Consider the following 40,886-nt stretch of genomic DNA (forward strand, 5'->3'; position numbering starts at 1 on the left):
CGACACACTAGGAGCCCCTAGGGCCTCTGGGCGCAGCTAAAACACCCCAATATCCAGCTATCCATCACCCGCTGCGTTTTTACACGGTCTGGGCCGGTAGCGGCCTGTGCCAGAAGGCAGCAACCGGCCCTTAGCTGTTCTGTGCCCAGTGCTGCGGCAGGTTGATGAAGTCGATCAGCTCGCGCAGTCGTCCGTGATCGCGGCCATTGAACTGGAAGGCCAGGCGGATCAGGTCGCAGAACTCCGGCTCATCGCTTTCCAGCTCGCAGTAGGGACGCTGCTGGAAGTCACCGGCGACACACAGGTCGCGGAATTCCTTGTGCAGGGTCTTCAACGCCGGCTCGCTGAGCGGATGGTTCAGGCGCATGACGAACTGCTCCTTGAGCCAGCGACTGGAGTGGAAGTTGCGGTAGAAACGGGCGATCTCCTGTACGGCATCCTCGGCTGTATGGACCAGCCGCACCAGGCGCAGGTCGCTGGGCAGGATGTAGTGATTGGCTTCCAGCTGCGCGCGCATGAACTCCAGGGCGCCATGCCAGTAGCGACCGTCCGGTTGGTCGAGCAGGACCACCGGGACCAGCGGGCTCTTGCCGGTCTGGATCAGGGTCAGTACCTCCAGCGCTTCGTCGAGGGTGCCGAAGCCGCCAGGACAGAGCACCAGCGCATCGGCTTCCTTGACGAAGAACAGCTTGCGCAGGAAGAAGAAGTGAAACGACAGCAGATTGCCGGTGCCTTCGACCACGGCGTTGGCATGCTGCTCGAAGGGCAGGGTGATATTGAAGCCCAGGCTGTTCTCGCTGCCGGCACCTTCATGGGCGGCAGCCATGATGCCTTCCCCGGCGCCGGTAATGACCATCAGGTTGTAGCGCGCCAGCGCCTCACCCAGCTGGCGTGCCAGGTCATACAGTGGATGGTCGGTGGGTGTGCGGGCCGAGCCAAAGACGGTGACCTTGCGCCGACGCTTGAACTGTTCGAGCAGGCTGAAGGCCATTTCCATTTCGCGCAGGGTCTGCAGCATGATCTTGGCGTCCCAGCGGTTGCGGTCGGCCTGGGCCATGCGCGCCACGCTCATGAACATTTCCTGGTATAGCGCGGCATTCGGACTGTTTGGCGGGGTGGTGTTGCGGGCCAGCTCAGCCACTTGCTGGGTCAGGTCGATGCTGCTGGTCTGGAAGTGACGGGAAAGATAGTCATCCGGTTCGTAAGGCATACCGATACTCCTGAGGTATGTGTACGGCACTGACCACCGGGGCGCAGTGTCGCGCGGATCCTGTCAGTAGTATGGCTGCTTGTGACCCGTGTGCCGGGCAAAAGTGCCGAGCCAGCTGTAACCGGATGACTCAGGGGCTCAGATGACGATCTGCTCGCCCGGCTCGGGGATGTTGGCGTCCCAGTTCAGGCGGCTTTTCAGTTCGCCCTGTAGCACCTTCATCTTTTCTAGTTCGCCGTGGACCAGATAAAGCTCCGGGTGGTGGTCGAAGTGGCTGACCCAGTCGATCAGCTGCGATTGCCCAGCATGAGCCGAGAAACCGCCCAGGGTGTGCACCTTGGCCTTGACCGCAATGCGCTGGTGCAGCACGCGCACCGTCGGTGCTCCATCGACGATGTTGCGGCCGAGGGTGCCGGCGGCCTGGAAACCGGGGAACACGAGGTGGCACTCACTGCGCCAGAGGTTGTGCTTGAAGTGGTGGACGATGCGTCCGCCGGTGCACATGCCGCTGCCAGCGATGATGATGGCGCCGCTCTTGATCCGGTTGATCGCCATGGAGTCTTCCGGCGAGGCGGTGATGCGCAGCGGCGGCAACCACTTGCGCAGGTCACCATTACCGTTTTGCTGGATCAGGGCGCGGTCCTGCTCGTCGAACTGGTCGTGGAAGCGCGCATAGATCTGGTTGGCGCGGTTAGCCATGGGGCTGTCGAGGAACACCGCTTGCTGTGGCAGGCGCCCCTCATGGTAGAAGCGGCCAAGGTAGTAGAGCAGGTCCTGGGTGCGGCCAACGGCGAAAGACGGAATCAGCACATTGCCACCATCACGATGGGCCTGCTGGAGAATCTCGGCCAGCTCGTCGATGGTCTCTTCGCTGCAGCGATGATCGCGGTCACCGTAGGTCGACTCCATCAGCACCACGTCGGCGCGGTCGAGGAAGGTCGGGTCCTGCATCAGGGGCGAACAGGTATTGCCCAGATCACCGGAGAACACCAGGCGCCGCGTCAGGTGGTGGTCGTGTATTTCCAGCTCGACGATGGCCGAGCCGAGGATGTGCCCGGCATTGTGGAAGGTCACGCTGATCCCCGGAGCCACTTCATGGGCCTGGCCGTAGGGCAGCGGCTGACGGCGCTTGAGGGCGCGCTCGGTGTCCACCGTGTTGTACAGCGGCTTGACCTCGGGTTTGCCCAGGCGCGCGCGCCATTTGTTCTCCCACTCGGCGTCGTGCTCCTGAATGTGTGCCGAGTCCAGCAGCATCAGCTCGATCAGTTCGCAGGTTGCATGGGTGGCAAAGATCGGTCCGCGAAAGCCCGAGGCGACCAGGCGTGGCAGTAAGCCGGAGTGATCGAGGTGAGCGTGGGAGAGCACCACGGCGTTGATCGACGCCGGATCGAACGGGAAAGGCTGTTCGTTGGCCTGTTCTTCTTCGCGCCGCCCCTGGCGCATGCCGCACTCAAGGAGGACACGACTGCCCTCGCGGGATTCGAGCAGGTAGCACGAACCGGTGACTTGCTGGATGGCGCCGAGGAACGTAAGCAGGGCCATGTTCGATCTCCATTGGCTGAAGGGGCCGGATCGGCTGATGGAGCAAGCTTGGCAGTAGAACGGCCGGTTCGCCTTGATACATGTCAGGATGAAAATATGCGCGTCTGCCTAGACTGCACGATATAGCTGACATGGAGTGGTGCTCAATGACGCAGATTTTCCCCGATAGCGCGACGCTGGATAGCCACGCCGGCACTGAACCCGAGTTTGCCCGCTGGCGTGCCGGCTATGGCGTGATCGTTCATGATCTGGCTACCCAGGCGGCGGTTTACCGCATGGCGCACCAACTGGTGCAGGCTGGGCTGCAGGCGGATCTGGCCAGCGCCTATCGGTTGTTCACTGCCCTCGATCGACTGAGCAGTGCCGCCCTGTGGCTGGTGGTGCACATGACCTATGCCCGGCGCGTGCGCTGCAGCGGCGAGGCACTGGGCGCCGACGACTTCAAGGCGCAGCCCGAAGGCCATACGGGCGGGGCGCTGAATATGGTGCCGGCCTATGCCGGCTACCTGGGGCTCAATGCCCTGACCGGACAGACCCGCGCCTGGCTGATGGGGCAGGGCCACTGCGTGGCGGCGATCGAGAGCCTGAACCTGTTCACCGACAACCTCCACCCCGAGCAGCAGCAGCGCTATGCCGACGGTGAGGCGGGCATGAGCCGTCTGGTCGCCGACTTTTACAGCTACGTGCAGGCGGCCGATGGCAGTGTGGCGGTGCCGCTGGGCAGCCACGTCAATCCGCACACCGCTGGCGGCATCGCCGAGGGCGGCTATCTCGGCTTTGCCGAGCTGATGTACACCCACATGCCGCTGCCCGGCGAGACGCTGGTGGCCTTCCTCTCTGACGGTGCTGCCGAGGAGCAGCGCGGCAGCGACTGGATGCCGCGCTGGTGGCGTGCCGAGGACTGTGGCACGGCGCTGCCGGTGATGATCGCCAATGGCCGGCGCATCGAGCAGCGTACCGAGCTGGGCACTGCCGTCGGCCTGGATGGCTTCTGCGAGCACCTGCGCCGCTGCGGTTTCGACCCGATCCGTTTCGATGGTCGCGACCCGGCCGCCTTTGTCTGCACGCTGTGGGAGATGGAGCAGCGCCTGGCACACCGCAAGCATGAGCTGGCCAACGGCGTGATCGGTTATCCGTTGCCGCTGCCCTACGCCATTGCCCAGACCGAGAAGGGCTTCGGCTTCTATGGCGCGGCCAGCAACGCCGCGCACAACCTGCCGCTGCCGGGTAATCCGCAGTGTGATGCGCAGGCGCGAGCGCTGTTCAACCAGCACGCCGGCAAACTCTGGGTGGCGCCGCAGGAGCTGGCCGACAGCGCTGCGCTGTTCGTCCACAGCCGTGCCGGGCGTGCCGCCGAGCGGGACAACCCGCTGGCCACACGGCGTCCGCCGCTGCCCCAGCTGCCGGCGCTGAACTACCGCAGCAGTGCGGCGTCGCCAATGTCGGCGCTGGATGATTTCTACCCGCAGCTGGTGGCGCTCAACCCGCACCTGCGTGCGCGGGTCGGCAACCCCGACGAGCTGGCCAGCAACAAGCTGGGTGGCGTACTCAAGGCCCTGCGGCATCGCGTCAGTCAGCCGGAAGGGCCGCTGGAGGCGCTGGATGGCCAGATCATCACGGCGCTCAACGAAGAGGCGGTGGTCTCGGCCTGCCTGGCCAATCAGGGCGGACTAAACCTGGTGGCCAGCTACGAGGCGTTCTGTCCGAAGATGCTCGGCGCGGTACGCCAGAGCCTGATTTTTGCCCGCCTGCAGAAAGAGGCCGGGCGTCCGGCCGGCTGGCTGGGCTGGCCGCTGGTGGCGACCTCGCACACCTGGGAGAACGGCAAGAACCAGCAGTCGCACCAGGACACCACCTTCTGCGAAGCCCTGCTGGGTGAGATGAACGACATGGTGCGGGTGCTCTTCCCGCTGGATTACAACAGCCTGCTGGCTCTGCTGCCCGGCATCTACCAGAGCCGCGGGCAGTTGGCCTGCGTGGTGGCGGCCAAGCGCGAGCGCCCCTGTCATCTGAGTCCGGCGCAGGCCGAGCAACTGGCCCGAGACGGTGCCATCGTCCTGGCTGAGCAGGCCGGTCGTGATGCGCTGTTGCTGATCGCCACCGGCAGTTATCAGTTGGCCGAGGTGCAGCGCGCCGCCGAGCGTCTGGCGGCGGCGGGTATTGGTTATCGTCTGGTTTACCTGCAGGAGCCGGGGCGCTTCCGTGCGCCACGCGATGCCTGGGAGGCTGGTGCGGTGGCTGGCGAGGCGCTGCGCGAGGCAATCTTCCCGGCCGCCTACGGCAAGCGCCTGTGGCTGACCCACATGCGTCCGGAGGTGGCCCGTGGTCACCTCTGGCCGTTGTTCCCGCAGGCGGCACAGAGCGTCGTGCTGGGTTATCGCAACCGCGGCGGCACCCTCAACGAAGCCGGCATGCTGTTCGCCAATGGCTGCAGCTGGGCGCATGTCCTTTCGTCTTGTGCAGATTTGCTTGCCGGTAATGATGTGACACTCTTGTCCCAAGACGAGGCCGCTGCGGTGGCCGGTCAGGGAGACCCAAGCATCCTGCGCTGAAGCAGGCGGGTCCGACCAGAACAATAAAAACAAGATTCTGGAGAACGCGTATGCCCAAGCTGACGCTGGAACTGGATGTCGATCTTTACCGCCTGCTGGTGCAGGCTGCACGCAGCAACGACAGTTCGCTGGAAGATGAGTGCGTGCGTCGTCTGGAGGGTGGCGTGCGTCGCTCACGCTACGTCGAGGCGCTGCTTGCCGAGCTGCATGCCGATGCCGATGTGCCCAGGCAGCGCGACAAGGGCTGACCCTGCACTGTCCGCTCCTGCTGCGCAGTGCTTTGTCGCTAGCGACTTAATTCAACCACTCCATCGCAATACGCGACGGGTTCATAAGCAACAAAAAGCCCGGCCAAGTGCCGGGCTTTTTGTTGGCCGGGCGTCTTACTCCAGGCCGCAGTCGGTCTGGGTGAAGCGCTCGGTCGCCACCGGCAGGTTGCTCTTGTACTCACTGAAGCTGTAGGTCAGTACGGCGCCGCGGGCGAGCAGCTGGCGGTAGCCGGTATTGCGGCAGACGCTGGCGGTCAGTTGCTGGCGCATGCTGTCGGGATTGCCGCGCATCTTGGCGGCATGCTCCGGGCGTACGCTGAGGTGGTTGATCAGCTGGTTGCCTTCGACCGTGTAGCCCTGGTCGAGGATGTCCTCGTTGATGGCGCGGGGCGTGCCGACGCTGCTTTCGCGGGCAACCTGTTCGAGCATCTTGGTCAGTTCGTAATCCTTGAGGCTGGCCGCCTGCGCGGTGGCGGCCAGTGCGCAGGCGGCCAGGGTGCAGGTGAGGTTAACGGCAGTCAGGCGCAACATGAGGTAAGGCTCCACTCGGGCGAAAATCCTTGGACCGGCCATCCGTGCCGGCAGTTCAGTGGTCATTCTACCCGTCGCCGCGCCCCTGGTCTGCTGGACGACCTGCGCCCGCAGGTCGCAGAGGGCCTGATAGACTGCGCGCCTTTTTCTCCAGTGTTCTGCCCATGAGCGATAGCGCCAACTCCTCTTTACCCTCTCACCCGGTAGCACGCCTGCGTGCCGAGCGTCTGGCGCGTGCCAGCAAGCCCTTTCTGGCCCGTGGTGGGCGTGCCGAGCGCTGCGAGCAGTGCCGCGTCGCCCCGGAATACTGTCTGTGCCACCTGCGCCCACAGGTGCCGTCGCGCTCGGCGGTCTGCCTGGTGATGCACGATCAGGAGTCGCTCAAACCGAGCAATACCGGCTGGCTGATTGCCGATGTGGTGGCCGATACATTCGCCTATGGCTGGTTGCGCACAGAGGTGGATGAGCGCCTGCTGGCCCTGCTCGATGATCCGCAGTACCAGGCTTATCTGGTCTTTCCGGGCGAGTTCGTCGAGCCGGCGCGGGTTACCCACGAGGTGCGGCAGGAGGAGGGCAAGCGGCCGCTGTTCATCCTGCTCGATGCCACCTGGCCGGAGGCGCGCAAGATGTTCCGCAAGAGCCCTTATCTGGAGCGTTTCCCGGTGCTCAGCCTGTTGCCCGAGCAGCTGTCACGTTACCGCCTGCGTCGCTCCAAGCGGGATGATCATCTGTGCACTGCAGAGGTGGCGGCGCTGTGCCTGGGGCTGGCCGGCGACGAGCAGGCCGCCGCGGCGCTGGATGCCTATCTGGATGTGTTCGCCGAGCGCTACCTGGCGGCCAAGCGGCATATCGCCGTGGATGAGCAGAGCCCGGCGCACCAGGCCCTGCAACCCTTTCTGCGGCTGACCGATCCGGCTCAGTGAGCGGCGGCCGCCTTGCGCGGCCACAGCTGGGCCAGCAGCATGCCGGCGAACATCAGGGCGCAACCGATATAGCCCTTGAGTGCCAGTTCCTCGCTGAGGAACACAGCGCCTGCTATGGCGGCGAAGACAGCCTCCAGCGACAGGATGATCGCCGCGTGGGAGGCGATGGCGTGCTGCTGAGCCACTACCTGCAGGGTGTAGCCGATGCCCACGGCGATCAGGCCGCCATACAGCAGCGCCGGCCCGGCCTGGAGGATGGCGTCTAAGCGGATTTCCTCCAGCACGGCGGCGAGGATCAGGCTGACCACTGCGCAGGTGATGAACTGGATCACGGCCAGGCGAATGGCGTCATGCCGGCTGGCAAAGAAGCCCACCAGCAGCACATGCACGCCCCACACGCAGGCTCCGGCCAGCTGCAGCCAGTCGCCGGAGGCTACCTGGAAGTTGTCGCCGACGCTGAGCAGGAACATGCCCACCACCGCCAGCGAGGCGCCCAGCCAGGTGCCCAGGCCGGTCTTGTGGCCAAGCGCCAGGCCCAGCAGCGGCACGATGATCACGTACAGGCCGGTGATGAAGCCGGAGTTGGTCACACTGGTGAACAGCAGACCGACCTGTTGCAGGTTGATGCCCAGGGTCAGCGCCAAGCCCATGGCGATACCGCCGGCGAGCAGGCTGCGGTTGAAGGGTTCGTGCTTGGCCCCGGCCGGCTTCCAGAAGAACAGTGGCAGCAGCACCAGGGCGCCCATGGCGAAACGCAGGCCGGTGAACAGGAAGGGGCCAATGGCTTCCATACCGGCGCGCTGGGCGACGAATGCAGCGCCCCAGATCATGGCAGTCAGGAGCATCAGCAGGTCGGCGCGCAGGGCTTGGCGTGGCATGGTACGGCTCTAATCCGGCGAAAAGGGAGGCCGCAGACTGTGCCGCAATCGTCCGAACTTGACCAGTGGGTTAACTGAAAGCAGAGGAACTTGTCGTTTATTCGCACAAGGCTTTCGCCTGGCTGTCACTCCTGTGCAAAATGGCGCACCTGAAAACCACTGGCAGCTCAGTGCGTGGCGCGGCATGACCGGTCACGACGACAAAAACAAAAGGATTCGCCATGGCCAGCTACGAGATTCTCATCGCCGATGACCATCCGCTGTTTCGCAGCGCCCTGCAGCAGGCCCTGAGCCTGGGCCTGGGGCCGGACGTGCGGCTGGCCGAAGCCGACAGCATTGCCGCCCTGGAAAGTCGCCTGGCGGAGAAGCAGGACTGGGACCTGGTGCTGCTCGATCTGAACATGCCCGGTGCCTACGGCTTCTCCGGCCTGGTGCTGCTGCGCGGGCAGTATCCGCAGATCCCGGTGGTGATGATTTCGGCCCAGGAAGAACCGGCCGTGATCGGGCGCGCCCGTGAGTTCGGCGCCACCGGCTTCATTCCCAAGTCCAGTTCGCTGGAAAGCATTCAGCAGGCCGTGCGGGCGGTACTCGATGGCGACGCCTGGTGGCCGCCGCAGACCGCAGCCGCAGCCAAGGTATCGGCCGAGGCCAAGGCCGCCAGTGCTGGTCTGGCCAGCCTGACACCGCAGCAGTTCCGGGTTCTGACCATGGTCTGCGATGGCCTGCTGAACAAGCAGATCGCCTATGAGCTGAGTGTGTCCGAGGCGACCATCAAGGCCCACGTCACCGCCATCTTCCGCAAGCTCAACGTGCGTACCCGCACCCAGGCGGCGCTGCTGCTGCAGCAGCTGGAGAGCATTCCGCAAGCGCCGTCCGAGCAGGGGGCCGAGACGCCTTGATGCTTTTTTGACAGGCCAGCCATTAGGCTGGCCTTCTTATTTCAACGAGTTTTCCGCATGTCGCCATTCAAAGGCCAGACCGGCCTCAAACGCATCCTCAATGCCACCGGCTATTCCCTCGCCGGCCTCACGGCTGCTTTCCAGGGCGAGGCGGCGTTCCGTCAGCTGGTGCTGGTCAACGTCATCCTGATTCCCATCAGCCTGTTCCTCGACGTCAGTCGTGGCGAGCGCGCGTTGCTGATTGCCGTCTGCCTGTTGGCGCTGATCGTCGAGCTGCTCAACTCGGCCGTTGAAGCGGCCATCGACCGCATCTCGCTGGACCTGCATCCATTGTCGAAGAATGCCAAGGACATGGGCAGTGCCGCCCAGTTCGTTGCCCTAAGCCTGATCGGCGTGGTCTGGGCCTGCATCCTGCTCGGCTGAATCAGGCAATCGACGGCAGATTGATCTGATCGCTGCGCGTGACCCCGGCGGTAAAGCTGCGGCACAGTTCGAGAAATTCGCGCATCGCCGCGGTCTGGTACTTCTGCTTGTGCCAGATGAACCAGAACTGCCGGCCCAGGTCCAGTTGTGGCGTTTCCAGCGGTACCAGACTGCCGCGGCGGAAGGCATCGCGCAGGGCCAGCCGTGAAATACAGCCGATGCCCAGCCCTGACTCCACGGCGCGCTTGATCGCCTCGGTGTGCTCCAGCTCCAGGCGGATGTTCAGCGGCGCCGGGTGATGGCGCATGGCCTGGTCGAAGGCCAGGCGCGTGCCGGAGCCGCGTTCGCGCAGAATCCATGCCTCGCGACTCAGCTCCTCCAGACTCACCTCGCGCCGGCCGGCCAGCGGGTGCTGCGGGGCGGCAAATACCACCAGTTCGTCGGCCACCCAGGGCTGCACCTCCAGGTCCGCATGCTGGCAGTCCCCTTCGATCAGGCCCAGGTCCAGCTCGTAGTTGGCCACCTGCTGCACCACGTGGGCGGTGTTGTGCACCTGCAGGCCGACCCTGCACTCGGGGTGGCGCTGCATGAAATGGCCAATCAGCAGGGTGGCCAGGTAATTGCCCACCGTCAGTGTGGCGCCGACCTGCAGCGAGCCGAAGCCATGGCCACCGGACAGCAGCTGTTCGATCTCGCGGGTCTGGTCGAGCAGGCCGACGGCGCGGGGCAGCAACTGCCGGCCGAGGGCATTGAGGGCCAGGCGCTTGCCCTGGCGATCAAACAGCTGGCAGTCGAACTGGCGCTCCAGCTCGGCCAGCGCGGTGCTGGTGGCCGACTGCGACAGGGCGAGGCTTTCCGCTGCGCGCGACACGCTGTCGTGGCGGGCAACTTCGACGAACACCTGCAGTTGGCGCAGGGTGAGCTTCATGGCGGACTCCGGTGCGACCTTGGGTCACTGGTAAGAACGGTCAGAGTGATTAAGCTTAGGCCGGCAAAACGCTGCTTATCTGATATTGAGATAACAAATATCAGAATAATCAATTTCTCAGATGATAAGCCCCTGCGTAATCTATGGCTATCGCGCCCGCCCGGGCGTACCTGCATCTCTGGAGTGATTGATGAGCAACCTGAACGTCGAGCGTGTACTGAGCGTGCACCACTGGAACGACACTCTGTTCAGTTTCAAATGCACCCGCGACCCGGGCCTGCGCTTCGAGAACGGCCAGTTCGTCATGATCGGCCTGCAGCAGCCCAACGGCCGTCCGCTGATGCGCGCCTACTCCATCGCCAGCCCGAACTACGAGGAAAACCTCGAGTTCTTCAGCATCAAGGTGCCCGATGGTCCGCTGACCTCGCAGCTGCAGCACCTCAAGGAAGGCGACGAGATCATGATCAGCAAGAAGCCCACCGGCACCCTAGTGTTGGGCGACCTGCTGCCGGGCAAGCACCTGTACCTGCTCTCCACCGGCACTGGTCTGGCGCCCTTCATGAGCGTGATCCAGGACCCGGAAGTGTACGAGCGCTTCGAAAAGGTGATTCTGGTGCACGGCGTGCGTTACGTGAACGAAGTGGCCTACCACCAGTTCATCACCGAGCACCTGCCGAAGAACGAGTTCTTTGGTGATGCCGTGCGTGACAAGCTGATCTACTACCCGACCGTAACTCGCGAGCCGTTCGAGAATCAGGGCCGCCTGACCGACCTGATGCGCAGCGGCAAGCTGTTTGCCGACATCGGCCTGCCGCCGATCAACCCGCAGGATGACCGCGCCATGATCTGCGGCAGCCCGGCCATGCTGGATGAAACCAGCGAAGTGCTGGACAGCTTCGGCCTGAAGATCTCCCCGCGCATCGGCGAGCCCGGTGACTACCTGATCGAGCGCGCCTTCGTCGAGAAGTAATCATGCGCATCAGGTGACAGCAAAAAGCCCGGTCTGACCGGGCTTTTTTGTGCCTGTAACGTCCTGAACAAGCTTCAGGCCGGCGCCACTTCAAGCACGCAGATCTGCCCGGCAACGGGGTAATGCCAGCGTACCTGCACGTCCCAGAAATGCACGCCGTAGCGGCGCTCGGGAGTCGGTTGCTGGTAGGCCGGGCGCGGGTCCTGGGCCAGGCACTGCTCGATCAGCTCGACCAGCGGCTCACCCAGGCGCCGGGCATGATCCTCGGCCTGCAGGCGGGCCTCGGTGCTCCAGTGCACGGCGATGGCGGCAGGTGGCGCCTCGGCAATGGCATTACGGGCGGAGGGCAGGCTGTCGGCGTAGGGCACGTAGGGTTTGATATCCAGCACCGGGGTGCCGTCGAGCAGGTCGATGCCGGAGAGCAGCAGGCGTCCCGGCTCGATGCCATCGAGTTTGACCACCGACTGGCCGATGCCGTTGGGCCTGTGGGTGGCGCGGCTGGCGAACACCCCGATCGAGGCATTGCCGCCCAGCCGGGGCGGGCGCACCTTGAGCCGTGGCTTGTCCTCCAGCGCCTGATGGAAGAGAAACAGCAGCCAGACATGACTGACCTGTTCCAGCCCGGCCACGGCCGCCGGGTCGTTGAACGGTGGCAGCAGCTCCAGTACCCCGCGCGCCGCCGGTGCCAGCTGAGGCTGGCGCGGGATGGCGAACTTCTCCTTGAAGCAGGAGTGGACGATACCGATGGGACTGACGCTGTACTGCATGGCGTGGGCTCACTGGGAAACCCCGCCATGCTAACCGATTGTGGAGATTGCCTGCGCTCAGGCCGGGCGCACGGCGAAGTGTTCGGTGAAGCGCAGGAGGTAGCCATCCGGGTCATGGATAAAGATTTCCCGATGGCCGTGGAGCTGGTTGTCGACCCGGTACCAGGCTTCCTCCACGCCGCGTGCCAGAGCAACTCCCGCGTTTTCCAGGCGGCTCAGCATGGTCTGCAGATCGTCCACCTCTATCTGCAGGTGCAGTCCCTTGCCGCAGGGGCCAGGCTCGCCCCGGCGATTCAGCGCATCGGCTTCATCCTCCAACAGCATGACTTGAGCACCGTGCAGGTCGAAGTAGCCGAAGCGATCTTCGGAGCGCTCGAAGCACAGGGCAAAGCCCAGTATGCCGGTGTAGAAGTCTTTGGCCCTGGCGTAGCTGGCGACTGTCAGCTCCGGCACTAGCCGGTTCCATTCCTTGGGTTGCATGGGTCTTGTCCTTGATAGTTGATCCGCTTGGGCAGTCTAAGGAGCATCCTTCAACTGAGCCAGCGCCTGCTGCAGATCGGCCATCAGGTCGCGCGAGTCTTCCAGGCCGATATGCAGGCGCAGCAGGTGGCGGCCCTGCCAGCGTGATGCCGTGACGCTGCGCTGAGGGGCCGGGTTGACCGGGATGATCAGGCTTTCGAAACCGCCCCAGCTGTAGCCCCGGCCAAAGAGGCGGCAGGCATCGACGACCCGGTGCATAGCCGCTTCGCTGCAGCCTTCAGGGAGCAGTACGCCAAGCAGGCCGCAGGCGCGTGAGGCCTCGTAATCACGTTGCCACAGTTCATGGCCGGGGCTACCGGGCAGTGGTGGGTAGAGCACCTGCGCGACCTGGGGCTGGGCGCTCAGCCACTGGGCAATCTGCAGGGCGCTTTGGGCATGCTGGCCGAGGCGTACGCCCAGGGTGCGCAGGCCGCGCAGGCCCAGGTAGGCATCGTCGCTGCTCACCGCCAGACCGAGGCCGCGCCAGCAGCGCTCGATGGCCGGGCGCGTGCGCTCGTTGCAGAGGATGGCGCCGAGCATCACGTCGGAGTGGCCGACGATGTACTTGGTGGCGGCGTGGATGGACACGTCGATGCCCAGCTCGAACGGCCGCCAGCCCAGCGGCGTGGCCCAGGTGTTGTCGGCCACCAGATAAAGATCATGGCGTCTGGCCACGGCGCTGAGGGCCGGAATGTCCTGAACCTCGAAGGTCAGCGAGCCGGGCGATTCGGCGAAGATCAGACGGGTATTGGGCTGCACCAGCGTTTCGATGCCGGCGCCGAGCAGCGGGTCGTAGAAGGTGGTGCTGATGCCCAGTTGCGCCAGCAGTCCGTGGCAGAAACTGCGGGTCGGCTCGTAGGCCGAGTCGGTCATCAGCAGGTGATCGCCCGGGCGCAGCAGGGCCAGCAGCGTGGTGGTGATGGCCGACAGACCGGAGGGCGTGAGGCGGCAGCCGGCCGCGCCCTCCAGGCTGCAGAGGGCCTGTTCCAGCGCCAGACCCGGCGGGTTGCTGTGGCGGCCGTAGGAGTGGCGGCTGCCGTGGCTTGCCTGCATCTCAGCGACATCGGCAAACAGCAGGGTCGAGGCGCGAACCAGTGGCGGGTTGACCGGCGCGCCGGCGCTGGCGTCAGGGCGCCCTTTATGGGTAAGCAGGGTGTCGGGGTGCTGCTGATCAGTCATGGGTATGGTCACTGGCGGAGGCGGCCTGCTGGCGCTGTTGCAGGCTGCGCAGGCGGCGGATCAGGTAATCGAGGTGCAGGTGCAGGTCGTACAGCTCGCTGGAATAGGACAGCGGCACTTCGACCTTGGCCAACTGGTCTTCCAGTTGCTCCAGCTGGGCCAGCTCGGCATGCAGGGCGCTGGGCGGCGTGCCGCTGTCGAGCTTGTGCTCGACCTCGCGCAGGTACTTGTACCAGCGGTAGATGCGCGCCCGGATACGCCAGCGGTATAGCGGGCCGACGGCCTTGAACAGCGGGATGAGCAGCACCAGCAGAGGGATCAGCAGGATGATGTAGCGGTCGGCCAGCGAGGCGATGCGAAACGGCAGGTAGCGCTGCAGCAGCGGCAGGCCCTTGTCGTGGTAATAGCGGGCCTCGCTCAGCAGCGGCAGGGTGACCGGCTTGGCGCTGGGGAACTGACCGGGCTTGTCCAGCAGGGTGCCCTGGGCCATGACCTGGCGGGCGGCATCGAGAATCAGTGCCGACAGTGCCGGGTGGAAGTCGTCGTTGACCAGCAGGGTCGCGCTGGGGGCGAGCAGGGTGAGATCGCGCTCCGGGCTGTCGGTGGCCAGATTGAGCAAACCCTCGCCGACTTCGACCTGACGCAGGTAAGGCAGGCGCGCCTGATAGGCCGCCGCTCGGCCGAAGTGCACCAGGCTGATGTCTTCGGCCGCGGCCAGGCGCTGGATCAACACATTCTCGGCCGGGCCGATGAAGAAGGCAGCGTCCAGTTCGCCCTTGAGCAGTGCTTCCACTGCTGGGGTGCCGCCGACGGCCTGCCACTGGCTGGGGTAATCATCTGGTTCGATCTGGTTGGCCTGCAGGATGGCGCGGGTCAGCGCCTGGGTGGCGCTGCCGTCGGCGCCCAGCGCCAGGCGCAGCGTCTGCAGATCGGCCATGCGTTCGAGCTTGACCGCGCGGCGATGGAACAGCCACAGCGGTTCCTGATACACCGCGCCCAGGCTGTGCAGGCGGGTTTGTTGCTCGGCCGGCAGGCTCTGTTCGATGCCGCTCTGGACCAGCGCGAGATTCACGCCGCTGGTGTCATCCAGCAGGCGATTGAGGTTATCGAACGAGCCATCGCTGGTGACCAGCTGCAAGTCGAAGCCCTGTTTGGCCAGCTCGCGCTGCAGCTTATCGCCAAAGGCGGCATAGCCACCGCCGGCAAAACCGGTGGCCAGGGTGGCGTGCATGGGCGGCGGCGGGGCCACCAGCAGGAACACGGCACCGACCAGGCCGGCCAGTACCGGCAGCAGCCACAGGTTGGCGCGCAACATGATGGTGAGGTCCTGCAGCAATCGGCGCATAGGCACTCCAGAGCACGGTATTGGCCAAGGATAGCCGCAGGCATCCCTTCTCAGTTAGTGAGCCTTCAGCCAGGCGCTGCGCGAGGCGCGCTCGTGGAAGGTCCAGGCGATGAAGCGGCTCTGCTTCTGCCCCTGGCTCATCTCGCCGATGTGTTGCTCGACCGCGCCGACGCTGCGCAGCGCCGCCTGCACCAGCGGCAGGTTGCCGGCCTTGGAGAGCAGACAGCTGAACCACAGCACCTGACCGGCCACCGCGCGGCTCTCGCGCACCATGCGCTGCACGAAGGCCAGCTCGCCGCCTAGGCACCACAGCTCGTTGCTCTGTCCGCCGAAGTTCAGCGCCGGCAGTTTGCGGCTGGGGTCAAGTTTGCCGAGGTTCTTCCATTTGCGCCGGCTACCGCTGGCGGCCTCGGCGGCCGAACTGTGGAAGGGTGGGTTGCACAGGGTCAGGGTGAAGCGCTCGTCCGGCTGCAGCAGGCCGGTGAAGATCTGCTCGGGGTTGGTCTGCTGGCGCAGCTCAATGCACGACTGCAGGCCGTTGGCGCGGACGATCTCGCGGGCCGAAGCCAGCGCCTGAGGGTCGATGTCGGCACCGAGGAACTGCCAGCCATAGTCGGCCTGGCCCAACAGCGGGTAGATGCAGTTGGCACCGGTACCGATATCCAGCGCGCGCACCGCCGCACCGCGGGGGATGACACCCGCGTTGTCGGCGGCCAGCAGGTCGGCCAGGCCGTGCAGGTAGTCGGCGCGCCCCGGCACCGGCGGGCACAGGTAGCCCGCGGGGATGTCCCAGTGGCGGATGCCATAGAGCTGCGCCAGCAGGGCGCGGTTGAACACCCGCACGGCGTCCGGGTTGGCAAAGTCGATGCTCTGTTTGCCATAGGGGTTGAGGATGACGAATTCGGCCAGTGCCGGGCAGGCCTTGATCAGCGCCGGAAAGTCGTAGCGGCCCTGATGGCGGTTGCGCGGGTGCAACTGGCCCTTGTTCGCCAAGGCTGGAGACTTGGCGGTTTTGCCGGGAGCGGGTTTATTGGGTCGGGGCATAGTGGGCTGCACGGCGGTGGAGGTGGGCGCATTATTCATATTGCAGCCTGTCTGGCCAGGCGCGTGACAGTTTGTCACGTCAAGTCGTGTGGTGCCTGAACTAAGATGCGCGGGCAGGCCGGTTGACGAGTGCTCTGCACACATTCAGGGAGTAGTGATGGACAAGGACGACTCTGCCAGAGCCACGGCTGCCAAGATTGCTCAGGGGCATTTGACGGCTGGTGAGGTATTGCAGGCTTGCATGGAGCGCGTGCAGCGATATAACTCGGCAGTCAATGCCGTGGTGACCATGTCGCCGAACGTTGGCGAGGAGGCTGTGCGAGCAGATGCACAGGTCCAGAGTGATCAGCCGCTGGCTGCGCTACATGGTGTGCCGGTAACGATCAAGGATTGCTTTGCCACTGCAGGATTGCGGACTACCAGCAGCCATCCTCCTCTGCGTGATTACGTGCCCGAGCAGGACGCTACATCGGTCTCGAGGCTTAAGGCGGCCGGTGCTCTCGTGGTGGGTAAAACCAACCTGCCGCAGCTGGCGGGCGATGCTCAATGTTGCAGCCCTCTGTTTGGGGTCACCAATAATCCCTGGAACCTGACCCTGACCAGTGGCGGCAGTTCCGGCGGTAGCGCAGCGGCCGTTGCCATGGGGTTTTCCTTTCTTGATTTGGGCAGCGACATTGGCGGCTCAATCCGGATTCCCGCTGCTTACTGTGGCGTGCTCGGCCTGAAAGCCACGGAAAACCGCATCCCTCGTACCGGCCATATACCCCATCTGCCGGGAACATTGCGCACGGTGCGGCACATGCTTTCTTTCGGTGTGCTGGCCCGGCATGTGGAGGATTTGCATCTCGGACTTGAGCTTCTTGAGGGGGCCGATGGGATTGATCTTGAGGTGCCTCCCGTGAGCGCACTCAAGTCTGTTGCTCGGGGGATTCGGCCATTGCGCGTGGCTTGGTGGGATGACTTTGCGGGGCTGCCTTTATGCGCCAGGACGCGGCGTGGATTGACGCAGACGGTGGAACGTCTGCAGCAGGCGGGAATTCACGTGGAGCGTTGCCGCCCAGAGGGTTTTGATTTCATTCAGGCCTGGCAGGCCTATGGGCAAATTGCTGGGGCGGAGATCGGTCTGGGTATGCCACAAACGGAGCGCCGGTTACTGCGCGCCTTGGGGGCATTGGTGCCGCAGCAACAGCAGCTTACCCACAGCCTGGTACGCGGAATGGGCCTGGATTGGCGTCGCTATAACCAGGCATTGCAGGTGCGAGACCAACTGATCAGCAGCCTGGAGGGCTTTCTCCAGTCCTGGGATGCCTGGGTATGCCCGGTGGCGGCCTCAGTAGCGTATGCACACAGCCCGCGTAAGGCATGGCAGAAACCCGCCGACATTGAGGTGGATGGACAGGCCGTGCCTTATTACGAAGGCAGCATCGGCATGACCAGTCCCTTCTCCCTGACGGGCAGTCCGGTGGTGGCTATGCCGGCGGGTGTTGTCGATGGGCTACCGGTTGGTCTGCAGTGGGTAGGGCGGCGTTGGCAGGATGAGGCGTTGCTTGAGGTCTGCGCAGAGGTTGAGCCGATACTGGGCGGCTGTCCTAGGCCGCCACTGTGCTCGGCCTGAACCTCAGGGATAACCCAGGGCTTGCTTCAGGCGCGGCAGATTGGCGCCGACCCAGGCCTTGTCGATGGGCCCCCAGCTGCGGATTTCGTAGTGCCCGGCGTTGTTGCGTTCACCTTCGGCCTGGGCGAACTGGCAATCGATATCCAGCTCTTCCAGCGCCGTCAGGGTGTCCTGGGCGGTGCGTCGGGGCATGCCGGTGGCGGCCATCAGCGCCGGCACGCTGGCCGCCTGGCCACTGTCGATCAGCCAGGCCACGTAAAGGCGGCGGTAGAAACTGGAGCGGGTTTTGCTGATCTCCATGGGCGGTTCCTTACAGCAGGGCCAGGGCGATATAGGTGGCGGCGCCGGCCAGGTAGCCGAGCAGAGCCAGCAGGCTGATCTTTTTGAGGTACCAGAGGAAGTCGATCTTCTCCATACCCATGGCCGCCACCCCGGCGGCCGAGCCGATGATCAGGCAGCTGCCGCCGGTGCCGGCGCAGAAGGCCAGCAGTTCCCAGAACACGCCGTCGGCTACGAACTGGCTCAACCAGCTCGCCTGCTCGCCAGCGGCGGCCGCCGCTTCAGGAGTGACCAGCGGATACATCTTCATGGCGCCGGCCACCAGCGGTACGTTGTCCACCACCGAGGACAGCAGACCGATGGCCAGGTTGATGGCGTAGACGTTGCCCAGGCTGTCCTTGAGCGCCGCGGCTACCTGGGTCAGGTGGCCGGCGGTGGCCAGGCTGGAGACGGCCAGCAGGATGCCAAGGAAGAACAGCACGCTGGTGGTGTCGATCTTGCGCAGCACGCCGACCACCGAGAGCGGGTGCTTGTCTTCTTCGTTCTTGCTGCGGTGCAGCCACTCGGTCACCACCCAGAGCACGCCCAGGCCGAAGAGGATGCCCATGTACGGCGGCAGGTGGGTGATGCCCTTGAATACCGGGACGAACAGCAGCGCACCGAGGCCCAGGGCGAACACCAGGTTGCGCTCGAAGGGCGTGGTCGGATCGCGGCGCTCGGCCTCGCTCAGCAGTTCCTCGGGGCGCTCGAACTCACCGCGCATGGTCAGGCTCAGCGCCAGCAGCGGCACCAGCAGGCAGACCAGGCTGGGCAGGAACAGCGCGCCGATGATGCCGGTGGCGCTGATCTGGTGGCCGATCCACAGCATGGTGGTGGTCACGTCGCCGATGGGGGACCAGGCACCGCCGGCGTTGGCGGCGATCACCACCATGCCGGCATAGAACCAGCGCTCGCGCTGGTTGCCGATCAGCTTGCGCAGCAGCGAGATCATCACGATGGTGGTGGTCAGGTTATCCAGTACCGCAGACAGGAAGAAGGTGATGAAGCCGATCAGCCACAGCAGGGTCACCCGCTTGTGGGTGCGGATGCGGTCGGTGATCACCTTGAAGCCTTCGTGGGCGTCGACCAGCTCGACTATGGTCATGGCCCCGAGCAGGAAGAACAGAATCTCGGCGATCTCGCCCAGGTGATGGCGCAGCTCGCCGGCGGGGCCGTGCTCGCTCTCGGCCAGGGCCGGCAGCAGGGTATCGGCGCCCAGGGCCAGTACCGTCCAGCACAGCACGGCAGTGAGCAGGGCCGAGGCTGCCTTGTCGATCTTCAGTGGGTGTTCGAGGGCGATGCACAGGTAGCCGGCGATGAACAGCAGGGCCATGAGGGCATACATGGGGAGCATCCTTTCGCGTGGTTGTTATTCGCGTTGTTGTTATCGGAGAGGCGAGGCTTTTTTATCACGCAGTGGTGCGATTGCCTTGGTACCTGGCAAGAAAAAGCCCGCCGATCTGACGATGGGCGGGCTCTTTTGCATCACAGTGCGGCGATCTTGCCGCGCTGCTCGACCAGCTTGGCCAGTGCCGCTTCGGCTTCGGCCAGCTTGGCGCGCTCCTTGTCGAGCACCTCGGCCGGCGCCTTGGCGACAAAGCCTTCGTTGGCCAGCTTGCCGCCGACCCGCTGCACTTCGCCCTGCAGGCGCTGGATTTCCTTGTCCAGGCGCGCCAGTTCGGCGTCCTTGTCGATCAGTCCGGCCATCGGCACCAGTACCTGCATCTCGCCGACCAGGGCTGTGGCGGACATCGGCGCTTCCTCGCCGACTACCAGCACGCGCACCGATTCCAGCTTGGCCAGCTTGTTCAGCAGCGGCTCGAAGTCGGCCAGGCGGCGCAGGTCTTCTGCATTGGCGTTCTGCACGATGATGTCGATGCGCTTGGCCATGGAGATTTTCATCTCGCCACGGATCTGCCGCACGCCGAGCATCAGCTGCTTGACCCACTCGATGTCGCCTTCGGCAGCGGCGTCGATACGCTCCTCGGCTGCTACCGGCCAGGGTTGCAGCATAAGGGTGGCGCCGTCCTTGCCGGCCTGGGCCTTGATGCGCTGCCAGATTTCTTCGGTGATGAAGGGCATGAACGGGTGGGCCAGGCGCAGGATCACTTCCAGCACGCGCACCAGTGTGCGGCGGGTGCCGCGCTGGCGCTCGATCGGGGCGTTTTCGTCCCACAGCACCGGCTTGACCAGTTCCAGGTACCAGGCGCAGTACTCGTCCCAGATGAACTCGTAGAGAGCCTGGGCAGCCATATCGAAGCGGAAGGCGTCGAGGTGGCGGGTGACGTCCTGCTCGCAGCGCTGCAGGGCGGAGATGATCCAGCGGTCGACCGGCGACAGGTCCACAGCTTCGCCGTTGATGCCGGTGTCCTGGCCATCGGTGTTCTCGATGACGAAGTTGGCGGCGTTCCACAGCTTGTTGCAGAAGTTGCGGTAGCCCTCGACGCGGCCCATGTCGAACTTGATGTCGCGGCCGGTGGAGGCCAGCGCCAGGTTGGTGAAGCGCAGGGCGTCGGTGCCGTAGGCGGCGATGCCCTCGGGGAACTCGGCGCGGGTCTGCTTGGCGATCTTCTCGGCCAGCTTGGGCTGCATCATGCCGCTGGTGCGCTTGGCCACCAGGGCTTCCAGATCGATGCCGTCGACGATGTCCAGGGGGTCGAGCACGTTGCCCTTGGACTTGGACATCTTCTGGCCCTGGCCGTCGCGCACCAGGCCGTGCACGTACACGGTCTTGAACGGGATCTGCCCGGTCAGGTGGGTGGACAGCATGATCATCCGGGCAACCCAGAAGAAGATGATGTCGAAGCCGGTGACCAGCACGTCGGTCGGGTGGAAGGTCTTGAGGAAGTCGGTCTGCTGCGGCCAGCCGAGGGTGGAGAAGGTCCACAGGCCGGAGCTGAACCAGGTGTCCAGCACGTCTTCGTCCTGGCGCAGGTTGGCATCGCCGAGGTTGTGCTGGGCGCGTACTTCCGCCTCGTCACGGCCGACGTAGACGTTGCCGGCCTCGTCGTACCAGGCCGGGATGCGGTGGCCCCACCACAGCTGACGGCTGATGCACCAGTCCTGGATGTCGCGCATCCAGCTGAAGTACATGTTCTCGTACTGCTTGGGCACGAACTGGATCTCGCCGCTCTCGACCACGGCGATGGCCTTCTCGGCCAGCGGCTTGGTGGAGACGTACCACTGGTCGGTCAGCCACGGCTCGATGACGGTGCCGGAGCGGTCGCCCTTCGGCACTTTAAGGGCGTGGTCTTCGATCTTCTCCAGCAGGCCGGCGGCCTCGAAGGCGGCAACGATCTGCTTGCGCGCGACGAAACGGTCGAGGCCGGCGTATTCGGCCGGCAGGCTGCCGTCGATCTCGGCGTTGACGCTGCCGTCGATGTTGAACACCTGGGCCTTGGCAAGCACCTTGGCGTCCTTGTCGAAGATGTTGATCAGCGGCAGGTTGTGGCGCTTGCCGACTTCATAGTCGTTGAAGTCGTGGGCCGGGGTGATCTTCACGCAGCCGGTGCCGAACTCGGGGTCGCAGTAATCGTCGGCGATGATCGGGATGCGGCGGCCCACCAGCGGCAGCTCGATGTAGCTGCCGATCAGCGCCTTGTAGCGCTCGTCTTCCGGGTGCACGGCCACGGCGGAGTCGCCGAGCATGGTTTCCGGGCGGGTGGTGGCGACGATCAGGTAGTCCCGGCCCTCGGCGGTCTTCTTGCCGTCGGTCAGCGGATAACGCAGGTTCCACAGGTGGCCCTTCTCGTCGTGGTTTTCCACTTCGAGGTCGGAGATGGCAGTGTGGAATTTGGTGTCCCAGTTGACCAGACGCTTGCCGCGGTAGATCAGGCCGTCCTGGTGCAGGCGCACGAAGGCCTCTTTAACGGCCTCGGACAGGCCTTCGTCCATGGTGAAGCGCTCGCGCGACCAGTCCACCGAGGAGCCCAGGCGACGGATCTGCCGGGTGATGGTGCCACCGGACTGCTCCTTCCACTCCCAGACCTTCTCCAGGAACTTCTCGCGGCCCAGATCGTGGCGGCCAATGCCCTCAGCGGCCAGCTGGCGCTCGACCACCATCTGGGTGGCGATGCCCGCGTGGTCGGTGCCCGGCTGCCACAGGGTGTTGCGGCCCTGCATGCGGCGGAAGCGGACCAGGCAGTCCATGATCGAGTTGTTGAAGCCATGGCCCATGTGCAGGCTGCCGGTGACGTTCGGCGGCGGGATCATGATGGTGTAGGGCGCACCGCTACCTTGCGGGGCGAAGTAGTTGTTCGCCTCCCAGTTCTGGTACAGGGCGGTTTCGATGGCGTGGGGCTGGTAGGTCTTGTCCATGAGTCGGCGGGACCGTATTGGCAACTGATCGGGAAAGCCGGCAAGTATAACGGCGAAGGCCGGTCAGGCGTAAGGTCGCGGCGTGGCGGGCGGACTGGTGGAGAAGGTTCAGGGCTTGCGCGGCAGCAACTGGTCGAGGCGACTTTCCAGGCGGCGCTTGAGTTCGGCTTCAATCTGCGGCACGAAATCGTCGATCACGTCCTGCAGGATCAGTTGGGCTGCAGCGCGCAATTCACCGTCGACACGCTTGAGCTGATCGGCGCCGTGGCTGGCAAGCTTCTGCCGCAGGCTGGCGCTGAGCTGGGTGGCTGCAGGCGGAGGTGTTGTCGGGCTGGGGACGGCTGGGCGTGCGCTGCTGGACCGTGCCGGAGTGGCAGCCGGCGGCGCCACGGGGATGTTCAGCAGTGGAATGTCGCGGGCGTCAGTGGCCGGGCTTGCCGCTGGAGCCTTGGGTGCCGGGCTCACCACCTCGCTGAGCAGGGGGATATCCAGCGGCTCCAGGGTTTCGGTGAGCAGCGGGGGCTCGACCAGATCGGCTTCCAGCAGCTCGCGGATCGACTCCAGGTCGGTCAGCAGGGCGGTGGATGTCTGAGGGGGCTTGGGGGTATCCATGATGCGGTCTACAGCTCTACACGGCGCGGATCATACCCGCGTTGCCGGTAACTGCGGAAATTCTCGCGGCTGGCCGCCAACAGTTCCGGCTGCTGATTGACGATCTCGATGACGCGCTGGAACTGTTCGAGATGCGGCGACAGGCTGCTGTCGAGGTTGAGCAGCACACCATTGCTTTGTGCCGGCGCCTCATTCAGGCCGATCACCACCGGCGCCTGCGGGTTTTCGCTGAACAGGCTGTGGGGGATGAAGGTTTCCGGGCGGAAACGCCACAGCAGCTCATCCAGCGTCTGGCACTGCGCGGCATCGTTGGCGCGCAGGAAGACCGGCAGGCCGGCGCGCCAGGCTTTCATCGCCAGCTGGCAGGCGACGCGCTCACGCTCGGCCGGAGCGGCCGAGGCGAGCACGTAGAACTCGATTTTCACTTGAGTTGGTCCAGCAAATACTGGGTCAGCAGCGGAACAGGACGGCCAGTGGCGCCCTTGTCCTTGCCGCCGCTGATCCAGGCGGTGCCGGCGATGTCCAGGTGGGCCCAGTGCACGTCCTTGGTGAAGCGCGAGAGGAAGCAGGCGGCGGTGATGGTACCGGCCTTGGGTCCGCCGATGTTGGCGATGTCGGCGAAGGGGCTGTCCAGCTGCTCCTGGTACTCGTCGAACAGCGGCAGCTGCCAGGCGCGGTCGTCGGCGGCTTCACCAGCCTTGAGCAGCTGCTTGATCAGCGCGTCGTTGTTGCCCAGCAGGCCCGAGGTATGGGCGCCGAGGGCGACCACGCAGGCACCGGTAAGGGTGGCGATGTCGATCAGCGTACGTGGGTTGAAGCGCTGGGCGTAGGTCAGGGTGTCGCACAGCACCAGACGGCCTTCGGCGTCGGTGTTGAGGATTTCCACGGTCTGCCCGCTCATGGTGGTGACGATGTCACCGGGGCGGGTGGCGCTGCCGCTGGGCATGTTCTCGGCACAGGCCAGCAGGCACACCAGGTTGATGGGCAGCTGCAGCTCGAGCACGGCCTTGAGTGTGCCGAACACACTGGCCGCGCCGCCCATGTCGTACTTCATCTCGTCCATGCCGGCGGCCGGCTTGATGCTGATGCCGCCGGTGTCGAAGGTGATGCCCTTGCCGACCAGGGCAAAGGGTTGCTCATCCTTCTTGCCGCCCTGGTAGTGCATGACAATCATGCGCGGCGGCTGGGCGCTGCCCTGACCGACGGCGAGGAAGGCGCCGGCACCCAGCTCCTTGAGTTTCTTCTCGTCGAGGATCTCGACCTTGAGATTCTTGTGCGCCTTGCCCAGGGTCTTGGCCTGTTCAGCCAGGTAGCTGGGGTGGCAGAGGTTTGGCGGCAGGTTGCCGAGGTCGCGGGTAAAGGCCATGCCGCTGGCAATGGCCTGGGCATGCAGGCTGCCGCGCTCGATATCGGCAAGGTGGGCCTTGTCGGCCAGCAGGGTGATCTTTTTCAGCGCCCGGGGCTCGGCCTTCTCGCTCTTGAACTGGTCGAACTGGTACAGACCATCGGCCAGCGACTCGATCAGCAGGCGCGCCTTGCCATAGGCGTTGCGGCCCTTGACCTTGATTTCGTCGAGTGCGAGCACGGCGTCGTTGCCGGCCAGGCCTTTGAGGATGCCGAGTACGCTGCCGGCCAGTTTGCGGTACTGGCGGTCGCCCAGCTCGCCCTTGCCGCAGCCGACCAGCAGGACGCGCTCGGCCTTGAGGCCGGGCAGGCTGTGCAGCAGCAGGGTCTGACCGGGTTTGCCGGCGATGTCGCCGCGCTTGAGCACAGCGCTGATCGCGCCAGCACAGGCGCTATCCACGGCTTTGGCGGTGTTGCCGAGCTTGCGGCCTTCGCCAACGGCCAGCACCAGGGTGGCGGTTTTCAGCGTTTCGGCGTGTGCAGACTTGACCTGGAATTGCATAACAGGCTCTCCCCAAGACAAAGAGTCGGGATTAACGGATAATGCCGGCATTTTTTCAGGCGCGAATTGTCTGACTGGCCGGCCGCATGGCGGCTAGTTTGAGCGCAGCCCATTGGGCCTGACAACCCTGGAGTGTCCGGTTTGATCGTCTTCCGTTACCTGTCCCGTGAAGTGTTGCTGACCCTCAGCGCGGTGAGTGCCGTGCTGCTGGTGATCATCATGAGTGGGCGTTTCATCAAGTACCTGGCGCAGGCTGCTCAGGGGTTGCTCGATCCGGGCGTACTGCTGCTGATTATCAGCTTCCGGATACCCGGCTTTCTTCAGCTGATTCTGCCGCTGGGGCTGTTCCTCGGTATTCTGCTGGCTTACGGGCGCCTCTATCTGGAATCGGAGATGACCGTGCTGTCGGCAACCGGCATGAGTCCGCAGCGGCTGTTTGCCTACAGCCTTGCGCCGGCCCTGCTGGTGGCGGCGCTGACTGCCTGGCTGAGCCTGTCTCTGGCGCCGGCGGGCGTGACCAAGGTGGCTGAGATCCTCAAGCAGCAGGACAGCATGACCGAGTTCGATACGCTGGTGGCGGGTCGCTTCCAGTCGATCAAGGGCGGCAACCGGGTGACCTACACCGAGAAACTCTCGGAGGATCGTACCGAACTGTCGGGTGTGTTCATCTCCGAGAAGCGTCTGGGCAAGGCCGGCGAAGACCGCGGCATTGCTGTTTTGGTGGCCGAGAGCGGGCGACAGCAGATTCAGCCAGATGGCAGCCGCTACCTGATCCTCAACAATGGTTTCCGTTACGACGGCAGCCCAGGTCAGGCCGACTACCGCGCCATTCGCTATGACACCTATGGCGTGCTGCTGCCCAAGCCGAGTGTCGATGGCGAAATCAGCGAGCGCGAGGCGATTCCTACCCGCGAGCTTCTGGCGAGTGACAACCCCAGGCACCAGGCCGAATTGCAGTGGCGTCTGTCCATTCCGCTGCTGGTCTTTGTCGTGACCTTGCTGGCGGTGCCGCTGTCGCGGGTCAATCCCCGCCAGGGCCGCTTCCTCAAGCTGCTGCCGGCCATTCTTCTGTATATGAGCTACCTGGCCCTGCTCATCGCCGCACGCGGCAAGCTGGACAAGGGTGAATTCGTCTACGGCCTGTGGCTGGTGCATGGCCTGTTCGTGCTGGTGGGTGTGCTGCTGCTCTATTGGGAAAATCTGCGCTTGTTCTGGGCGGCACGGCGTGCGCGTGTGGAGGTGGCCCATGGTTAAGCTGGATCGCTACATCGGTACCAGCGTGTTCTTCAGCATCCTGGCGGTGCTGGGGATTATCGTCAGCCTGGCGCTGCTGTTTGCCTTTATCGACGAGCTGGGCGACGTCGAGGGCGGCTACGGTGTGCTCGACGCCCTGTGGTACGTGCTGCTGACTGCCCCGCGCCGGCTCTATGAAATGCTGCCGATGGCGGCGCTGATCGGTTGTCTGGTCGGGCTGGGCACGCTGGCCAGCCACAGCGAGCTGACGGTGATGCGTGCTGCCGGGGTGTCCGTTGGCCGGATCGTCTGGGCCGTGATGAAGCCGATGCTGGTGCTGATGCTGGCGGGCATTCTGATTGGCGAATATATCGCTCCCTGGAGCGAGAACCTGGCCCAGGGCAGTCGTTCGCTGGCCCAGGGCGGCGGTGATGCGCAGAGCGCCAAACGCGGTCTGTGGCATCGCCAGGGCGACGAATTTGTGCACATCAACGCGGTACAACCCAATGGCGTTTTGATTGGTGTGACCCGCTATCGCTTCGATGCCGAACGCAATCTGCAGTCCTCCAGCTTTGCCCGTCGCGCATTGTTCCAGGGCGATTACTGGCTGCTGGAAGATGTGGCGACGACCCGCTTCCATCTGGCGGAAAAACGTACCGAGGTGATCAAGGCGCCGACCGAGCAGTGGCAGGTAGAGCTCTCGCCACAGGTGCTGGGCACCGTGGTGATGGAGCCGGAAGCCCTTTCGATCACCGGCCTATGGAATTACGCGCGCTACCTGGGCGAGCAGGGGCTGGCCAATGCCCGTTACTGGCTGGCGTTCTGGACCAAGGTGCTGCAGCCGGTGGTGACCGCTGCGCTGGTGCTGATGGCGATTTCCTTCATCTTCGGTCCGCTGCGCTCGGTGACGCTGGGGCAGCGCGTATTCAGCGGCGTGCTGGTGGGCTTTGTGTTCCGCATTGCCCAGGACCTGCTGGGTCCTTCCAGTCTGGTATTTGGCTTCTCGCCGCTGCTGGCGGTGCTGGTGCCGGCCGGTATCTGTGCTCTCGCTGGTTTGTGGATGCTGCGCCGCGCCGGCTGATCCTGTTGCTTTGAAGAGGCCGCCCGGCGCATGCCGTGCGGCTTTTTTCATGGGCAAAAAAAGACCCGGCAAGAGCCGGGTCAATAACCGTGATTAGCCTGATGAGGAGATAACCTGAAGAGTCCACTGCCTGGTCTCCCAGCTTATCGGCTGGTCTCGCGATCAGCTGGCTTAAATAATATCAATTATCATTTGCATGTCAAGCTGGTGATCGACACATTTGTTCTGTGCAGAAAAAACCCGCCGGATGGCGGGCTTTATTCGTGGCGTGTGGTATTCAGTCGGAGGCTTTCAATCGCAACTGAGTGACCTCTTTGTTCAGCAGGTCGATGCGCCTGGCCATGCTCTCGATCAGGCTGTGGGAGATCCGCGGGTTGCTTTGCATCAGGCTGAGGAACTGGTCCTTGGGAATCACCATCACGGTGCAGGCTTCGCTGGCGATGACCGTGGCACTGCGCTTCTCGCGGGTGAAGACGGCCATGGCACCGAAAATCTCGTCCTTCTGCACATCGCCGACCTTGTGGCCGTCGACAAAGGCTTCGGCGTGACCTTCGATGATGATGAACACGTGGTCGGCGTCGTCACCCTGGTGGATCAGTTCTTCGCCGGCGGTAAAATGCTGGAAGCCGGTGGCCGGACGGATTTCCGGCTGCTTGAGGCGGGCTAGGGCGTCAGACAGCAGGGCGGTCTGGCCGATCAGGTACTGGATGAACTGTTCCTGGCGCGCTTCGCTGCTGTAGATGTGCTGGAACACGGCGCTGCGCGAGTAGGGAATCAGGGTCAGTGGTTCATCGCTGCTGTAGTTGCAGGAGGGCAGGTCGATGCCCTGGCGCAGGCCCAGCAGGTCGCCTTCCTGCAGATAGAACAGCGGACGGCCTTCTACGTGGGCATGCAACAGGCCGTCGGCGATGATGAACAGCTGATTGGCCGGCAGTTGCGCGTTGAGATCATCCACGCTGTCGAGGAGCAGCGGCTCGCCGGCAGGCTGCAGGCCTTCCAGCAACTGGCCGGGAATGCTCTGCAAGCGCGAAATCAGCTGGTCGGCGTAGGCCGGTTGTTCCCCGAGTAGATACATGGTGCGTTCCTTGAGCGGGCTTAATGCGGATCGTCCAAACGAATACACAATAGGATGCAGGACGTTCGCGGTAAATCCCACCCCGTTGGTCTTGTGAGCTAGCTCTTGTTGTGTGGGTTACTCTGCAGCTGGTTGTTCAGTACGGCCTTGTGCTGCGGAGGCAGCTCATTCCAGTGGATATCCAGCAAAGCACCTTCGATGGCATACAGCAGGACTTTGGAGGCGCGAAAGCCGCGCGCCTTGACGGCACGGTAGGCATCCACCGAGCCCATGCGGCGCAGATCCGATTCACTGTGAATGCCCACGGCATGCAGCCATTGCGAAGAGGTCTTGCCCAGGTTCTTCAGTTGCAGCAGTTCGTCGTTCATCCGGCCTCCGTGCGTGCTGATGCGCCAAGCTTTGATGCAGTGTAGCGGGGCTGGGGGCTTTTGCCGGTGTCGTCAGGGCTGGCGGCGGTAGCGCATGCGGGTGCCGAACTGCATGGACATCAGTACTTCACTGGCTTCCAGTTCAACCGGGAAGTAGGCGCCTGAAATCTGCGCATGAGCGATGCTCGCCCCTTCAAGGTTGGCTTCACGGAAGTCAATGCCACGCAGGTCGGCGCCGCGAAAGTAGGCATTCTTCAGGTCCAGGCGGCTGGCATCCAGGCCGCGCAGATCCAGGCCGCGAAAGTCTCCGCCTGCGAGGTCGATCATGCCGCTGGCAGGTTTTTGCTGATTGAAGGTGCTGGTCTGTTCGCCGCGCAGAAGCTTGTACAGCGGCGAGCCGAGTTGTTGCGGCTGGGTCATGAAGCTACTCCCGATGAGGTCTCATCGGGAGTATAGGCAACAGCTGGGAGGGCTGCCTCAGCGGGCCGGCAGATGCTGGCGCAGGCGTTGGATCAGGCTGTCAACGCTGGCAGGCTGGTCGGTGGCAATGCTCAGGGCGCAGGCTTTTTCTTCGCTTTGCAGAGTTTCCCGGTTGGCCTTCTGCTCTGTGATGACCTCCAGGGTCGCATCCGAAGGATCGCCGCCGGCCTGCTGGCGTTGCGCCAGCCACTGGCTGATGATCGCGTCGGGGGCCTGGCAGTCGAGAATCAGGAAGGGCGCGCCAGCCTGTTCTGCGACGGCGGCCGCGGCCTGACGCTGGCTGTGCTTGAGGTAGGTCGCATCGATGACGACGGCAAAGCCCGCATGCAGTGCAGCACTGGCCAGTTGGTGCAGGTGCTGGTAGGTGGCAATGCTGGCTTCGCTGCTGTAGATGCCGTCGTTGAGTGCTTGCGCATTTGCTGGCTGACCGAGCAGGCGCTTGCGTTCGATATCCGAGCGCAGACGGATGGCGCCCAGTTCGTCTACCAGGCGTTGGGCAACATGGCTCTTGCCTACCGCGGATACCCCGCAGGTGATGGCGAGGAAAGGCGAGGGGATGGCGCAGTAGCTTTCCGCCAGGTTGGCGTAGTTGCGGTACTGGCTTAGCGTTGCCTGGCGCCCGTCCTCATCACTCTGGTGGGCCAGACTGAACAGGGCGATCTTGGCGCGAACCACGGCGCGGTAAGCCTTGTAGAAATTGAGCAGCTCCAGGCCGGCATAGTCGCCAGTATGCTCTAGGTACTGGCTGATCAGGCGGCTGGATAGTGAGCGCAGGCCGCGGTCTTCGAGGTCCATGGCGAGGAAGGCAATGTCTGCATAAACGTCGGTGAAGCGAAACGGCTCGTTGAACTCGATGCAATCGAACAGCACAACCTGGCCGTCGAGCAGGGTGGCGTTGCCCAGGTGGATGTCTCCGTGGCATTCGCGGATGAACCCTTCAGGTTTACGTGCGGCCAGCAGCGATTGCAGGCGTTCGAAGGTGCTCTCTGCCCAAGCTTCCAGCGCCAGCAGCTGTGGCAGGTCGCTGCTGTCGGGCAGCATGGCGCGAATCTGCTCGAAGTTCTGCCGCACCGGCGCCATGACGGCGTCGGGGCTGCCGAGTTCGTGCTCAACCGGTACGCGCGGAGCGCGGGCATGGAAATTAGCGATCTGAGCGGCGAGCTGGTCGATGTGTAGGGTGGTCAGCTCACCACGTGCCTGTACGGCGCTGAGCAGTTGGCTCTGTGGGAACTGGCGCATTTTTAGGGCGTATTCGATTGGTGCGTCACTGCCATTGAAAGAGGGCTGTTCGGCGTTGCCATAAATAGGCAGCACTTCCAGATACAGGCCTTCGGTCAGGCGCTGGTTGAGCAGCAGCTCCTGGCGGCAGAAATGCTCGCGCGCAGACAGGCTGCTGAAGTCGAGAAAGCCGAAGTTGACCGGTTTCTTGATCTTGTAGGCATAAGGGCCGGTGAGGATGACCCAGGAAATATGGGTTTCGATGACCTGAAACGACTCCACGGGGTGCGGGTAGAGACTGGAGTTCTGCAGGGCGTTGATCAGGGCTTGGCTCACGATGGATCCTTGTGCGGCGGGCATGCGGGACGCGCATTATGGCTGCTGTGCGGCACTCTGCAAACCGCCGGAGGGCGCCTGTTGGTTGTGGATAAAGTACGTATAATCGCCGCCCATGACTCGATCTCGCTCCCCTCGTTCTTCTCGCTCCCGCAATCAGGTGCGACCGCCTGCGCGTCCTTGGCTGGGCTTGTTGCTCAAACTGAGCCTGGTCGGCCTGGTCGTGCTGGCAGGTTTTGCTGTGTACCTGGATGCCGTGGTGCAGGAGAAATTCTCCGGAAAACGCTGGACGGTGCCAGCCAAGGTTTATGCGCGGCCGCTGGAGCTGTTCGTCGGACAGAAACTTACGCGCGAGGACTTCCTGTCCGAGCTGACAGCCCTGGGCTATCGCCGCGAAAGTGTTGGCAATGGCCCCGGTGCGGTTTCGGTTAACGGCAATACGGTGGAGTTGCATAGCCGTGGCTTCCAGTTTTATGAAGGGCTGGAGCCGGCGCAGCGGATCCGGGTGCGTTTCTCCGGCAGCTATGTCGCCGGCTTGAGCCAGGCCAATGGTGCGGCACTGGCGGTGGCCCGTCTTGAACCGATGCTGATCGGCGGTCTGTATCCCGCACATCATGAAGACCGTGTGCTGATCAAGCTTGATCAGGTGCCGCCCTACTTGGTGGAAACCCTGGTGGCGGTCGAGGATCGTGAGTTCTGGAATCATCACGGTGTTTCGCTCAAGTCGATTGCCCGTGCGGTTTGGGTCAATGCTTCGGCAGGTCAGCTGCGTCAGGGCGGAAGCACCCTGACCCAGCAGCTGGTAAAGAATTTCTACCTGACCGGTGAGCGCAGCCTGCAGCGCAAGTTGACCGAGGCCATGATGGCCGTGCTGCTGGAGCTGCACTACGACAAACAGGCCATTCTGGAGGCGTACCTGAATGAGGTGTTCCTCGGGCAGGATGGTCAGCGTGCGGTGCATGGCTTCGGTCTGGCCAGTCAGTACTTTTTCAGTCAGCCGCTGTCCGAGCTGAAGCTGCATCAGGTGGCGCTGCTGGTGGGCATGGTCAAGGGACCGACCTACTACAATCCGCGCCGCAATCCCGAGCGCGCGCTGGCGCGCCGCAATCTCGTGATCGATCTGCTGGTTGAACAGGGCGTTGTGACTGTGGAGCAGGCGGTACAGGCCAAGGCGCAGCCGCTGGCCATTACCCAGCGCGGCAGTCTGGCTGACAGCTCTTTCCCGGCGTTCCTTGATCTGGTCAAGCGCCAGCTACGTCAGGATTACCGTGAGGAAGACCTGACCGAAGAGGGGCTGCGCATTTTCACCAGCTTCGATCCGATTCTGCAGGTCAAGGCCGAGGCAGCGCTGAGTGAGACCTTCAAGCGTCTTGGCGGGCGCAAGGGCGTGGAGCAGGTCGAGGCGGCCATGCTGGTCAGCAACCCGGAAACTGGCGAAGTGCAGGCGATGATTGGTAGCCGGCAGCCACGCTTTGCCGGTTTCAACCGGGTGCTGGATGCGGTGCGGCCAATTGGTTCGCTGATCAAACCAGCGGTTTACCTGACGGCTCTCGAGCGCCCCAGTCAGTACACCTTGACCAGTTGGCTGGCCGATCAGCCCTTCTCGGTAAAAGGTCAGGATGGCCAGGTTTGGCGTCCGCAGAATTATGACCGCCAGGCCCATGGCAATATTTTCCTGTATCAGGGGCTGGCCAATTCCTACAACCTCTCCACCGCTAAGCTCGGGCTTGAGCTGGGGGTGCCCAGCGTACTCAAGACGCTGGAGCGCCTGGGCGTGTCTCGTGAGTGGCCGGCTTACCCTTCGATGCTGCTCGGTGCGGGCTCGCTGAGCCCCATGGAAGTGGCGGGCATGTATCAGACCCTGGCCAATGGCGGCTTCAATACGCCGCTACGGGCCATTCGCAGCGTGCTGGCGGCCGAGGGTGAGCCACTCGGGCGTTATCCGTTCCAGATTCAGCAGCGCTTTGATCCAGGTGCGATCTACCTCACTCAGGCTGCCATGCAGCGCGTTATGCGCGAAGGCACGGGGCGTTCGGTGTATTCCCGGCTGCCTGCCAATCTCAACCTGGCCGGCAAGACCGGCACCAGTAACGACTCGCGCGATAGCTGGTTTGCCGGCTTCAGTCAGGATTTGCTGGCGGTGGTCTGGCTGGGGCGCGATGACAATGGTAAGACGCCACTGACCGGTGCAACCGGAGCGCTGCAGGTGTGGACCGGGTTCATGGCCAAGGCCGACCCGCTGCCGCTGGATATGCCCATGCCGGATAACGTGGTACAGGCCTGGATTGATCCGCGCACGGGGCTGGGTTCCGATCCTGGCTGCCCGGGGGCGGTGCAGATGCCTTATATTCGCGGTAGCGAGCCCGCACCAGGCAATCCGTGCGGTATCGCGGCACCGGCTGGTGCGGTGATGGATTGGGTCAAGGGTTGGCTGGAATGACTAGAGGAGTAGGTGTGTGAACAAGCTGTACGTGCCTTTGCTGGCTGCTTCGTTGACCTTGGCAGGTTGCGCCACGCCGCAGCGTGGCTCGGTGCCTGTGGTGGATGCCGGTGCTCCCTTGTCTGCCGGCGGTAGTGCCGTGCGTGAGCCGCAGCCCTCCTCTGTGCAATCGTTGCCTCAGGACTCCGGGGTTGTGGTGATGGTGCCGCAGGGCGGCACGCCTGCGCCGATTCAGGCCGGTGCTGCGCCTTTGGGTGCGCCGGCCATTACGCCTGGGCCCATTACTGCCGATCCTACGCTGGCTGGTAGTTGGGGCGCGGCTGCTGGAGCTTCGGCACCCAGTGGCATTCCGTCGACGGCTGGCGGCCTGGCGGCCGATGAGCAGTTGGACGGCCCCGTGCTGGCACTGCTGACCACGGCCCAGCAGCAGCAGTCGGGTGGCGATCTCAATGGTGCTTCGGTCAGTCTGGAGCGCGCTCAGCGCATTGCGCCGCGCGAGCCGCAGGTACTCTATCGCCTGGCCGAGGTGCGACTGGCGCAGGGTGATCCCGCCCAAGCCGAACAGCTGGCTCGGCGTGGCCTGACCTATGCCAATGGGCGGCCGGCGCTACAGGCCAGTCTGTGGGAGCTGATTGCCCAGGCGCGCGACAAGCAGGGTGATCCGGCTGGCGCCGCGCAGGCTCGGCAGCGGGCTCAGGTCAGCTCCTGATGGATGCGCGCATTCCGCTGATTGCCGATCAGTTGCTGCTCATCGAGCGGCAATTGCGTCAGTTGGGTCTGTGGACTCAGCAGGCGCCCAGCGCCGAGGCGCTGGCCAGTCAGCAGCCTTTCTGCGTCGACAGTCTGGCGTTCGAGGAGTGGCTGCAGTGGATCTTTCTGCCGCGGCTGAAAAGCCTGCTGGAGGCGAATGCGCCCTTGCCCGCTGCATCCGGTATTGCGCCGATGGCAGAGCAGGTCTTCGTTGGTCGGGCCCTTGAGGTCAAGGGCCTGATCGCGGCGCTGGAGGAGTTTGATCGGCTGATCGGGTTGGGCTGCTAAGCGGTATTACTGGCAGTTTTCCGCGATGGCTTTTTTGGCTTCGGCAATGCGTTTCTGACGTTCGTCCTCGCCAAGGCGGCGAGCTTCGCCGTTCACTTCTTCGCGCAGGCGCGGGTTGTTTTCCAGCTGGGCCAGGTTGGTGCGCATTTTCTCGCAGTACTGCTTGCGCTCGGCTTCCTTGGCGGCAACTTCCTTTTTCACTTTCTCGTCGATGGCCTGTTGTTCTTCATCCACGCCGACCTGTGGCAGTTTTGCCGGGGCGGCTGTGGGTGCTGGCGCAATCGTGGTGTTGACGCTGGTTGCCTGCTGGCCTTCTGGCGGCTGGGCGCCAAAGTGGGTCACACCTTGGGCATCCACCCATTTGTAGACCTGGGCGGCCATGACGGGCGTGCTCATGAGCACGATGAGGGCGCTGGCAATCAGTGAGCGACGCATGTGGAGTCCTTGTGGGTGAGATGCTTACGCCTGCAACTATAACCAAAACAGCACAAACTTCATCCTGCGTTGTGTCACAGCGCTGTATCGAATAAAAAACGCTTCCGGCTTGACTTGGGTGTTACGTTTCTCAACAATCCACGATTCGCCAAGTCGTTCCAGGTTACCGCCTGTCGCGCACGGCACCCAAGGTGCACACCCGCGCCGCCCTGCTTACACCCTGTAACGCGTTACCTCGCGCTGGGTGGGATGGTCCCGCAACAATGGGGATGCTCCCAATACTGGTCAGTCAGCCACAGCTGTCACGGTGATCACATTCACCCATGTGCTGTCAGGCCGGTTAACCAACTCAGCCGTCCTCGCGTGGGCGGCTCCCAAGCGTTAAAGAGGTGATTACGTGGAGCTTTTATCTGGCGCTGAAATGGTCGTCCGCTCGTTGCGTGACGAGGGCGTTAAGTACATCTACGGGTACCCGGGCGGTGCCCTCCTGCATATTTACGATGCCCTGTTCAAAGAGCCGGAAGTGACTCATGTCCTGGTTCGTCACGAACAGGCCGCCACGCATATGGCTGATGGCTATGCCCGTGCTACTGGTAAGGCCGGCGTGGTGCTGGTTACTTCCGGTCCGGGGGCGACCAATGCCATTACCGGTATTGCGACCGCCTACATGGACTCCATCCCCATGGTGGTGTTGTCCGGCCAGGTGCCGAGTCGCATGGTGGGTACTGATGCCTTCCAGGAGACCGACATGGTCGGTATCTCTCGCCCGATCGTGAAGCACAGCTTCATCATCAAGCATCCTTCAGAAATTCCTGAAGTGATGAAGAAGGCGTTCTACATCGCTCAGTCTGGTCGTCCTGGTCCTGTCGTAGTCGACATTCCCAAGGACATGACCAATCCGGCCGAGAAGTTTGAGTACAGCTACCCGAAGAAGGCCAAGCTGCGTTCCTACAATCCGGCGACCCGTGGTCACTCCGGGCAGATCCGCAAGGCCGTGGAAATGCTGCTGGCCGCCAAGCGCCCGATTCTCTACTCCGGCGGCGGCGTCGTCATGGGCAATGCGTCGGCTCAGCTTACTGAGCTGGCCAAGCTGCTCAATCTGCCAGTGACCAATACCCTGATGGGCTTGGGTGCCTTCCCGGGCAGCGATCGCCAGTTCGTCGGCATGCTTGGCATGCACGGCAGCTACACCGCCAACCTGGCCATGCACCACTCCGACGTGATTCTGGCTGTCGGTGCGCGCTTCGATGATCGTGTGATCAACGGCGAAACCGCGGCCAAGTTCTGCCCGAACGCCAAGGTCATTCACATCGACATCGACCCGGCCTCGATCTCCAAGACCGTCAAAGCCGACATCCCGATTGTTGGTCCGGTCGACAGCGTGCTGACCGAGATGGTCGCCATCCTCAAAGAGATGGGGGAGACGCCGAACAAGGACACCGTCGCCAGCTGGTGGAAGCAGATCGACGAGTGGCGTGGTGAGGGTCGGCTGTTCCCGTACAACGAGGGCGATGGCAGCATCATCAAGCCGCAGACCGTGATCGAGACTTTGCTGGAAGTCACCAAGGGTGAAGCTTTCGTCAGCTCCGACGTCGGTCAGCACCAGATGTTCGCGGCGCAGTACTACCGCTTCAACAAACCCAATCGCTGGATCAACTCCGGTGGTCTGGGCACCATGGGCTTCGGTCTGCCGGCGGCCATGGGTGTGAAGCTGAACTTCCCGGATGATGACGTGGCCTGCGTCACCGGCGAGGGAAGTATCCAGATGAACATTCAGGAACTGTCGACCTGCCTTCAGTACGACTTGCCGGTGAAGATCATCAACCTGAACAATGGTGCGTTGGGCATGGTTCGCCAGTGGCAGGACATGCAGTACAACAGCCGTTACTCGCACTCTTACATGGAGTCGCTGCCGGACTTCGTCAAGCTGGCCGAGTCCTATGGTCATGTGGGCATGCGCATCACCGACCTCAAGGATCTCAAGCCGAAGATGGAGGAGGCGTTTGCCCTGAAAAACCGCCTGGTGTTCCTCGATATTGCCGTGGATACCAGCGAGCACGTGTACCCGATGCAGATTCGCGAGGGTGCCATGCGTGACATGTGGCTGAGCAAGACGGAGCGTACCTGATGCGACACATTATCTCCCTGCTGCTGGAAAACGAGCCGGGCGCACTGTCGCGCGTCGTCGGGTTGTTCTCTCAGCGTAACTACAACATCGAAAGCCTCACCGTGGCGCCGACCGAAGACCCGACCCTGTCGCGTCTGACGCTGACCACTGTCGGGCACGATGACGTGATCGAACAGATCACCAAGAACCTCAACAAGCTGATCGAAGTGGTCAAGCTGGTGAACCTGTCGGAAAGTGCCCACATCGAGCGTGAGCTGATGCTGGTAAAGGTCAAGGCAACTGGCGCTCAGCGTGCCGAGATCAAGCGCACCACCGATATCTTCCGCGGTCAGATCGTGGATGTGACCAGCAGCGTCTACACCATTCAGCTGGCAGGTACCAGCGACAAGCTGGACAGTTTCATCCAGGCCATCGGCACCACGTCGATTCTGGAAACCGTACGCAGTGGTGTCACCGGCATTGCCCGTGGCGACAAAGTACTGAGCATCTAACTTTTTTCACAGGCCCTTTACGGGCCAGGTAATCAGGAGAATTTCCATGGGCTTGAATGTTTACTACGACAAGGACTGTGACCTGTCGATCATCCAGGGCAAGAAAGTTGCCATCATCGGTTATGGCTCCCAGGGCCACGCTCATGCGTGCAACCTGAAAGACTCTGGTGTGGACGTTGTGGTTGGTCTGCGTACCAGCTCCGCTACCGTGGCCAAAGCCGAAGCGCATGGCCTGACCGTCAAGCCGGTGAAGGATGCTGTAGCCTGGGCTGATCTGGTCATGATCCTGACCCCGGACGAGTTCCAGGGCAAACTGTACAAGGACGAGATCGAGCCGAATCTGAAAAAAGGCGCGACCCTGGCCTTTGCTCACGGTTTCGCTATCCACTACAACCAGGTTGTACCGCGCGCCGACCTCGACGTGATCATGATCGCGCCGAAGGCTCCGGGCCACACCGTGCGTTCCGAATTCGTTCGTGGCGGTGGTATTCCTGACCTGATCGCTATCTATCAGGACGCTTCCGGCAATGCCAAGAACGTTGCTCTGTCCTACGCCAGCGGCGTGGGCGGTGGTCGTACCGGCATCATCGAAACCACCTTCAAGGACGAGACTGAAACCGACCTGTTCGGTGAGCAGGCTGTTCTGTGCGGTGGCTGCGTTGAACTGGTAAAAGCCGGTTTCGAAACCCTGGTTGAAGCCGGTTATGCACCGGAAATGGCATACTTCGAGTGCCTGCACGAGCTGAAGCTGATCGTTGATCTCATGTTCGAAGGCGGTATCGCCAACATGAACTACTCGATCTCCAACAATGCCGAGTACGGCGAGTACGTGACTGGTCCGGAAGTGATCAACGCCGAATCCCGTCAGGCCATGCGCAACGCCCTGAAGCGTATTCAGGACGGCGAGTATGCCAAGATGTTCATCAGCGAAGGCGCGACCAACTACCCGTCAATGACTGCCTATCGCCGCAACAATGCCGCGCACGGCATCGAAGTGGTTGGCGAGAAGCTGCGCGGCATGATGCCGTGGATCGCTGCCAACAAGATCGTCGACAAGAGCAAGAACTGATCTGCTCGGGTTGATGTGAAAAGACGCGGCTTAGGCCGCGTTTTTTCATTATGTGCAGAGGCTTCTGGTATAAAGCAGGGCGCTGAACCTCGGTCGGGTTTGGTGGTCAATCAGTAATCGTTTTTCAGGCAAGGTACTGCGCATGAGTGATAACGCCAAAGAAACCGGTCAGTCTGCCGAGGCGGAAAGCCTGTTGCCCATCGATGAGCATGTCGAAGAAGTGCATGACGAGCAGGGGCGCAAGGTTCGTCATCGTGGCATCTACCTGTTGCCCAACCTCTTTACCACGGCGGCTCTGTTCTCGGGCTTCTACGCCATCATCAACGGCATGAGCGGGCATTTCGAGAATGCCGCGATTGCCATCTTCGTGGCTATGGTGCTCGATGGTCTCGATGGGCGAGTGGCTCGTCTTACCAATACGCAAAGTGCATTTGGCGCCGAGTATGACTCGCTGTCGGATATGGTGGCCTTTGGTGTGGCTCCGGCGCTGGTGGCGTTCGAGTGGGCGTTGGGCAGCCTGGGTAAGGTCGGCTGGATGGTGGCCTTCATCTATGTCGCGGGTGCTGCACTGCGCCTCGCTCGCTTCAATACCATGGTCGGTAAAGCGGATAAGCGCTATTTCATTGGCTTGGCCAGTCCTGCGGCTGCGGCTTTGGTGGCAGGTACGGTTTGGGCCTTTAGCGATTTCGGTATCAAGGGCTCCAACATGGCTTTCCTGGTTGCCCTTCTGGTGGCTGGCGCGGGAATGCTGATGGTCAGCAATATCAAGTACAACAGCTTCAAGGATCTTGATCTGAAAGGCCGGGTGCCGTTCTTCGCCATTCTCATTGTGGTGCTGGTCTTTGCTGTGGTCTTCTCCGATCCGCCCCGCATCCTGCTGCTGATCTTCCTCGCCTACGCTGCATCAGGCCCTGTGATGCATTTGCGTCGCCGTAAGCAGGCTCCTGCTGTGTAATCTTTCGGCACTTGCGCGGTCTATGGTTGCAATGACCATGGACTGCGGGTGCCGGTATGTTGATCAAGATTGTTAAAGCCTCTGACTGCAAAGAGTCGGAGGTCTGCAGTGAATCCCTCTATCTATCACGGCGCCGCTTTCTGAGTGCCAGCCTGGCGGTTACTGGTAGTTCCCTGCTTCCTTCAGTGGCGTCTGCTCAGTCTTCGAGTGCCGATGTGCTGCCGTCGTGGCTACAGCATCGGCAACGTGCATCTTATTCTGGTGCTGCTCTTGCCCCGAATGACTCGGTCGCTCCTTACGCTGCGGCCACCGTATATAACAACTTTTACGAGTTCGGTCCGGACAAGGACGATCCCGCTCGCCATGCTGCAAGTCTGACGGTCGAGCCTTGGACTGTTCTTGTGGATGGTGAGGTTGAGCGCCCCGGGCGCTACGACTTGGCATCCTTATTCCACGAGGCCGCGCTTGAAGAGCGTATCTATCGCCTGCGCTGTGTTGAGGCGTGGTCGATGGTGATTCCTTGGTTGGGCTTCCCGCTGGCGAGTCTGGTCCAGCATCTCCGGCCGAATAGCCATGCGAAATTCATTCGTTTTGAAACGCTGGTGCGCGCAGAGGAAATGCCGGGTGTCCGTTCGCCCTTTGCATTGATCGACTGGCCCTATGTAGAGGGGCTGCGGATGGATGAGGCGATGCATCCGCTGAGCTTCATGGCGGTGGGTATGTATGGTGGTGCTATCGCAAAGCAAAACGGTGCTCCGTTGCGGCTGGTTGTGCCCTGGAAGTATGGGTTCAAGAGCATCAAGTCGATTGTCAGGATCAGTTTCACGCGTGAGCAGCCGCGCACGACATGGCAGGCTCTGGCTCCGGATGAGTATGGGTTCTTTGCCAATGTGAATCCTGATGTGGACCACCCGCGCTGGAGTCAAGCGACAGAGCGGCGCTTGCCTGGCGGGTTATTTGAGCGGGGAGTGCGAGACACGCTCATGTTCAATGGCTATGGCGAGGAAGTGGCAGGCTTGTATGCAGGTATGGATTTGCGGGTGAATTACTGATGCTTGGCTGGCGTATTAGTGTTTTTGCGCTCTCTGCTTTGCCGTTAGCCTGGGTAGTGAGTCAGGCTGTGCTGAATAAGCTTGGCGTTGATCCAGTGAAGGAGTTGCTTGATTTCCTCGGGCACAGTGCGTTGACGCTCTTACTGGTCACGCTTTGCATGACTCCATTGCGGCTTATCCATGGTTGGCGTGGCTGGCAGCTTGTGCGGCGTCAGCTGGGGTTGTGGTCATTCACCTATGCATGTCTGCATATGCTGGTGTTTGCCGGGCTGATGATCGAGTGGAATGCCGTGCGTTTATGCGTTGAGCTAGAGCGCAGGCCTTATGTGTTGATCGGGAGTCTGGCTTTGGCCGGATTGCTGCTGCTGGCTATCACATCCAACCGCTACAGCATGCGGCGCCTGGGTGTTCGCTGGAAATCGCTGCACCGGCTGGTTTATCCGGTTTTGATATTGGTGCTGCTGCATTACCTGTGGGTGGTGCGTTCAGACATTGCTTTCTGGCTCTTCTATGCGTTTGCGGGCAGCGCATTGCTGCTTTTCCGCCTGCCGATGCTGCAAAAACGTGTTTTATTCGCTTTTCGGGGTTGACGTTGAAATCTGCTGCCCTATAATGCGCCCCACTTTCAGCGCTTCTGCAAAGAAAGCCTTCCAAAACAATAAGTTATGTTCTGGTAGGTGCTGAGGGTAGGGGCTTGGTTATACGGCTCCGCGCTTTTGAAGCGGGTTTTCAAAAGTGGT

The 40,886-nt window shown here is 62.9% G+C and carries 39 protein-coding genes; 18 read left to right on the forward strand and 21 right to left on the reverse strand.

The window, feature by feature from the left end:
• Nucleotides 1–130: 130 nt before the first annotated feature.
• Together HNP49_RS17985 and HNP49_RS17990 are read right to left on the reverse strand one after the other, a co-directional pair.
• Nucleotides 131–1,210, reverse strand: coding sequence for an LOG family protein (locus HNP49_RS17985; RefSeq protein WP_184685591.1), 1,080 nt, complete (start codon nucleotides 1,208–1,210; stop codon nucleotides 131–133).
• 138 nt (nucleotides 1,211–1,348) lie between these two features.
• Nucleotides 1,349–2,752 carry an MBL fold metallo-hydrolase RNA specificity domain-containing protein gene (locus tag HNP49_RS17990; protein WP_184685593.1) on the reverse strand — a complete coding sequence of 468 codons (1,404 nt, stop codon included), beginning with the start codon at nucleotides 2,750–2,752 and terminating at the stop codon, nucleotides 1,349–1,351.
• A gap of 146 nt (nucleotides 2,753–2,898) precedes the next feature.
• Between HNP49_RS17990 and HNP49_RS17995 the strand changes: the two genes are divergently transcribed.
• Complete coding sequence (locus tag HNP49_RS17995) at nucleotides 2,899–5,304, forward strand: xylulose 5-phosphate 3-epimerase (RefSeq protein WP_184685595.1); 2,406 nt, start codon at nucleotides 2,899–2,901, stop codon at nucleotides 5,302–5,304.
• A 50-nt stretch (nucleotides 5,305–5,354) separates the two neighbouring features.
• On the forward strand, nucleotides 5,355–5,552 hold the full coding sequence (locus tag HNP49_RS18000; protein WP_184685597.1) for a hypothetical protein: 198 nt from the start codon (nucleotides 5,355–5,357) through the stop codon (nucleotides 5,550–5,552).
• 135 nt (nucleotides 5,553–5,687) lie between these two features.
• Here the strand turns inward: HNP49_RS18000 and HNP49_RS18005 are convergent, their stop codons facing one another.
• Nucleotides 5,688–6,104, reverse strand: a complete 417-nt coding sequence (locus HNP49_RS18005) for a quorum-sensing-regulated virulence factor family protein (protein WP_184685599.1) — start codon at nucleotides 6,102–6,104, stop codon at nucleotides 5,688–5,690.
• 164 nt (nucleotides 6,105–6,268) lie between these two features.
• Here HNP49_RS18005 and HNP49_RS18010 point away from each other — a divergent pair, with 164 nt between their 5' ends.
• Nucleotides 6,269–7,027, forward strand: coding sequence for a tRNA-uridine aminocarboxypropyltransferase (locus tag HNP49_RS18010; protein WP_184685601.1), 759 nt, complete (start codon nucleotides 6,269–6,271; stop codon nucleotides 7,025–7,027).
• Here HNP49_RS18010 and HNP49_RS18015 read toward each other — a convergent pair.
• Nucleotides 7,021–7,905: a DMT family transporter gene (locus HNP49_RS18015; protein ID WP_184685602.1), complete on the reverse strand. Its 885-nt coding sequence runs from the start codon at nucleotides 7,903–7,905 to the stop codon at nucleotides 7,021–7,023. The two genes, HNP49_RS18010 and HNP49_RS18015, sit on opposite strands and share 7 nt — an antisense overlap.
• 221 nt (nucleotides 7,906–8,126) lie before the next feature.
• Between HNP49_RS18015 and erdR the strand changes: the two genes are divergently transcribed.
• Both erdR and HNP49_RS18025 read left to right on the forward strand, forming a co-directional pair.
• Entirely contained in the window at nucleotides 8,127–8,804 is a 678-nt protein-coding gene (gene erdR / locus HNP49_RS18020) for a response regulator transcription factor ErdR (protein WP_184685605.1), read from the forward strand.
• A gap of 57 nt (nucleotides 8,805–8,861) precedes the next feature.
• A complete protein-coding gene (locus HNP49_RS18025; protein WP_184685609.1) occupies nucleotides 8,862–9,227 on the forward strand; it encodes a diacylglycerol kinase in 366 nt (121 codons plus the stop codon).
• A 1-nt stretch (nucleotide 9,228) separates the two neighbouring features.
• Here HNP49_RS18025 and HNP49_RS18030 read toward each other — a convergent pair whose 3' ends face one another.
• Nucleotides 9,229–10,155, reverse strand: a complete 927-nt coding sequence (locus HNP49_RS18030; protein ID WP_184685611.1) for a LysR family transcriptional regulator — start codon at nucleotides 10,153–10,155, stop codon at nucleotides 9,229–9,231.
• Nucleotides 10,156–10,345: 190 nt separating this feature from the next.
• Here HNP49_RS18030 and fpr point away from each other — a divergent pair, with 190 nt between their 5' ends.
• On the forward strand, nucleotides 10,346–11,125 hold the full coding sequence (fpr, locus tag HNP49_RS18035; protein ID WP_095940611.1) for a ferredoxin-NADP reductase: 780 nt from the start codon (nucleotides 10,346–10,348) through the stop codon (nucleotides 11,123–11,125).
• 74 nt (nucleotides 11,126–11,199) lie between these two features.
• Here fpr and tsaA read toward each other — a convergent pair whose 3' ends face one another.
• Genes tsaA through rlmF form a run of 5 tightly spaced genes read right to left on the reverse strand, consistent with a single transcriptional unit; the run spans nucleotide 11,200 to nucleotide 15,979 of the window.
• Complete coding sequence (gene tsaA / locus HNP49_RS18040) at nucleotides 11,200–11,892, reverse strand: tRNA (N6-threonylcarbamoyladenosine(37)-N6)-methyltransferase TrmO (RefSeq protein ID WP_184685613.1); 693 nt, start codon at nucleotides 11,890–11,892, stop codon at nucleotides 11,200–11,202.
• Nucleotides 11,893–11,949: 57 nt separating this feature from the next.
• The gene (locus HNP49_RS18045) at nucleotides 11,950–12,372 is read right to left on the reverse strand and encodes a VOC family protein (RefSeq protein WP_184685615.1); all 423 of its coding nucleotides are present in this window, start codon (nucleotides 12,370–12,372) and stop codon (nucleotides 11,950–11,952) included.
• Nucleotides 12,373–12,408: 36 nt separating this feature from the next.
• Nucleotides 12,409–13,590: a cystathionine beta-lyase gene (gene metC / locus HNP49_RS18050; RefSeq protein WP_184685617.1), complete on the reverse strand. Its 1,182-nt coding sequence runs from the start codon at nucleotides 13,588–13,590 to the stop codon at nucleotides 12,409–12,411.
• The gene (locus HNP49_RS18055; RefSeq protein WP_184685620.1) at nucleotides 13,583–14,935 is read right to left on the reverse strand and encodes a TAXI family TRAP transporter solute-binding subunit; all 1,353 of its coding nucleotides are present in this window, start codon (nucleotides 14,933–14,935) and stop codon (nucleotides 13,583–13,585) included. Before HNP49_RS18055 ends, metC begins: the two co-directional genes overlap by 8 nt.
• 54 nt (nucleotides 14,936–14,989) lie before the next feature.
• Nucleotides 14,990–15,979: a 23S rRNA (adenine(1618)-N(6))-methyltransferase RlmF gene (gene rlmF / locus HNP49_RS18060; protein ID WP_184685622.1), complete on the reverse strand. Its 990-nt coding sequence runs from the start codon at nucleotides 15,977–15,979 to the stop codon at nucleotides 14,990–14,992.
• Between the two features lie 157 nt (nucleotides 15,980–16,136).
• Here rlmF and HNP49_RS18065 point away from each other — a divergent pair, with 157 nt between their 5' ends.
• Nucleotides 16,137–17,594: an amidase gene (locus HNP49_RS18065; RefSeq protein WP_184685624.1), complete on the forward strand. Its 1,458-nt coding sequence runs from the start codon at nucleotides 16,137–16,139 to the stop codon at nucleotides 17,592–17,594.
• 3 nt (nucleotides 17,595–17,597) lie between these two features.
• On the opposite strand, the gene HNP49_RS18070 is transcribed toward HNP49_RS18065, so the two are convergent.
• The 6 genes from HNP49_RS18070 to HNP49_RS18095 form a co-directional block, all read right to left on the reverse strand.
• On the reverse strand, nucleotides 17,598–17,894 hold the full coding sequence (locus HNP49_RS18070) for a helix-turn-helix domain-containing protein (RefSeq protein ID WP_184685626.1): 297 nt from the start codon (nucleotides 17,892–17,894) through the stop codon (nucleotides 17,598–17,600).
• Nucleotides 17,895–17,904: 10 nt separating this feature from the next.
• Nucleotides 17,905–19,257: a sodium:proton antiporter NhaD gene (gene nhaD, locus HNP49_RS18075; protein ID WP_184685628.1), complete on the reverse strand. Its 1,353-nt coding sequence runs from the start codon at nucleotides 19,255–19,257 to the stop codon at nucleotides 17,905–17,907.
• A gap of 140 nt (nucleotides 19,258–19,397) precedes the next feature.
• The gene (locus tag HNP49_RS18080) at nucleotides 19,398–22,229 is read right to left on the reverse strand and encodes a valine--tRNA ligase (RefSeq protein ID WP_184685636.1); all 2,832 of its coding nucleotides are present in this window, start codon (nucleotides 22,227–22,229) and stop codon (nucleotides 19,398–19,400) included.
• A 108-nt stretch (nucleotides 22,230–22,337) separates the two neighbouring features.
• Nucleotides 22,338–22,841: a DNA polymerase III subunit chi gene (locus HNP49_RS18085; RefSeq protein WP_184685638.1), complete on the reverse strand. Its 504-nt coding sequence runs from the start codon at nucleotides 22,839–22,841 to the stop codon at nucleotides 22,338–22,340.
• Nucleotides 22,842–22,849: 8 nt separating this feature from the next.
• Entirely contained in the window at nucleotides 22,850–23,266 is a 417-nt protein-coding gene (locus HNP49_RS18090) for a DNA polymerase III subunit chi (protein ID WP_184685640.1), read from the reverse strand.
• Nucleotides 23,263–24,747, reverse strand: coding sequence for a leucyl aminopeptidase (locus HNP49_RS18095; RefSeq protein ID WP_184685641.1), 1,485 nt, complete (start codon nucleotides 24,745–24,747; stop codon nucleotides 23,263–23,265). Before HNP49_RS18095 ends, HNP49_RS18090 begins: the two co-directional genes overlap by 4 nt.
• A 141-nt stretch (nucleotides 24,748–24,888) precedes the next feature.
• Here HNP49_RS18095 and lptF point away from each other — a divergent pair, with 141 nt between their 5' ends.
• Both lptF and lptG read left to right on the forward strand, forming a co-directional pair.
• A complete protein-coding gene (gene lptF / locus HNP49_RS18100; protein WP_184685644.1) occupies nucleotides 24,889–26,001 on the forward strand; it encodes an LPS export ABC transporter permease LptF in 1,113 nt (370 codons plus the stop codon).
• Nucleotides 25,994–27,061, forward strand: coding sequence for an LPS export ABC transporter permease LptG (gene lptG / locus HNP49_RS18105; RefSeq protein ID WP_184685646.1), 1,068 nt, complete (start codon nucleotides 25,994–25,996; stop codon nucleotides 27,059–27,061). Before lptF ends, lptG begins: the two co-directional genes overlap by 8 nt.
• A gap of 277 nt (nucleotides 27,062–27,338) precedes the next feature.
• Here lptG and HNP49_RS18110 read toward each other — a convergent pair whose 3' ends face one another.
• The 4 genes from HNP49_RS18110 to HNP49_RS18125 all read right to left on the reverse strand — a co-directional run bounded on the left by HNP49_RS18110 (nucleotide 27,339) and on the right by HNP49_RS18125 (nucleotide 30,538).
• Nucleotides 27,339–28,136, reverse strand: a complete 798-nt coding sequence (locus HNP49_RS18110; protein WP_184685648.1) for a Crp/Fnr family transcriptional regulator — start codon at nucleotides 28,134–28,136, stop codon at nucleotides 27,339–27,341.
• A gap of 98 nt (nucleotides 28,137–28,234) precedes the next feature.
• Nucleotides 28,235–28,504: a TfoX/Sxy family protein gene (locus HNP49_RS18115; protein WP_184685650.1), complete on the reverse strand. Its 270-nt coding sequence runs from the start codon at nucleotides 28,502–28,504 to the stop codon at nucleotides 28,235–28,237.
• Between the two features lie 72 nt (nucleotides 28,505–28,576).
• Nucleotides 28,577–28,924, reverse strand: a complete 348-nt coding sequence (locus HNP49_RS18120; RefSeq protein ID WP_184685652.1) for a pentapeptide repeat-containing protein — start codon at nucleotides 28,922–28,924, stop codon at nucleotides 28,577–28,579.
• A 57-nt stretch (nucleotides 28,925–28,981) separates the two neighbouring features.
• A complete protein-coding gene (locus tag HNP49_RS18125; protein ID WP_184685654.1) occupies nucleotides 28,982–30,538 on the reverse strand; it encodes a bifunctional aminoglycoside phosphotransferase/ATP-binding protein in 1,557 nt (518 codons plus the stop codon).
• A gap of 115 nt (nucleotides 30,539–30,653) precedes the next feature.
• Between HNP49_RS18125 and mrcB the strand changes: the two genes are divergently transcribed.
• Genes mrcB through HNP49_RS18140 form a run of 3 tightly spaced genes read left to right on the forward strand, consistent with a single transcriptional unit; the run spans nucleotide 30,654 to nucleotide 34,016 of the window.
• Nucleotides 30,654–32,978, forward strand: a complete 2,325-nt coding sequence (mrcB, locus tag HNP49_RS18130) for a penicillin-binding protein 1B (RefSeq protein ID WP_184685656.1) — start codon at nucleotides 30,654–30,656, stop codon at nucleotides 32,976–32,978.
• A 16-nt stretch (nucleotides 32,979–32,994) separates the two neighbouring features.
• On the forward strand, nucleotides 32,995–33,687 hold the full coding sequence (locus tag HNP49_RS18135) for a M48 family metallopeptidase (protein ID WP_184685659.1): 693 nt from the start codon (nucleotides 32,995–32,997) through the stop codon (nucleotides 33,685–33,687).
• A complete protein-coding gene (locus HNP49_RS18140) occupies nucleotides 33,687–34,016 on the forward strand; it encodes a YqcC family protein (RefSeq protein WP_184685661.1) in 330 nt (109 codons plus the stop codon). The genes HNP49_RS18135 and HNP49_RS18140 overlap by 1 nt, the downstream gene beginning before the upstream one ends.
• Before the next feature lie 6 nt (nucleotides 34,017–34,022).
• Here HNP49_RS18140 and HNP49_RS18145 read toward each other — a convergent pair whose 3' ends face one another.
• Entirely contained in the window at nucleotides 34,023–34,451 is a 429-nt protein-coding gene (locus tag HNP49_RS18145; protein WP_184685663.1) for a DUF4124 domain-containing protein, read from the reverse strand.
• Nucleotides 34,452–34,848: 397 nt separating this feature from the next.
• Here HNP49_RS18145 and HNP49_RS18150 point away from each other — a divergent pair, with 397 nt between their 5' ends.
• The 6 genes from HNP49_RS18150 (at nucleotide 34,849) to HNP49_RS18175 (ending at nucleotide 40,736) form a co-directional block, all read left to right on the forward strand.
• Complete coding sequence (locus HNP49_RS18150) at nucleotides 34,849–36,579, forward strand: acetolactate synthase 3 large subunit (RefSeq protein WP_184685665.1); 1,731 nt, start codon at nucleotides 34,849–34,851, stop codon at nucleotides 36,577–36,579.
• Entirely contained in the window at nucleotides 36,579–37,070 is a 492-nt protein-coding gene (gene ilvN, locus HNP49_RS18155) for an acetolactate synthase small subunit (protein ID WP_095940636.1), read from the forward strand. The genes HNP49_RS18150 and ilvN overlap by 1 nt, the downstream gene beginning before the upstream one ends.
• Nucleotides 37,071–37,122: 52 nt before the next feature.
• A complete protein-coding gene (gene ilvC, locus HNP49_RS18160) occupies nucleotides 37,123–38,139 on the forward strand; it encodes a ketol-acid reductoisomerase (protein ID WP_184685669.1) in 1,017 nt (338 codons plus the stop codon).
• A 142-nt stretch (nucleotides 38,140–38,281) separates the two neighbouring features.
• The gene (pssA, locus tag HNP49_RS18165) at nucleotides 38,282–39,094 is read left to right on the forward strand and encodes a CDP-diacylglycerol--serine O-phosphatidyltransferase (protein WP_095940637.1); all 813 of its coding nucleotides are present in this window, start codon (nucleotides 38,282–38,284) and stop codon (nucleotides 39,092–39,094) included.
• A 56-nt stretch (nucleotides 39,095–39,150) separates the two neighbouring features.
• A complete protein-coding gene (gene msrP / locus HNP49_RS18170) occupies nucleotides 39,151–40,146 on the forward strand; it encodes a protein-methionine-sulfoxide reductase catalytic subunit MsrP (protein WP_184685667.1) in 996 nt (331 codons plus the stop codon).
• A complete protein-coding gene (locus tag HNP49_RS18175) occupies nucleotides 40,146–40,736 on the forward strand; it encodes a sulfite oxidase heme-binding subunit YedZ (RefSeq protein WP_409372565.1) in 591 nt (196 codons plus the stop codon). Before msrP ends, HNP49_RS18175 begins: the two co-directional genes overlap by 1 nt.
• Nucleotides 40,737–40,886: the final 150 nt, after the last annotated feature.

The organism is Pseudomonas fluvialis (assembly GCF_014207935.1).
Classification (GTDB): Bacteria; Pseudomonadota; Gammaproteobacteria; order Pseudomonadales; family Pseudomonadaceae; genus Aquipseudomonas; species Aquipseudomonas fluvialis_A.

Bases quoted from the DNA above. Each gene is read 5' to 3' on its own strand.
- HNP49_RS18140 (WP_184685661.1), top strand. From the start codon at position 33,687: ATGGATGCGCGCATTCCGCTGATTGCCGATCAGTTGCTGCTCATCGAG.
- HNP49_RS18115 (WP_184685650.1), bottom strand. From the start codon at position 28,504: ATGAACGACGAACTGCTGCAACTGAAGAACCTGGGCAAGACCTCTTCG.
- msrP (WP_184685667.1), top strand. From the start codon at position 39,151: ATGTTGATCAAGATTGTTAAAGCCTCTGACTGCAAAGAGTCGGAGGTC.
- fpr (WP_095940611.1), top strand. From the start codon at position 10,346: ATGAGCAACCTGAACGTCGAGCGTGTACTGAGCGTGCACCACTGGAAC.
- HNP49_RS18085 (WP_184685638.1), bottom strand. From the start codon at position 22,841: ATGGATACCCCCAAGCCCCCTCAGACATCCACCGCCCTGCTGACCGAC.
- erdR (WP_184685605.1), top strand. From the start codon at position 8,127: ATGGCCAGCTACGAGATTCTCATCGCCGATGACCATCCGCTGTTTCGC.
- pssA (WP_095940637.1), top strand. From the start codon at position 38,282: ATGAGTGATAACGCCAAAGAAACCGGTCAGTCTGCCGAGGCGGAAAGC.
- HNP49_RS18120 (WP_184685652.1), bottom strand. From the start codon at position 28,924: ATGACCCAGCCGCAACAACTCGGCTCGCCGCTGTACAAGCTTCTGCGC.
- HNP49_RS18005 (WP_184685599.1), bottom strand. From the start codon at position 6,104: ATGTTGCGCCTGACTGCCGTTAACCTCACCTGCACCCTGGCCGCCTGC.
- metC (WP_184685617.1), bottom strand. From the start codon at position 13,590: ATGACTGATCAGCAGCACCCCGACACCCTGCTTACCCATAAAGGGCGC.
- HNP49_RS18095 (WP_184685641.1), bottom strand. From the start codon at position 24,747: ATGCAATTCCAGGTCAAGTCTGCACACGCCGAAACGCTGAAAACCGCC.
- HNP49_RS18065 (WP_184685624.1), top strand. From the start codon at position 16,137: ATGGACAAGGACGACTCTGCCAGAGCCACGGCTGCCAAGATTGCTCAG.
- HNP49_RS18010 (WP_184685601.1), top strand. From the start codon at position 6,269: ATGAGCGATAGCGCCAACTCCTCTTTACCCTCTCACCCGGTAGCACGC.
- HNP49_RS18025 (WP_184685609.1), top strand. From the start codon at position 8,862: ATGTCGCCATTCAAAGGCCAGACCGGCCTCAAACGCATCCTCAATGCC.
- nhaD (WP_184685628.1), bottom strand. From the start codon at position 19,257: ATGTATGCCCTCATGGCCCTGCTGTTCATCGCCGGCTACCTGTGCATC.
- mrcB (WP_184685656.1), top strand. From the start codon at position 30,654: ATGACTCGATCTCGCTCCCCTCGTTCTTCTCGCTCCCGCAATCAGGTG.
- HNP49_RS18175 (WP_409372565.1), top strand. From the start codon at position 40,146: ATGCTTGGCTGGCGTATTAGTGTTTTTGCGCTCTCTGCTTTGCCGTTA.
- lptG (WP_184685646.1), top strand. From the start codon at position 25,994: ATGGTTAAGCTGGATCGCTACATCGGTACCAGCGTGTTCTTCAGCATC.
- HNP49_RS18015 (WP_184685602.1), bottom strand. From the start codon at position 7,905: ATGCCACGCCAAGCCCTGCGCGCCGACCTGCTGATGCTCCTGACTGCC.
- HNP49_RS18030 (WP_184685611.1), bottom strand. From the start codon at position 10,155: ATGAAGCTCACCCTGCGCCAACTGCAGGTGTTCGTCGAAGTTGCCCGC.
- HNP49_RS17990 (WP_184685593.1), bottom strand. From the start codon at position 2,752: ATGGCCCTGCTTACGTTCCTCGGCGCCATCCAGCAAGTCACCGGTTCG.
- HNP49_RS17995 (WP_184685595.1), top strand. From the start codon at position 2,899: ATGACGCAGATTTTCCCCGATAGCGCGACGCTGGATAGCCACGCCGGC.
- tsaA (WP_184685613.1), bottom strand. From the start codon at position 11,892: ATGCAGTACAGCGTCAGTCCCATCGGTATCGTCCACTCCTGCTTCAAG.
- ilvN (WP_095940636.1), top strand. From the start codon at position 36,579: ATGCGACACATTATCTCCCTGCTGCTGGAAAACGAGCCGGGCGCACTG.
- HNP49_RS18145 (WP_184685663.1), bottom strand. From the start codon at position 34,451: ATGCGTCGCTCACTGATTGCCAGCGCCCTCATCGTGCTCATGAGCACG.
- HNP49_RS18110 (WP_184685648.1), bottom strand. From the start codon at position 28,136: ATGTATCTACTCGGGGAACAACCGGCCTACGCCGACCAGCTGATTTCG.
- HNP49_RS18080 (WP_184685636.1), bottom strand. From the start codon at position 22,229: ATGGACAAGACCTACCAGCCCCACGCCATCGAAACCGCCCTGTACCAG.
- HNP49_RS18000 (WP_184685597.1), top strand. From the start codon at position 5,355: ATGCCCAAGCTGACGCTGGAACTGGATGTCGATCTTTACCGCCTGCTG.
- HNP49_RS18070 (WP_184685626.1), bottom strand. From the start codon at position 17,894: ATGGAGATCAGCAAAACCCGCTCCAGTTTCTACCGCCGCCTTTACGTG.
- HNP49_RS18055 (WP_184685620.1), bottom strand. From the start codon at position 14,935: ATGCGCCGATTGCTGCAGGACCTCACCATCATGTTGCGCGCCAACCTG.
- rlmF (WP_184685622.1), bottom strand. From the start codon at position 15,979: ATGCCCCGACCCAATAAACCCGCTCCCGGCAAAACCGCCAAGTCTCCA.
- HNP49_RS18045 (WP_184685615.1), bottom strand. From the start codon at position 12,372: ATGCAACCCAAGGAATGGAACCGGCTAGTGCCGGAGCTGACAGTCGCC.
- HNP49_RS17985 (WP_184685591.1), bottom strand. From the start codon at position 1,210: ATGCCTTACGAACCGGATGACTATCTTTCCCGTCACTTCCAGACCAGC.